50 protein-coding genes, 1 tRNA gene and 1 pseudogene (2 of these 52 only partly in view) are annotated in these 55,911 nt (G+C 71.2%); 26 read left to right on the top strand and 26 right to left on the bottom strand.

What is annotated here, in order from left to right:
- On the bottom strand, window positions 1-293 hold the beginning of the coding sequence (locus OG737_RS06160) for a helix-turn-helix transcriptional regulator (protein ID WP_328925114.1). The gene continues 1,018 nt to the left of window position 1, outside the view; only the first 293 of its 1,311 coding nucleotides appear in the window; the start codon lies at window positions 291-293; its stop codon lies off the left edge, out of view.
- A 197-nt stretch (window positions 294-490) separates the two neighbouring features.
- On the opposite strand from OG737_RS06160, the gene OG737_RS06165 reads away from it, so the two are divergent.
- Together OG737_RS06165 and OG737_RS06170 are read left to right on the top strand one after the other, a co-directional pair.
- Window positions 491-1,108: a hypothetical protein gene (locus OG737_RS06165; RefSeq protein WP_328925115.1), complete on the top strand. Its 618-nt coding sequence runs from the start codon at window positions 491-493 to the stop codon at window positions 1,106-1,108.
- A 38-nt stretch (window positions 1,109-1,146) separates the two neighbouring features.
- Window positions 1,147-1,407, top strand: coding sequence for a DUF6343 family protein (locus OG737_RS06170; RefSeq protein WP_328925116.1), 261 nt, complete (start codon window positions 1,147-1,149; stop codon window positions 1,405-1,407).
- Window positions 1,408-1,410: 3 nt separating this feature from the next.
- Here the strand turns inward: OG737_RS06170 and OG737_RS06175 are convergent, their stop codons facing one another.
- The 4 genes from OG737_RS06175 to rpsA all read right to left on the bottom strand — a co-directional run bounded on the left by OG737_RS06175 (window position 1,411) and on the right by rpsA (window position 5,176).
- Window positions 1,411-1,809, bottom strand: a complete 399-nt coding sequence (locus tag OG737_RS06175; RefSeq protein WP_328925117.1) for a tetratricopeptide repeat protein — start codon at window positions 1,807-1,809, stop codon at window positions 1,411-1,413.
- A 51-nt stretch (window positions 1,810-1,860) separates the two neighbouring features.
- Window positions 1,861-2,475 (bottom strand): dephospho-CoA kinase, encoded by a 615-nt coding sequence (gene coaE / locus OG737_RS06180; RefSeq protein WP_405680074.1) that lies wholly within the window; start codon window positions 2,473-2,475, stop codon window positions 1,861-1,863.
- Between the two features lie 76 nt (window positions 2,476-2,551).
- Window positions 2,552-3,490 (bottom strand): PAC2 family protein, encoded by a 939-nt coding sequence (locus tag OG737_RS06185; RefSeq protein ID WP_328925119.1) that lies wholly within the window; start codon window positions 3,488-3,490, stop codon window positions 2,552-2,554.
- A gap of 177 nt (window positions 3,491-3,667) precedes the next feature.
- On the bottom strand, window positions 3,668-5,176 hold the full coding sequence (gene rpsA, locus OG737_RS06190) for a 30S ribosomal protein S1 (RefSeq protein ID WP_030010959.1): 1,509 nt from the start codon (window positions 5,174-5,176) through the stop codon (window positions 3,668-3,670).
- 374 nt (window positions 5,177-5,550) lie between these two features.
- Between rpsA and OG737_RS06195 the strand changes: the two genes are divergently transcribed.
- Together OG737_RS06195 and hrpB are read left to right on the top strand one after the other, a co-directional pair.
- Window positions 5,551-6,399: a class I SAM-dependent methyltransferase gene (locus OG737_RS06195; RefSeq protein WP_328925120.1), complete on the top strand. Its 849-nt coding sequence runs from the start codon at window positions 5,551-5,553 to the stop codon at window positions 6,397-6,399.
- Between the two features lie 5 nt (window positions 6,400-6,404).
- Window positions 6,405-8,954, top strand: a complete 2,550-nt coding sequence (gene hrpB / locus OG737_RS06200) for an ATP-dependent helicase HrpB (RefSeq protein WP_328925121.1) — start codon at window positions 6,405-6,407, stop codon at window positions 8,952-8,954.
- Here hrpB and OG737_RS06205 read toward each other — a convergent pair.
- The 3 genes from OG737_RS06205 to OG737_RS06215 form a co-directional block, all read right to left on the bottom strand.
- Window positions 8,944-9,918: a DUF3068 domain-containing protein gene (locus OG737_RS06205; protein WP_405921261.1), complete on the bottom strand. Its 975-nt coding sequence runs from the start codon at window positions 9,916-9,918 to the stop codon at window positions 8,944-8,946. The genes hrpB and OG737_RS06205 overlap by 11 nt on opposite strands.
- A 14-nt stretch (window positions 9,919-9,932) precedes the next feature.
- Complete coding sequence (locus OG737_RS06210) at window positions 9,933-10,073, bottom strand: SPW_0924 family protein (RefSeq protein WP_328925123.1); 141 nt, start codon at window positions 10,071-10,073, stop codon at window positions 9,933-9,935.
- A 302-nt stretch (window positions 10,074-10,375) separates the two neighbouring features.
- A complete protein-coding gene (locus OG737_RS06215) occupies window positions 10,376-11,626 on the bottom strand; it encodes a lytic transglycosylase domain-containing protein (RefSeq protein ID WP_405921262.1) in 1,251 nt (416 codons plus the stop codon).
- A gap of 110 nt (window positions 11,627-11,736) precedes the next feature.
- Here OG737_RS06215 and OG737_RS06220 point away from each other — a divergent pair, with 110 nt between their 5' ends.
- On the top strand, window positions 11,737-12,609 hold the full coding sequence (locus OG737_RS06220; protein ID WP_328925125.1) for a DUF4184 family protein: 873 nt from the start codon (window positions 11,737-11,739) through the stop codon (window positions 12,607-12,609).
- Between the two features lie 40 nt (window positions 12,610-12,649).
- On the opposite strand, the gene polA is transcribed toward OG737_RS06220, so the two are convergent.
- Window positions 12,650-15,373 carry a DNA polymerase I gene (gene polA, locus OG737_RS06225; protein ID WP_405921263.1) on the bottom strand — a complete coding sequence of 908 codons (2,724 nt, stop codon included), beginning with the start codon at window positions 15,371-15,373 and terminating at the stop codon, window positions 12,650-12,652.
- A 133-nt stretch (window positions 15,374-15,506) separates the two neighbouring features.
- On the opposite strand from polA, the gene OG737_RS06230 reads away from it, so the two are divergent.
- The 8 genes from OG737_RS06230 to OG737_RS06265 all read left to right on the top strand — a co-directional run bounded on the left by OG737_RS06230 (window position 15,507) and on the right by OG737_RS06265 (window position 25,196).
- Window positions 15,507-17,777, top strand: a complete 2,271-nt coding sequence (locus tag OG737_RS06230) for an FdhF/YdeP family oxidoreductase (RefSeq protein WP_328925127.1) — start codon at window positions 15,507-15,509, stop codon at window positions 17,775-17,777.
- A gap of 64 nt (window positions 17,778-17,841) precedes the next feature.
- Window positions 17,842-18,324, top strand: a complete 483-nt coding sequence (locus tag OG737_RS06235; RefSeq protein ID WP_328925128.1) for a hotdog fold thioesterase — start codon at window positions 17,842-17,844, stop codon at window positions 18,322-18,324.
- Between the two features lie 223 nt (window positions 18,325-18,547).
- Complete coding sequence (locus OG737_RS06240) at window positions 18,548-18,949, top strand: hypothetical protein (protein WP_405921264.1); 402 nt, start codon at window positions 18,548-18,550, stop codon at window positions 18,947-18,949.
- A gap of 552 nt (window positions 18,950-19,501) precedes the next feature.
- A complete protein-coding gene (locus OG737_RS06245; RefSeq protein WP_328925130.1) occupies window positions 19,502-20,737 on the top strand; it encodes a branched-chain amino acid ABC transporter substrate-binding protein in 1,236 nt (411 codons plus the stop codon).
- Between the two features lie 139 nt (window positions 20,738-20,876).
- A complete protein-coding gene (locus OG737_RS06250) occupies window positions 20,877-21,809 on the top strand; it encodes a branched-chain amino acid ABC transporter permease (RefSeq protein ID WP_328925131.1) in 933 nt (310 codons plus the stop codon).
- A gap of 5 nt (window positions 21,810-21,814) precedes the next feature.
- A complete protein-coding gene (locus OG737_RS06255; protein WP_328925132.1) occupies window positions 21,815-23,536 on the top strand; it encodes an ABC transporter permease subunit in 1,722 nt (573 codons plus the stop codon).
- A 5-nt stretch (window positions 23,537-23,541) separates the two neighbouring features.
- Complete coding sequence (locus OG737_RS06260) at window positions 23,542-24,483, top strand: ABC transporter ATP-binding protein (protein WP_328925133.1); 942 nt, start codon at window positions 23,542-23,544, stop codon at window positions 24,481-24,483.
- Window positions 24,480-25,196 (top strand): ABC transporter ATP-binding protein, encoded by a 717-nt coding sequence (locus OG737_RS06265; RefSeq protein WP_328925134.1) that lies wholly within the window; start codon window positions 24,480-24,482, stop codon window positions 25,194-25,196. Before OG737_RS06260 ends, OG737_RS06265 begins: the two co-directional genes overlap by 4 nt.
- Window positions 25,197-25,253: 57 nt before the next feature.
- On the opposite strand, the gene OG737_RS06270 is transcribed toward OG737_RS06265, so the two are convergent.
- Entirely contained in the window at window positions 25,254-25,907 is a 654-nt protein-coding gene (locus tag OG737_RS06270; protein ID WP_328925135.1) for a response regulator, read from the bottom strand.
- 97 nt (window positions 25,908-26,004) lie between these two features.
- Here OG737_RS06270 and OG737_RS06275 point away from each other — a divergent pair.
- Window positions 26,005-26,078, top strand: a tRNA-Leu gene (locus tag OG737_RS06275).
- A 108-nt stretch (window positions 26,079-26,186) separates the two neighbouring features.
- A pseudogene (locus OG737_RS06280) lies at window positions 26,187-26,940 on the top strand (transcriptional regulator).
- On the opposite strand, the gene OG737_RS06285 reads toward OG737_RS06280, so the two are convergent.
- Window positions 26,937-27,902, bottom strand: a complete 966-nt coding sequence (locus tag OG737_RS06285) for a helix-turn-helix domain-containing protein (RefSeq protein WP_328925136.1) — start codon at window positions 27,900-27,902, stop codon at window positions 26,937-26,939. The pseudogene OG737_RS06280 and the gene OG737_RS06285 overlap by 4 nt on opposite strands.
- A 112-nt stretch (window positions 27,903-28,014) precedes the next feature.
- On the opposite strand from OG737_RS06285, the gene OG737_RS06290 reads away from it, so the two are divergent.
- Window positions 28,015-28,338 (top strand): antibiotic biosynthesis monooxygenase, encoded by a 324-nt coding sequence (locus OG737_RS06290; protein ID WP_328925137.1) that lies wholly within the window; start codon window positions 28,015-28,017, stop codon window positions 28,336-28,338.
- An 84-nt stretch (window positions 28,339-28,422) separates the two neighbouring features.
- Window positions 28,423-28,674 carry an EF-hand domain-containing protein gene (locus OG737_RS06295; protein WP_328925138.1) on the top strand — a complete coding sequence of 84 codons (252 nt, stop codon included), beginning with the start codon at window positions 28,423-28,425 and terminating at the stop codon, window positions 28,672-28,674.
- Window positions 28,675-28,748: 74 nt separating this feature from the next.
- Here the strand turns inward: OG737_RS06295 and pyk are convergent, their stop codons facing one another.
- Complete coding sequence (gene pyk, locus OG737_RS06300) at window positions 28,749-30,176, bottom strand: pyruvate kinase (protein ID WP_328925139.1); 1,428 nt, start codon at window positions 30,174-30,176, stop codon at window positions 28,749-28,751.
- A 171-nt stretch (window positions 30,177-30,347) separates the two neighbouring features.
- Window positions 30,348-31,049, bottom strand: coding sequence for an SIMPL domain-containing protein (locus OG737_RS06305; protein ID WP_328925140.1), 702 nt, complete (start codon window positions 31,047-31,049; stop codon window positions 30,348-30,350).
- Window positions 31,050-31,177: 128 nt separating this feature from the next.
- Between OG737_RS06305 and OG737_RS06310 the strand changes: the two genes are divergently transcribed.
- A complete protein-coding gene (locus tag OG737_RS06310; protein WP_328925141.1) occupies window positions 31,178-32,962 on the top strand; it encodes a 5'-nucleotidase C-terminal domain-containing protein in 1,785 nt (594 codons plus the stop codon).
- Between the two features lie 119 nt (window positions 32,963-33,081).
- On the opposite strand, the gene OG737_RS06315 is transcribed toward OG737_RS06310, so the two are convergent.
- The 7 genes from OG737_RS06315 to OG737_RS06345 all read right to left on the bottom strand — a co-directional run bounded on the left by OG737_RS06315 (window position 33,082) and on the right by OG737_RS06345 (window position 42,059).
- Window positions 33,082-33,669 carry a DUF1963 domain-containing protein gene (locus OG737_RS06315; protein WP_328925142.1) on the bottom strand — a complete coding sequence of 196 codons (588 nt, stop codon included), beginning with the start codon at window positions 33,667-33,669 and terminating at the stop codon, window positions 33,082-33,084.
- A gap of 32 nt (window positions 33,670-33,701) precedes the next feature.
- Window positions 33,702-34,784 (bottom strand): IS630 family transposase, encoded by a 1,083-nt coding sequence (locus OG737_RS06320; RefSeq protein ID WP_405922402.1) that lies wholly within the window; start codon window positions 34,782-34,784, stop codon window positions 33,702-33,704.
- Window positions 34,785-35,000: 216 nt separating this feature from the next.
- Window positions 35,001-36,410, bottom strand: a complete 1,410-nt coding sequence (locus OG737_RS06325; RefSeq protein WP_328925143.1) for a SidA/IucD/PvdA family monooxygenase — start codon at window positions 36,408-36,410, stop codon at window positions 35,001-35,003.
- Entirely contained in the window at window positions 36,407-37,804 is a 1,398-nt protein-coding gene (locus tag OG737_RS06330) for an aminotransferase class V-fold PLP-dependent enzyme (RefSeq protein ID WP_328925144.1), read from the bottom strand. Before OG737_RS06330 ends, OG737_RS06325 begins: the two co-directional genes overlap by 4 nt.
- Window positions 37,805-37,982: 178 nt before the next feature.
- Window positions 37,983-40,499: an aminopeptidase N gene (gene pepN, locus OG737_RS06335; protein WP_328925145.1), complete on the bottom strand. Its 2,517-nt coding sequence runs from the start codon at window positions 40,497-40,499 to the stop codon at window positions 37,983-37,985.
- Window positions 40,500-40,606: 107 nt separating this feature from the next.
- Window positions 40,607-40,930, bottom strand: coding sequence for a chorismate mutase (locus tag OG737_RS06340; RefSeq protein WP_328925146.1), 324 nt, complete (start codon window positions 40,928-40,930; stop codon window positions 40,607-40,609).
- Between the two features lie 376 nt (window positions 40,931-41,306).
- Entirely contained in the window at window positions 41,307-42,059 is a 753-nt protein-coding gene (locus OG737_RS06345) for a S1 family peptidase (protein WP_405680071.1), read from the bottom strand.
- A gap of 152 nt (window positions 42,060-42,211) precedes the next feature.
- Here OG737_RS06345 and OG737_RS06350 point away from each other — a divergent pair, with 152 nt between their 5' ends.
- Both OG737_RS06350 and OG737_RS06355 read left to right on the top strand, forming a co-directional pair.
- Window positions 42,212-43,108, top strand: a complete 897-nt coding sequence (locus OG737_RS06350) for a hypothetical protein (RefSeq protein WP_405921265.1) — start codon at window positions 42,212-42,214, stop codon at window positions 43,106-43,108.
- Window positions 43,109-43,318: 210 nt separating this feature from the next.
- A complete protein-coding gene (locus OG737_RS06355; RefSeq protein WP_405680069.1) occupies window positions 43,319-43,987 on the top strand; it encodes an HAD family acid phosphatase in 669 nt (222 codons plus the stop codon).
- Between the two features lie 153 nt (window positions 43,988-44,140).
- Here OG737_RS06355 and OG737_RS06360 read toward each other — a convergent pair whose 3' ends face one another.
- Window positions 44,141-45,556 carry an MFS transporter gene (locus OG737_RS06360; protein WP_405680068.1) on the bottom strand — a complete coding sequence of 472 codons (1,416 nt, stop codon included), beginning with the start codon at window positions 45,554-45,556 and terminating at the stop codon, window positions 44,141-44,143.
- 111 nt (window positions 45,557-45,667) lie between these two features.
- Here OG737_RS06360 and OG737_RS06365 point away from each other — a divergent pair, with 111 nt between their 5' ends.
- A complete protein-coding gene (locus OG737_RS06365; RefSeq protein WP_328925151.1) occupies window positions 45,668-46,141 on the top strand; it encodes a MarR family transcriptional regulator in 474 nt (157 codons plus the stop codon).
- A 144-nt stretch (window positions 46,142-46,285) separates the two neighbouring features.
- Here the strand turns inward: OG737_RS06365 and OG737_RS06370 are convergent, their stop codons facing one another.
- Window positions 46,286-47,197: an SDR family oxidoreductase gene (locus tag OG737_RS06370; RefSeq protein WP_328925152.1), complete on the bottom strand. Its 912-nt coding sequence runs from the start codon at window positions 47,195-47,197 to the stop codon at window positions 46,286-46,288.
- A gap of 1 nt (window position 47,198) precedes the next feature.
- Window positions 47,199-47,963, bottom strand: coding sequence for an SDR family oxidoreductase (locus OG737_RS06375; RefSeq protein ID WP_328925153.1), 765 nt, complete (start codon window positions 47,961-47,963; stop codon window positions 47,199-47,201).
- 56 nt (window positions 47,964-48,019) lie between these two features.
- On the opposite strand from OG737_RS06375, the gene OG737_RS06380 reads away from it, so the two are divergent.
- The 5 genes from OG737_RS06380 to OG737_RS06400 are packed head-to-tail and all read left to right on the top strand — an operon-like array spanning window position 48,020 to window position 52,419.
- A complete protein-coding gene (locus OG737_RS06380; protein WP_328925154.1) occupies window positions 48,020-48,769 on the top strand; it encodes an enoyl-CoA hydratase family protein in 750 nt (249 codons plus the stop codon).
- Window positions 48,766-49,626 carry a CoA-transferase gene (locus OG737_RS06385; RefSeq protein WP_328925155.1) on the top strand — a complete coding sequence of 287 codons (861 nt, stop codon included), beginning with the start codon at window positions 48,766-48,768 and terminating at the stop codon, window positions 49,624-49,626. Before OG737_RS06380 ends, OG737_RS06385 begins: the two co-directional genes overlap by 4 nt.
- A complete protein-coding gene (locus tag OG737_RS06390) occupies window positions 49,623-50,381 on the top strand; it encodes a CoA-transferase (protein WP_328925156.1) in 759 nt (252 codons plus the stop codon). The genes OG737_RS06385 and OG737_RS06390 overlap by 4 nt, the downstream gene beginning before the upstream one ends.
- A gap of 4 nt (window positions 50,382-50,385) precedes the next feature.
- Complete coding sequence (locus OG737_RS06395; RefSeq protein WP_328925157.1) at window positions 50,386-51,459, top strand: nitronate monooxygenase; 1,074 nt, start codon at window positions 50,386-50,388, stop codon at window positions 51,457-51,459.
- Window positions 51,460-51,489: 30 nt separating this feature from the next.
- Window positions 51,490-52,419: a tyrosine-protein phosphatase gene (locus OG737_RS06400; protein WP_405921266.1), complete on the top strand. Its 930-nt coding sequence runs from the start codon at window positions 51,490-51,492 to the stop codon at window positions 52,417-52,419.
- A gap of 69 nt (window positions 52,420-52,488) precedes the next feature.
- Here OG737_RS06400 and OG737_RS06405 read toward each other — a convergent pair whose 3' ends face one another.
- The 3 genes from OG737_RS06405 to OG737_RS06415 all read right to left on the bottom strand — a co-directional run.
- Window positions 52,489-54,162 (bottom strand): DEAD/DEAH box helicase, encoded by a 1,674-nt coding sequence (locus OG737_RS06405; protein WP_328925159.1) that lies wholly within the window; start codon window positions 54,160-54,162, stop codon window positions 52,489-52,491.
- Between the two features lie 101 nt (window positions 54,163-54,263).
- Entirely contained in the window at window positions 54,264-54,470 is a 207-nt protein-coding gene (locus tag OG737_RS06410) for a cold-shock protein (protein WP_328925160.1), read from the bottom strand.
- Between the two features lie 503 nt (window positions 54,471-54,973).
- A protein-coding gene (locus OG737_RS06415) for an acetyl-CoA C-acetyltransferase (RefSeq protein ID WP_405921267.1) crosses the window boundary here: on the bottom strand, window positions 54,974-55,911 show its 3' portion. It continues 220 nt past the right edge of the window; the window shows 938 of its 1,158 coding nt (coding positions 221-1,158); the start codon falls outside the window, past its right edge — the gene reads right to left on this strand; the stop codon is at window positions 54,974-54,976.

Raw genomic sequence — 55,911 nt, forward strand, 5'->3', positions numbered from 1 at the left:
GGTTCCGGAGCTGGTTCCGGGGCGGGCGCCGGGTCGGCCCGCCCCGCCGCGCGCCTGCGCGCGTCCGCCAGCAGCCACGCCCGGTGCAGTTCCACGGCCTCCCCGGGCGAGGCCCCGCAGGCCCGGGCGAAGCGGTCCACCACCGCGAACTCCGCCGGCACGGCCTCCCCGTTGCAGTAGCGGTGCAGCGTCGAGGTGCTCGTGTGCAGCCTGCGCGCCAGCGTCCCGTAACTCAGCCCGGCGCGCTCCTTCAGCTCCCGCATGAGCCGCGCGAACCGCTCCGCCTCGCCCACGGTGTTCCCCCCGTCCCACGACTGCGTTCCATGCAGGGGGTGTTCCCCCAGGTGACAGCACGTACGGCCATTCCAGTGTCCCGAATCCGCAGCGATCCGTCGCCCGACACCCGGGCCCGGGGCAAGGCTGTTCACGTACGCCGTCACACCGATCAGCACGACGCTCACGACGCTCACGACCACGGGGAGTACCCATCATGTTCCGACGCTCCGGCACCCTCGCCGCCCTCACCACCGCCCTCGTCTCGGCGGCCGCGGCCCTCGTCCTCACCGCCCCGGGCTCTGCCACGGCGGCCACCGCGCCCGGGTTCATCGGCGGCGCCGACCTGCCGCCGCACCCCACCTCGCCCTGGTACGCGGGCGAGGTCACCAAGGGGCTGCCCGAGTTCGCGCCGTTCTGCCTGGACGGCGCGCTCCCGGCGGCGGGCGGCTGGCACCGCGGCTTCGGCACGGAGTACGACACCGGCGCTGTGCAGATCTCCGTACGCGCCGCCTCGCCCTCCGCGGCCGCCAAGCTCGCCGGAACCCTGGAGCGCAAGGTCGCGGCCTGCGCCGCCGACTGGCTGGGCACGACCCCGGGCGGCACGGCCTCCTGGCAGGACTACGGGAAGCTCGCCGTCGAGGAGGGCGCGCACGTCTACGGGGTGCACACCTCGGTCCCCGACTCCGAGCCCGGCGTGCACCTCTACGGAATCGGACGCGACGGCTCCACCGTCACGGTCGTGAAGTGGAGCCAGATGGGCGACCTGTCCGACGCCCCGGTCGCCGGCTTCAGGAAGACGACCACGACGGCCGTGAACAAGCTCAACCCGTAAACGGCAGGAGGTGGGACCATGGACAGGAGGCGATGGCCATGCGTTCCGGGAACGAGCCGGTGACCGCCCGCAGTCCGCTGCGGCTGCGGTTCTGGCTGAGTCTGTGGGGGCTGCTCTGGGCCGCCGCCGGGACGGCCCTGTTCTCGCTGGTCGGCCGTCCCGGCTGGGCGGCGGCCTGCGGTGTGGTCGTGCTGCTGGCGGCCGTGGACCTGGCCGTGGTCATCCACCACATCCACCAGGGCCCGCACTATCAGCCCGGCCCCGACGTCCCGCCGTACGAACCGCCCGGGAGCCGGTGAGGCTCAGTCCTCGAAGCGGGCCGCCGCCAGGTACTCCGGCTGCGGGTCCAGGGCGGCGGCGAGGCGGAAGTGCTTGCGCGCCTGGTCGTGCCGCCCGGAGCGCTGGTGCGTACGGGCCAGTGCGAAGTGGGCGAAGGCGTTGTCCGGCTCCCGCTCCAGTACCAGCTCGAACTCCAGCTCCGCCGGGCGTAGTTGGGCGGCGGCGAAGAAGGCCCGGGCGCGCAGCAGCCGGGCTGCGGTGTTCTCGGGGTGGGCGGCTATGACGGAGTCGAGCAGCTTGACCGCGCCGCGCGGGTCGCGTGCGGCGAGCAGTTGCTCGGCGGCCCGGTAGTCGATGACGTGCGTCTCCGGGCTCGTCGGCGGCTTCGGGGACGGCGAGGAGTGCGGCGTGGTGTCGGACACGTGTGAGTTCCTTCCCTCTGCGGGCGCCTTCAACGCCCGCCCCCGGACCCGCTATTCCGCTGCCCGCTCCCGCGTCGCCCGCTCCGTGAGCTCCGCCCACACCTTGCGCACCTGCGGTTCCAGCGCCTCCAGCGGCCCGTCGTTGTCGATCACGAGCGTCGCCACGGCGAGCCGCTGCTCCCGCGTGGCCTGCGCGGCCATCCGGGCCCGCGCCTCCTCCTCGGCCATCCCGCGCAGCACGGTGAGCCGCGCCAGCTGCGTCCGCGGCGCCGCGTCCACCACGACCACCAGGTCGTACAGCGGCGCCAGGCCGTTCTCCGTGAGCAGCGGTACGTCGTGCACCACGATCGCGTCGGCCCCCGCGGCGGCCTCCAGCTCGGCCGACCTGGCCCCGACCAGCGGGTGCACGATCGCGTTGAGGGTCTGGAGCTTCGCCGGGTCGGCGAACACGATCGACCCGAGCTTCGGCCGGTCCAGCGCCCCCTCCTCGGTCAGCACCGATTCCCCGAAGGCCGCCACGACGGCCGCGAGCCCCGGCGTACCGGGCTCGACGACCTCCCGCGCGATCCGGTCGGCGTCCACGACGACCGCTCCGTACCCCGCCAGCAGCCGCGAGACCTCGCTCTTGCCGGCACCGATTCCGCCCGTCAGGCCCACTTTCAGCATGCTCGCAGCCTAGACCCCGCCCCTGCCCGGGCCACAGGCCCCCGGCCCGGCCGCCCCCGGTCCGGCGGTCCGGCCCTCAGCTTTCGCCCTCGCGTTCCGCCAGGAACCGCTCGAACTCGCGCCCGATCTCGTCCGCCGAGGGGATCTCCGCGGGCTCGGCCATCATGTTGCCCCGGGTCTCGGCACCGGCCGCCGCGTCGTACTGGTGCTCCAGCCCCTGTACGAGGCTGACCAGTTCCTCGTCGCCCTCCCGGATCTGCCGGTCGATCTCCGTCTGGGTGCGGTGGGCCTCCGTACGCAGGGCGTGCGCCACGGCCGGCAGGACCAGCCCGGTCGCCGCCGTGATCGCCTCCAGCACCGTCAGCGCGGCGTCCGGGTACGGGGAGCGCGCGACGTAGTGCGGTACGTGCGCGGCGACACCCAGCACGTCGTGCCCGGCCTGGGCCAGGCGGAACTCGACCAGCGACTCCGCGCTGCCCGGAACCTGCGCCTCGTCGAAGGGGCTGCGGTGGCCCGGCATGAGGTCGGTCCGGTTGCCGTGCGGGGTGATGCCGACGGGCCGCGTGTGCGGCACGCCCATGGGAATGCCGTGGAAGTTGACCGAGAGCCGGACGCCGAGGCGCTCGACGATCTGCCGGACGGCGACGCTGAAGCGCTCCCACTCCACATCCGGCTCCGGGCCGGACAGCAGCAGGAAGGGGGCTCCGGTGGCGTCCTGGACGAGCCGGACCTCCAGCCTGGGCTCCTCGAACTCGGTCCAGTGGTCGCGCTGGAAGGTCAGCAGCGGGCGGCGGGCCCGGTAGTCCACCAGCCGGTCCGCGTCGAAACGCGCGACGACCTGGTGGGGCAGGGTGTCCAGGAGGCGCTCGACGATCTGCTCGCCGGCCTCACCCGCGTCGATGTACCCCTCGAAGTGGTACAGCATGACCAGCCCGGCAGAGTCTTGGGCGAGCGCCAGGTCGGCCACCGCCAGGCCCTTGGCGTCCCATTCGTACAGACCCTGTGGATCAAGCACCGTCACCACTCCTCCCTCGTCGCGTTCTCTGCCAAGAACGTCCAAGGAGGCGCCACCATTCCCCAGTTGGCCAAACGGATCGCGGGGAAAGCGGAAAGGCCCGCCCCCCGAAGGGGACGGGCCTCACCGTTCACATCAACCAGCTGGGCTCACACCGGGGTGTGATGCGCGCTGCGATCAGCTCTGGCCGCCGGCCAGCTTCTCGCGGAGCGCGGCCAGGGCCTCGTCCGACGCCAGGGCGCCGGAGGTCTCGTCCGACTCCGAGGAGTACGAACCACCCGAGATGCCCGCACCGGCGTTGCCACCGGCGGCCGGGGCGGCAGCGCCCTCGGCGGCAGCGGCCTCGTCGGCCTCGCGGCTCTTGATGACCTGAGCCTGGTGCTGCTCGAAGCGCTGCTGCGCCTCGGCGTACTGGGTCTCCCAGGCCTCGCGCTGCTTGTCGAAGCCCTCGAGCCAGTCGTTGGTCTCGGGGTCGAAGCCCTCGGGGTAGATGTAGTTGCCCTGGTCGTCGTAAGACGCGGCCATGCCGTACAGGGTCGGGTCGAACTCGACCGACGCCGGGTCGGCACCGAAGGACTCGTTGGCCTGCTTCAGCGACAGCGAGATCCGGCGACGCTCGAGGTCGATGTCGATGACCTTGACGAAGATCTCGTCGTTGACCTGGACGACCTGCTCCGGGATCTCCACGTGGCGCTCGGCCAGCTCGGAGATGTGGACCAGGCCCTCGATGCCCTCGTCCACGCGGACGAACGCACCGAACGGAACCAGCTTGGTGACCTTACCCGGGACGACCTGACCGATCTGGTGGGTCCGGGCGAACTGCTGCCACGGGTCTTCCTGCGTCGCCTTCAGCGACAGGGAGACACGCTCGCGGTCCATGTCGACGTCGAGGACCTCGACGGTGACTTCCTGGCCGACCTCGACAACCTCGGACGGGTGGTCGATGTGCTTCCAGGACAGCTCGGAGACGTGGACGAGACCGTCGACGCCACCCAGGTCCACGAAGGCACCGAAGTTGACGATCGAGGAAACGACGCCGGAGCGGACCTGACCCTTCTGCAGGGTGGTGAGGAACGTCTGGCGAACCTCGGACTGGGTCTGCTCGAGCCAGGCACGGCGGGACAGGACCACGTTGTTGCGGTTCTTGTCCAGCTCGATGATCTTCGCCTCGAGCTCCTTGCCCACGTAGGGCTGGAGGTCGCGGACGCGACGCATCTCCACGAGGGAGGCCGGCAGGAAGCCGCGGAGGCCGATGTCGAGGATGAGACCACCCTTGACGACCTCGATGACGGTACCGGTGACGATGCCGTCTTCTTCCTTGATCTTCTCGATCGTGCCCCAGGCACGCTCGTACTGAGCGCGCTTCTTGGACAGGATCAGACGGCCTTCCTTGTCCTCCTTCTGGAGAACCAGGGCCTCGATCTCGTCGCCGACCTTGACGACCTCGTTCGGGTCGACGTCGTGCTTGATCGAGAGCTCACGGCTCGGGATCACGCCTTCGGTCTTGTAACCGATGTCGAGCAGGACCTCGTCCCGGTCGACCTTCACGATGACGCCGTCGACGATGTCGCCGTCGTTGAAGTACTTGATCGTCTCGTCGATCGCGGCGAGGAAGGCTTCCTCGTTACCGATGTCGTTGACCGCTACCTGCGGAGTGGTAGAGGTGGTCTCGGTGCTGCTCGTCATGTGGGAAAGGGCTCCGGTTACGGACAGAAAGTCGTAGGTACTGCTACGCCGGGAGCCCTTATCGGCATCTGCCGAAGAAGCCGGACAGCCAAGGAAGCCCCGGATCCGCCTGAGCGGGAGGGCCTCGAAAACCGAGGGGACATCAACAGATGCAAGCGCAGCCTGCTAGGTCTGAGGAGCACAGGCTCGCAGCGCAACTTGTAGCATACGGGGGCAGCCGGACACGGTCAATGCGCGAAGGCGGACACCCCCGGCGGATCGCCGTATAACCGGCACAATTCGTGGTCGGGGAGGCCGTGATGGCACGTCCCTGCCACGTTCCGCAGACATCCGCGGACATCCGAAGACATTCGCAGACTACGACGACGGGCCCCATGAACCAAGAGGACTACGCCCCCGAAGACGCGTACGAGGCCGATCCGGGCCCCGGGGACGACGCCGAGGCCACACGGCGTGACGCCGGGGAAGCGGAGAGCAGCCGGGCGAGCCGCGGCTGGTGGGACCGCAACGCCGACGAGTACCAGAGCGAGCACGGCGCCTTCCTCGGCGACGACCGCTTCGTATGGGGGCCGGAAGGCCTGGACGAGGCGGAGGCGGCCCTCCTCGGCCCCGCCGCCTCCCTCAAGGACAAGGACGTCCTGGAGATCGGCGCCGGCGCCGCCCAGTGCTCGCGCTGGCTGGCGGCCCAGGGCGCCCGCCCCGTCGCCCTCGACCTCTCCCACCGCCAGCTCCAGCACGCCCTGCGCATCGGCGATGACGTCCCGCTCGTCGAGGCCGACGCCGGCCGGCTCCCCTTCCGCGACGGCTCCTTCGACCTCGCCTGCTCCGCCTACGGGGCCGTCCCCTTCGTCGCCGACCCGGTGAACGTGATGCGCGAGGTCCGCCGCGTCCTGCGCCCCGGCGGCCGCTGGGTCTTCTCGGTGACCCACCCCATCCGCTGGGCCTTCCCCGACGAGCCCGGTCCCGAGGGGCTCTCCGTCGCCGCCTCCTACTTCGACCGGACCCCGTACGTGGAACAGGACGAGCAGGGCCGCGCCGTGTACGTGGAGCACCACCGCACGATCGGCGACCGGGTCCGCGACGTGGTGGCGGGCGGATTCCGCCTCGTCGACCTGGTCGAGCCCGAGTGGCCCGAGTGGAACAGCCAGGAGTGGGGCGGCTGGTCCCCGCTGCGCGGCAACCTGATCCCGGGCACGGCGATCTTCGTCTGCGAAAGGGACTGACCCCCTTGAGCACCCGGGTCCGCCAGGCCGCCCTCGACGCCCTGCCCGTACGGGAGGCCGTGCCCGCGCTCGTCTCGGCGCTGGACGGCCACGGCACCGCCGTGCTGTGCGCACCGCCCGGCACGGGCAAGACCACGCTGGTGCCGCTGGTGCTGGCGGGGCTGGTGGGCGGCGGCCCGCGGCGCCGGGTCGTGGTCGCCGAGCCGCGGCGGATCGCCGCCCGGGCCGCGGCGCGACGGATGGCCTGGCTGCTGGGCGAGCAGGTGGGCGGCTCGGTGGGCTTCACCGTGCGCGGGGAGCGCGTCGTGGGCCCTTCGGCCGCGGTGGAGGTGGTCACCACCGGAGTACTGCTGCAGCGGCTCCAGCGGGACCAGGAGCTGTCCGGCGTGGACCTGGTGGTCCTGGACGAGTGCCACGAGCGGCACCTGGACGCCGACACGGTCGCCGCCTTCCTCCTGGACGTACGGGAAACCCTCCGCCCGGAGCTGCGCCTGGTCGCGGCTTCGGCGACGACCGACGCGGCCGGGTGGTCCCACGTCCTTGGTCATGGCCGCCTCGGCGGTGCGCCGGTGGTGGAGGCGGCCGGGGTCTCGTACCCGGTCGAGACGGTCTGGGCCCCTCCGGCCCGGCCGGTACGGCCCCCGCACGGGATGCGGGTGGATCCGGCCCAGCTGACGCACGTGGCCTCGGTGGTGCGGCGGGCCCTCGCTGAGCGCGAGGGCGACGTGCTGTGCTTCCTTCCCGGAGTCGGTGAGATCGCCCGGGTGGCCGGGCAGCTGGGTGCGGTGGACGCCGAGGTGCTCCAGGTCCACGGGCGGGCACCGGCGGCCGTGCAGGACGCGGCGCTGACGGCATCGGCACGCCGCCGGGTGATCCTCGCGACGGCGGTGGCCGAGTCCAGCCTGACCGTGCCGGGCGTGCGCGTGGTGGTGGACTCCGGGCTGGCCCGCGAGCCCCGGACGGACCACGCGCGGGGCCTGGGCGCGCTGGCGACGGTACGGGCCTCCCGCGCGGCCGGGCGCCAGCGGGCGGGCCGGGCCGGGCGCGAGGCGCCGGGCGCGGTGTACCGCTGCTGGACGGAGGCGGAGGACGTCCGCCTGCCCGCGTTCCCCGCGCCGGAGATCCGCATCGCCGACCTGGCGCAGTTCGCCCTGCAGGCCGCGTGCTGGGGCGACCCGGACGCGGCGGGGCTCGCGCTGCTGGACCCGCCGCCGTCCGGGGCGATGGCCGCGGCGCGTGAGGTGCTGGTCGCGGTCGGCGCCGTGGACGGGACGGGCCGGCCGACCCCGCGGGGGCTGCGGATGGCCCGGCTGGGCCTGCACCCCCGGCTGGCCCGGGCGCTGCTGGACGGCTCCGCGGCCGTCGGGGCCCGCCGCGCGGCGGAGGTGGTGGCGCTGCTGAGCGAGGAGCCGCCGCGGGAGTACGGGGACGACCTGGCCGGTGCCTGGCGGCAGGTCCGGCGGGGGTCGGACCCCTATGCGTCGCGCTGGCGCGCCGAGGTCCGCCGGCTGGAGCGGGCCGCCCAGGACCCCGCGGGGCAACCCGCCACCCCGCCCCGCCCCGGCGGCGGCGCCGCACCCGATGACCTCGCCGCCGGGCTCGTCGCCGCGCTCGCGTTCCCCGAGCGGGTGGCCAGGGCTAAGGGGGAGGCGGCCTTCCTCATGGCTTCGGGCACGGCGGCCGAGCTCGGCGACGGGTCACCGCTGCGCCGCGCCCCCTGGCTGGCGGTCGCCGTCGCCGACCGGCCCCCGCACTCGGCGTCCGCGCGGATCCGGCTGGCCGCCGTCATCGACGAGGACACCGCCGCGGCCGCCGCCGGGCACCTGCGCACGGCTGCCGAGGAGGTGCGCTGGGAGGACGGGGACGTCGTCGCCCGCTCGGCGCAGCGGCTGGGCGCGATCGAACTCGCGATACGCCCGCTGCGCAGCCCCGACCCGGTCCTCGTCCGGGCCGCCCTGCTCGACGGGCTGCGCGCCGAAGGCCTCGGCCTGCTGCGCTGGTCCGCGGACGCGGAAGGGCTCCGGGCCCGGCTGGGCTTCCTGCACCGGACGCTCGGCGGCGCGTGGCCCGACGTGGCGGACGACGGCGCGCTGCTGGACCGGGCGGACGACTGGCTGGAGCCGGAGCTGTCCCGCGCCCGGCGCCGCGCGGACCTCGGGCGGATCGACGCCGGGCAGGCCCTGAACCGGCTCCTGCCGTGGGCCACGGGCGAGGCCTCCCGGCTGGACGAGCTGGCTCCGGAACGGCTGGAGGTCCCCAGCGGGTCCCGGATCCGGGTGGACTACTCCGCCGAGCAGCCGGTGCTGGCCGTGAAGCTCCAGGAGCTGTTCGGGCTGGCCGAGACCCCCCGGGTCGCGGGCGTGCCGGTCCTGGTGCACCTGCTGTCGCCCGCCGGACGGCCCGCCGCCGTCACCGCCGACCTCGCCTCGTTCTGGCGGGGCGGCTACCGCGCGGTCCGCGCCGAGCTCCGGGGCCGCTACCCCAAGCACCCCTGGCCGGAGGACCCGGCCAGCGCCGAGCCCACCCGCCACACCAACGCCCGCCTCAGGCGCTGACCTCTCCCGCCCGCACGCGCCGGCCGCGCGCTTCCAGCCACAGGGCCAGCCCGAGGAGCACCAGCCCGCCGGCCGCCCGGCCGGCCGGCGCGTAGGTGTGCAGCGCGAGGACCTTCGTACGGTTGGAGGCGACCAGGTCGAAGGTGTATGCGGCGTAGTCCTCGCGTATCTTCACGTGCCCGGCGAAGGCGGTGAGCTTGCCGTCGGGGCCACCCGCCGCGATCCCGCCGCGCATCTCCTGCTGGATCTCCTGCTCGGCGTTGACGGGCGCCCCGGTCACCGGGTCGACCCAGAACATCGCCTTCGTCGTGTACCAGAGGGTGGTGCCGGTGGCCGCCTCGATCGTGGCCGGGTCGATGCCCTCGATCGGCATCTTCTTCGGCATGGGGACCTTGGTCCACGGGACGGTCTGCTCGAAGTAGTAGACGTCCATGCCCCGGTACTTGCGCGGGCCGACGTAGTGGATCGGCGAGGAGGTACGGGTCTGCGCGTCGAAGTACACGTAGTCGCGCGGCTCGGTGAAGAACGGCCACTTGAACTCGATGCCCTCGCGTTCGACGGCGTCCCCGTCGACCATCTCACCGGTGGCGTGCACCGGGTCCTGGGTGTGGGCGTCGAAGATGTAGCGCTCGGGGATCTGGGAGACCATCTTCCCGTCCGGCCCGATGATGTAGGTCAGCGTGTCCCAGACGACGACGTCCTTGCCGGCGCTCGACTCGATCTCCTGCGACGCGTCCACGTCGCCCTTGAGGGTCTGGACGATGGTGACCTTGTCGACCTTCTTGGGCTGCATGCCGCCGGTGTAGTCGAGGAGGGTCGCGTCCTTCGCCTCCAGCACCATCTCCTGGTACTGGCTCGGCGGGATCTTGGCGAGCCGCGGGTACGCGTACCAGCGCAGCAGCGGTGCGAGGGCCGCGCAGAACACGGCGAGGGCCAGCAGGACAAGGCTCGCTCTGCGTCGCATGGCCGGGCCCTCCTCTACTTTCCGGGCGCGGCGGGCGCGGTGGTGAGCAGGGGCTTCGGTGAGGTCGTGCCTTCGGGCGCCCCGAACGCCGTCATGGCGAGGACGAGGAGCACCGCGAGGACGAGCCCGCTGGCGGCAGCGATGAATGCGCGCATGCCGGGCCTCCGGAATCTGATAGGTCGTCAGGGCGGAGGCACCGTAGCAATGCGGACGCGAGATGAGAACCGTTCGAGCCACGGATCACCACTGGGCCGTCCGAGGGCCTTGACGCCCACCGGCTCACGGGTGGGGCGCAACATCGCGCTCAACGGCGGCGGCGTCTGGCAAGGACCTTCCTCCAGCGCCCTGACCCTCATCAACAGCCGAATCCTCGACAACACGCCCAACAACTGCCGGCCTGTCGGGTCGGTTCCCGGCTGCACGAACTGACCCCGGCTCGATCCGCGCCCACTGGGCGTCAGCCTCGGCTACGGGTTTCCCCCGGGGTCGGCCGGGGCGCCGACAGGGTGGAGGACGGGGACGGCGTGGGATTCGGCGCGCGTGACGGACTCGGCGTCGCGGTGGGAGTCGGGGTCGGCGTCGGGGACGGGGTCGGGCTGGGCGTCGGCGTGGGAGTCGGCGTCGGGACCGGCGTCGGCGTGGGAGTCGGCGTCGGGACCGGCGTGGGCGTAGGAGTCGGGCTCGGCGGTGTGGGCGTCGGCGTCGGCGTCGGCATGGGGGTCGGTGTCGGAGAAGGGGTCGGCGTGGGCGACGGGGTCGGCTTCGGATCCCGTGAGGGGCTGGGCGTGGGAGTGGGGCTCGGCGTCGGCTTCGGCTTCGCCGGTGTCACCACGGGCACGTCCGTGCCCGCCTCGTCCGGGACCTCGTGCGTCCCCTTGAGGTAGTACGTGAACCAGGACCGCACCGTCTTCAGGTACTCGGCGGACTGGTTGTACGAGAGCACCGCCCGGTCCAGGTCGGCGTCCACCCGCAGATCCCGGGTCCCCGCGCAGAGGTAGCGGCCGGCCGCGAGAGCCGCGTCGTAGACGTTGTTCGGATTGCGCCGGCCGTCGCCGTCCGCGTCCTGGCCCCAGGCCGCCCACGTGGAGGGGATGAACTGCATGGGCCCGACCGCCCGGTCGTACCGGGCGTCCCCGTCGTACGCCCCGCCGTCCGTGTCCGAGATGTTCGCGAAGCCGTTGCCGTCGAGCACCGGCCCCAGGATCGGCCGCAGCGTGGTCCCGGCCGCGTCCACCCGGCCGCCGCGCGCCTGCCCGGACTCGACCTTGCCGATCGCCGCGAGGAGCTGCCAGCGCAGCCCGCAGCGGGCGTCGCTCTCCCCCACCACCTTTTCCGCCCGCAGGTACGCCGCGAGCACGCTCGCCGGTATCCCCTGCGAGCCGACGCCAGCCGACGCGCCCTCGGACCCGGACCCGGACGCGGCGACCGCCTGCTCCACCGGCGCGGCCGGCGCGCCGCCCTCCGGCAGCAGCACGGCCGGCGGCTCGGGGCTCGCCAGGGGCGGCAGTTCGGTGAAGTAGGAGGAGTCGCCTCCGCTGCCGGCCGCCGCCGGGAGGGGCGGCGTCGCGTCCTCTCCGGCCGCGGAGATCCGGTCCTGGCGCCCGCCGCCCGGCCCTTGGGAAGCGGTCACCGCGGCGACCACCAATGCGCAGACCAGGGCGGCCGCCCCGCCCCTGCGCAGCCTGCGTCCACCTGTTCGAGCCGACATGAGCCGGACCCCTCCCCCTCGACGTCGGGCGCGACCCTACGTCAACTCCCTGTGCGAGGCACGTACTGTTGACCGGAATTCACCACATCCGCACGTCGACGCGAGGTGCCATGCCGTTCACCCTCAGCCATGCGGCCGCCGTACTTCCGGCCGTCCGCCGGACCGGGCGCGCGCGGGGGCCGCTGGTCGCCTCGGCGCTGGTCCTCGGTTCGTTCGCGCCGGACACCTTCTACTTCGCCGACGCGGTCGTCGAAGGGGTCATGTCCTACGGCGCGTTCACGCATTCGCTGCCCGGCGTCCTCACCGCGGACGCTGTTCTCACCGCGGCCCTCGTGGGGTGCTGGCTACTGCTGCGCGAGCCGCTGATCGCGCTCCTGCCGCGCGCCTGGCGGGGCCGTGTCCACGCCTTCGTGCGCGGCGAGCACTGGCGGGGGCGCCAACTGCCCGCACTGGCCCTCTGGTTCTACCTCTCGGCGGTCGTCGGCTCCCTCACGCACGTGGTGTGGGACAGCTTCACCCACCTGGACCGCTGGGGGACGAACGCCCTGCCGGTGCTCGGTGAGCCGCTCGCCTTCGGCCTGCCGCTCTACACGTACCTGCAGTACGGCAGTTCGGCGGTCGCGGCCTGCGCTCTGCTCTGGTTCACGGTGACCGCACTGCGGCGGCTGCCGGCCTCACCGGTTCCGGCGGCCGTGCCGGCGCTGACCCGCGCCGAGCTGTGGGGTGCGCTCGCGCTGGTCGTGGCGTGCCTGGCGGCCGGGGTCACACTGCGCGTGGTCCGCTTCTTCACGTTCTTCGACCGGATCCGCTCGCCGCTCGACATCATCCCGACCGTCTGCTTCGGCGCGGGCGGCGGCCTCGCCGTGGGCCTGCTGCTGTACGGGGTCCTCGTACGGCTGCGGCACCGCGGCGACCGGGGCGACCGGGGCGACCGCGGCCGTTCGTACGGGGACACGCGAACGCCCGTCCCCACCGCCCGGTAGGCGGCGGGAACGGGCGCGGCGCCGCAGTTGCGGACGCGGGTCAGTGCGCGGCGGACTCCCAGTCGGAGCCGACGCCCACCGAGACGTCCAGCGGGGCGCGGAGCTCGACGGCGGCGCCCATCTCGCGGCGCACCAGCTCCTCCACCGGTCCGCGCTCGCCCTGGGCGATCTCCAGCACGATTTCGTCGTGGACCTGGAGCAGCATCCGCGACTTGAGGCCGGCCGCCACGATCGCCTTGTCGACGCGCAGCATCGCGACCTTGACGATGTCGGCCGCGGTGCCCTGGATCGGGGCGTTGAGCGCCATCCGCTCGGCGGCCTCGCGGCGCTGGCGGTTGTCGCTGCCCAGGTCGGGCAGGTACCGGCGGCGGCCGAAGATCGTCGCCGTGTACCCGGTGGCCCTAGCCTCGTCGACGACGCGGCCCAGGTAGTCGCGGACCCCGCCGAACCGCTCGAAGAAGGTCTCCATCAGGCCGCGCGCCTCGGCGGGCTCGATGTTCAGCTGCTGGGCGAGACCGAAGGCGGACAGCCCGTACGCGAGGCCGTACGACATGGCCTTGATCTTGCGGCGCATCTCGGCGTCGACCTGGGACCGCTCCACTCCGAACACCTGGGAGGCGACGGTGGTGTGCAGGTCCTCGCCGGTCGCGAACGCCTCGATCAGGCCCTCGTCCTCGGAGAGGTGGGCCATCACGCGCAGCTCGATCTGGCTGTAGTCGGCGGTCATGAGGGACTCGAAGCCCTCGCCGACGACGAAGCCGCGGCGGATCGCGCGGCCCTCGTCGGTGCGCACCGGCACGTTCTGCAGGTTGGGGTCGGTGGAGGACAGGCGTCCGGTCGCGGCGACGGTCTGGCTGAAACTGGTGTGCACCCGGCCGTCGGCGGCGATCGTCTTGACCAGGCCCTCGACGGTGACGCGCAGCTTGGCCTGCTCCCGGTGCCGCAGCATGATCACCGGCAGCTCGTGGTCGGTCTGCGTGGCCAGCCAGGCCAGCGCGTCCGCGTCCGTGGTGTAACCGGTCTTGGTCTTCTTCGTCTTCGGCAGGTCCAGCTCGCCGAAGAAGACCTCCTGGAGCTGCTTGGGCGAGCCGAGGTTGAACTCGTGGCCGACCGCCGCGTGCGCCTCCTTCACCGCCTGCTGCACCGCTCCGGCGAACTGCTGCTCCATGGCCTCCAGGTGGTCGCGGTCGGCGGCGATGCCGGCCCTCTCCATCCGGGCCAGCAGGTCCGAGGTGGGCAGCTCCATGTCGTGCAGCAGCTCGACGGCGCCGACCTCGGCGAGCTTGCCGGTGAACGCCTCACCCAGGTCGAGGACGGCGCGGGCCTGCGCCATCAGCGCCTCCGCCTCGGCGGTCTCGTCGGCGCCGAAGGCGAGCTGGCCGTCGGCGGCGGCGGGCTGGAGCTCCCGGTGCAGGTACTCGTTGGACAGCACGTCGAGCGCGAAGGAGCGGCGGCCCGGCTTGACCAGGTAGGCGGCGAGCGCGGTGTCCATGGTGACGCCCGCGAGGCTCCAGCCGTGCTCGGGGAAGACCCGCATCAGGCCCTTGGCGTTGTGCACGACCTTCGGCTTCGCCGCATCGGCCGCCCAGGCCGCGAAGGCCCGCTCGTCGGCCTCGTCCAGCTCGGACGGCTCGAACCAGGCGGCCGCGCCCGTAGCCGAGGCCAGCGCGATCTCGCTGACGTTGCCCTGTCCCAGCGCCCAGCTGTCGACGGTGGACACGCCCAGCGGTGCGCCCGCGTGGGCTTCGAGCCACGGCGCGAGCTCGCCCGCGCCCAGCACGGAGCCGTCCAGCTCCACACCCGCCGCGGCCGGAGCCGGGGCCTCTTCCTCGGCCGCGCCCGGGTCCACGGCCAGCAGCCGCTCGCGCAGCGAGGCGTTGCGGATCTCCAGCACGTCCAGCACCCCGGTCACGGCGGACCGGTCGTACGGGGCGCGGGCCAGGTCGGCCGGCGTCTTGGGCAGCTCGACGTCCTTGACCATCTCGGTCAGGACGCGGTTGAGCTTGACGGCCTCCAGGTGGTCCCGGAAGTTCTGCCCGGCCTTGCCCTTGACCTCCTCGGCGCGCTCCACGAGTTCCGCGAACGACCCGAACTGGGTGATCCACTTGGCGGCGGTCTTCTCGCCGACGCCCGGGATGCCCGGCAGGTTGTCGGACGGGTCACCGCGCAGCGCCGCGAAGTCCGGGTACTGCTGGGGGGTGAGCCCGTACTTCTCCTCCACCTTCTGCGGCGTGAACCGGGTCAGCTCGGAGACGCCCTTGGTCGGGTAGAGCACGGTGGTGCGCTCGGAGACGAGCTGGAAGGAGTCGCGGTCGCCTGTGACGATCAGCACGTCGAAGCCGGCGGCCTCCGCCTGCGTCGCCAGCGTCGCGATCACGTCGTCGGCCTCGAAGCCGTCGACCGCGAAACGCGGCACGTGCATCGCGTCGAGCAGCTCGCCGATCAGCTCGACCTGCCCCTTGAACTCGTCGGGGGTCTTGGAGCGGTTCGCCTTGTACTCGGGGAACTCCGTCGAGCGCCACGTCTTGCGGGACACGTCGAACGCCACCGCGAAGTGCGTGGGCGCCTCGTCGCGCAACGTGTTCGCCAGCATCGACGCGAAGCCGTAGATGGCGTTGGTCGGCTGGCCGGTCGCGGTCGTGAAGTTCTCCGCGGGCAGCGCGAAGAACGCCCGGTACGCCAGGGAGTGCCCGTCCATGAGCATCAGGCGGGGGCGGTCCGCTGCGGTCGTCTGGTCGGTCTTCTTCGATGCTGAATCTGCCACGCCCCCGATCCTAGGCGGCCCCGCTGACAATTCCGGCGTCGGCAATGGCCGCAAGGCGTGACAGGATCGGACGCCTACCCGAACACATGCAGCGGCCGCCGCTGCGACGTCCGACTGCTCAAAGGGGAGCAACATGGCCACCAAGCCGCCCTCAGGTGACCCCGTACAGGACGCGCCGCAGGTCGCGCCCCCCAAGCACGCCGCCGCAGGCCTGCCCGCGATCGGGCACACCCTGAAGATCGCGCAGCAGCAGATGGGCGTCGTCCGCACCGCGCGCACCCTGCTCAAGGTCAACCAGAAGGACGGCTTCGACTGCCCGGGCTGCGCCTGGCCCGAGGGCGACAAGCGGCACACCGCCGAGTTCTGCGAGAACGGCGCCAAGGCGGTCGCCGAGGAGGCCACGCTGCGCCGGGTCACCCCGGAGTTCTTCGCCGGGCACCCGCTCGCCGACCTGGCCACGCGCTCCGGGTACTGGCTGGGCCAGCAGGGCCGGATCACGCACCCGATGTACCTGCCGGAGGGCGGCGACCGGTACAAGGCGGTCAGCTGGGAGCGGGCCTTCGAGATCATCGCCGAGGAGCTGACGGCCCTCGGCTCCCCCGACGAGGCCCTCTTCTACACCTCGGGCCGCACCAGCAACGAGGCCGCGTTCCTCTTCCAGCTGTTCGCCCGCGAGTTCGGCACCAACAACCTGCCCGACTGCTCCAACATGTGCCACGAGTCCTCGGGCTCCGCACTGACCGAGACCATCGGCATCGGCAAGGGCAGCGTCTCCCTCGAAGACCTCCACCAGGCCGACCTGATCATCGTCGCCGGGCAGAACCCGGGCACCAACCACCCGCGCATGCTCTCCGCCCTGGAGAAGGCCAAGTCCGCCGGCGCGAAGATCATCTCGGTGAACCCGCTGCCCGAGGCCGGCCTGGAACGCTTCAAGAACCCCCAGACCCCGGTCGGCATGCTCAAGGGCACCGCCCTGAACGACCTCTTCCTGCAGATCCGCATCGGCGGCGACCAGGCCCTCTTCCGCCTCCTCAACAAGCTCGTCATCGACACCGAGGGCGCCACCGACGAGGCCTTCATCCGCGAGCACACCCACGGCTACGAGGAGCTGGCGGCCGCCGCCGAGAAGGCCGACTGGGCCGAGACCCTCACCGCCACCGGCCTGACCCGGCCCGAGATCGAGCAGGCCCTGGCCATGATCCTGGCCTCGAAGCGCACCATCGTCTGCTGGGCCATGGGCCTCACCCAGCACAAGCACTCCGTCGCCACCATCCGCGAGGTCGTCAACCTCCTGCTGCTGCGCGGCGACATCGGCCGCCCCGGCGCCGGTGTCTGCCCCGTCCGCGGCCACTCCAACGTCCAGGGCGACCGCACCATGGGGATCTTCGAACGCCCCGCGGCCGCCTTCCTCGACTCGCTCGACCGCGAATTCCAGATCACCTCGCCGCGCGGGCACGGCTACGACGTGGTCCGCTCCATCCAGGCCCTGCGCGACGGCGAGGCCAAGGTCCTCTTCGCCATGGGCGGCAACTTCGTCGGCGCCACCCCCGACACCGACGTCACCGAGGCGGCGATCCGCCGCGCCTCCCTGACCGTGCACGTCTCCACCAAGCTCAACCGCTCCCACGCGGTCACCGGCCGGCGCGCCCTGATCCTGCCCACCCTGGGCCGCACCGACAAGGACGTACAGGCCTCCGGCAAGCAGTTCGTCACGGTCGAGGACTCCATGGGCATGGTCCACGCCTCCCGCGGCAACCTCGCCCCCGCCTCCCCGCACCTGCTTTCCGAGCCCGCGATCGTGGCCCGCATGGCCCGCGCGGTGCTCGGCGCGGCCTCGAAGACCCCGTGGGAGGAGTTCGAGAAGGACTACGCGGCCATCCGCGACCGGATCTCCCGCGTGATCCCCGGCTTCGAGGACTTCAACGCCCGCGCGGCCCGCCCCGAGGGCTTCCGCCTCCCGCACGCCCCGCGCGACGAGCGCCGCTTCCCCACCACGACAGGCAAGGCCAATTTCACCGCCGCGCCCGTCGAGTACCCGAAGGTTCCCGAGGGCCGGCTGCTGCTCCAGACCTTGCGCAGCCACGACCAGTACAACACCACCATCTACGGCCTCGACGACCGCTACCGCGGGATCACCGGCGGCCGCCGCGTCGTCATGGTCAACCCCGAGGACGCCGCGGAGCTCGGCCTCGCGGACGGCTCGTACACGGACCTGGTGAGCGAGTGGAACGACGCCGTGGAGCGGCGCGCGCCCGGCTTCCGCGTCGTGCACTACCCGACCGCCCGGGGCTGCGCGGCCGCGTACTACCCCGAGACCAACGTGCTGGTACCGCTCGACTCCACCGCGGACACCAGCAACACCCCGGCGAGCAAGTCCGTCGTCATCCGCTTCGAACCGGCCTGAACCGGCCTGATAGAACGACCTCAGGACAAGCAGGTTAACGAGCGTTGACGAACGGAGCCGGCCCATGGGCGAGAAGCACGCAGTGAAGTTCCCGCAGGAGGTCCTCGACGAGTACACGGCTCTGGGCATCGACCTGCCCGCGCTGTTCTCGGCGGGCGACCTCGGCGAGCGCATGGACATCCGCATCCTGGAGGCCTCGGCCGAGCGGGTCGTCGGCACCATGCCGGTCAAGGGCAACACCCAGCCGTACGGACTGCTGCACGGCGGCGCCTCCGCCGTCCTCGCCGAGACCCTCGGCTCCGTCGGCGCGATGATGCACGGCGGCATCAACAAGATCGCCGTCGGCGTGGACCTGAACTGCACCCACCACCGGGGCGCCCGCAGCGGCATCGTCACCGGCGTCGCCACCCCGGTGCACCGCGGCCGCTCCACCACCACCTTCGAGATCGTCATCACTGACGAGCAGGACAAGCGGATCTGCACCGCCCGCCTGACCTGCCTGCTGCGCGACGCCGCCCCGGCCGGCGACGCCCCCGCCGGAGCCTGACCCCGGCCGCGGGGCCCGCACACGGGCGCCACACCCACACGGGCACCACCCGCAGGCCCGGACCCCGCCCCGCGCGCGGCAGGTCCGGGCCTGCCCCCGTCCGGCCGCCGTCCAGCCCCCCGTCCGGCCGCCATCCGGCCCCGACCCGACCGGAATCCGCCAGTCCGCACCCGTTCCTGCCGCCGCTGTTGTGTCACCGATGGTGACCGCCTACCTTCCCCTCATGGGGACCCAGCCACGCTCCACGGTCCGGTACGCCGCCTCCACCCTGCTCGCGGCGCTCACCCTGACCGGATGCTCGCCTTCCACCCCACCCTCCGCGGCAGGCACCGAGACCCCGGCGGCCAGCCCTTCCTCCCCCGCACAGATCTGCACCAGCCTCGTGTCCTACTGGGCGAAGGAGACCCTCCTGGGCACCAAGTGGTCCGGTCTGGACTGGGAGCAGAAGGGGCTTTCCAACGACCAGTACGCGATCCACGAGGAAGCCGTGGCCGCAGGCCGCACTGAGGAGCGAACTGCCGGGCGGGACAAGGCACTTGAGCTGATCGACCGGCTCGTCGCCCAGCGCTGCGCCGAGCAGGGCGGCGCGACCTGGAGCTCGGAGAACTGGCGACCCCCGACGTGAGCCAGGTCACCGCATTCCCGAGCGCGCTGTCCGCCTTCCGGGCACTTGGCGCCGCGGTACTCAACCGCAGGTGAGGGGCACTTTCGCGCCGCGAACAAGATCCATCCGGGCCAAATGGATCACCCTTGCCCACCCTCGCGCATCACTCTGCGTAATGGTCACGTCGTATGTAATCCCGCCTTTTCCCCTGGGAATGGCCACACGGTGAATTCTTCCGGACACATGCAGCCACATTTGGCGCAATTTGATCTAAGACAGGTGCATGAAGGCCTCAAGCCCCTTAGGGAAGCAGGTAATTCTCACGATGCGGACATTCCCAGGTGTCGCAAAACGTCCGTTTTGTCCACACTCCCACCACGCATTCTTGGCCTTGGCATAACAAGAGCGTCACATCCTCCTTTCTCTGCTCCCCGTGTTCACCACCTCGGGCCTAGAGTCACGGCCAGTCACCGCGCCGCTGGGCGCGACCAGCACGGCCGCTGTACATCCCAGTGCGGCCCGGCGACCGAACGGCACCTCACAGAGGGAGCCGCGCCAGGGAAAGGAAGAATCGTGCGACACCGTTCTTTGCTCGTCCTCACCACCGTGATCACCACGGGTGCACTGACCCTCACCGCCTGCGGATCGCGCGACGAGGCTAAGTCCGGGGACAAGACCGACGGCAAGAAGACCGTCGTCGTCATTGGCGTGGACGCCCCCCTCACCGGCTCGCTTTCCGCCCTCGGCCAGGGCATCAAGAACTCGGTCGACCTCGCGGCCAAGACGGCCAACAAGAACAACGAGGTCCCCGGCATCGAGTTCAAGGTCGAGGCCCTCGACGACCAGGCGGTCCCCGCCTCCGGTCAGGCCAACGCCACCAAGCTCGTCGGCAACAAGGACGTCGTCGGCGTCGTCGGCCCGCTGAACTCCGGCGTCGCCCAGCAGATGCAGGGCGTCTTCGCCTCCGCCAAGCTGGCGCAGGTCTCGCCCGCCAACACCAACCCCGCGCTCAGCCAGGGCGACAACTGGGGCAAGGGCGAGTTCAAGCGCCCCTTCGACACCTACTTCCGCACCGCCGCCACCGACGTGGTCCAGGGCAAGTTCGCCGCCCAGTACCTCTTCAAGGACGCCGGCAAGAAGAAGGTCTTCGTCGTCGACGACAAGCAGACCTACGGCGCCGGCCTGGCCGCGATCTTCTCCGACGAGTTCAAGAAGCTCGGCGGCGAGGTCGTCGGCACCGACCACGTCACCGTGAAGGAGACCGACTTCTCCTCCACCGCCGACAAGGTCAAGTCCTCCGGTGCCGACTCCGTCTACTTCGGCGGCCAGTACCCCGAGGGCGGCCTGCTCGCCGACCAGATCAAGAAGACCGGCGCCAACATCCCGCTCATGGGCGGCGACGGCATCCAGGACCCCGCCTTCATCACCGCCTCCGGCGAGGCCAACGAGGGCGACCTCTCCACCTCCATCGGCTACCCGGTCGAGAAGCTCCCCACCGCCAAGACCTTCATCGCCGACTACCAGGCTGCCGGCTACAAGGACCCGTACGCGGCCTACGGCGGCTACTCCTACGACGCCGGCTGGTCCGTCATCCAGGCCGTCAAGGCCGTCGTCGCCGCCAACAGCGGCAAGCTGCCCACCGACGCCCGCGCCAAGGTCGTCGAGGCTCTCGGCAAGGTCTCCTTCGAGGGCGTGACCGGCAAGGTCGCGTTCGACCAGTACGGCGACACCACCAACAAGCAGCTCACGGTCTACAAGGTCGAGGGCGGCAAGTGGATCGACGTCAAGAGCGACACCTTCAACCAGTAATCCCCACGTCCCGCCAGCCGGGACCCCCGGGCCGGTCTGAACCGACGGCCTGACCCCCTCAAAAAGAACCAGCCGCGCGAGGGCGCAAACAGCGCCCTCGCGCGGAGTCTTATCCGACACGCTCATCGGAGGCCCTGCGGTGCACGAACTGCCGCAACAGCTGGCCAACGGCCTTGCCCTCGGTGCCCTTTATGGCCTCATCGCCATCGGGTACACCATGGTCTACGGCATCGTCCAGCTCATCAACTTCGCCCACGGCGAGATCTTCATGATCGGCGGCTTCGGCGCGCTCTCCGCCTACGCCATCCTCCCGACCGGCACCTCCCTGCTGATCGCGATACCAGTCATGATCGTCGGAGGCGCACTCGCCTCGGTCCTCGTCGCCACCGCAGCCGAACGCTTCGCCTACCGCCCCCTGCGCAGCGCCCCACGGCTCGCCCCGCTCATCACCGCAATCGGCCTCTCGATCGCGCTCCAGCAGCTCGTCTGGCAGTTCTACCCGGACGCCAAGAAGGCAGTCAGCTTCCCTGAGTTCAAGGGTGCCGCCTTCAAGATCACCGACAGCCTGGCCATCCAGCGCGCGGACCTCTTCGTCCTCATCCTCGCCCCGCTCTGCATGCTCGCCCTCGGCGTCTTCGTCTCCAAGAGCCGCAGCGGCCGCGCCATGCAGGCCACCGCGCAGGACCCCGACACCGCGAAGCTGATGGGCATCAACACCGACCGCATCATCGTCATGGCCTTCGCCATCGGTGCCGCGTTCGCCGCCGTCGCCGCCGTCGCCTACGGCCTCGACAAGGGCCAGATCAACTTCGAGATGGGCTTCATCCTCGGACTGAAGGCCTTCACCGCAGCCGTCCTCGGCGGCATCGGCAACATCTACGGCGCCATGGTCGGCGGCGTCGTCCTCGGCCTCGCCGAAGCCCTCTCGATCGCATACATCGAAGACATCCCCGGCATGTCGCAGCTCGGCGGTGGAGCCTGGTCCAACGTCTGGGCGTTCGTACTCCTCATCGTCGTCCTCCTCGTGCGGCCACAAGGCCTGCTCGGCGAGCGCGTCGCGGATCGGGCGTGAGAACCATGACCACCAACACCACCCCGCAGACCGCCGCCGCCAAGCAGGGCACCGCCCCCGCCGCGCTCCTCTACGCGGTCATCGGCGGCAGCCTCCTGACCGTCATCAGCGCCTTCCTCGCGTGGACCTGGACCGACGAGTTCCCCGGTGACCTGACCTACTACGGCAGCCCGGCGCCCATCCAGTCCCTCAGCCTGATCGCCGGACTCCTGACCGCCGCCTTCGCGCTCTCCGCACTCGGCGTCAAGGGCCTGCGCTGGCTCACCCCCACCGGCGCCCGCAAGCCCGTATGGATCCTCGCGCTCGCCACCCTCGCCGGCACCTGGTTCACGGTCATCGCCATCGCCGTGGTCCTCGGCGGCTTCGTCCACCTGGAGCCCGGCGCCTACGTCGCCCTCGTCGGCTCGCTCATCCCGGCCCTCGCCGCGTACAAGCTCCCCGACGACAGCCACAAGGCGTCCCCCGCCAAGCAGCTGCCCGCCTGGGCCGAGATCCTCATCATCACCGGCGTCTTCGCCCTCGGCCTCTACGTCATCACCTTCGGCATCGACACCGATGACAAGGAACCGCAGCTCTTCGTCACCTACCTGCTCACCGTCGGCATCGCGGGCTTCGCCCTCCTCAAGGCCGGCCTCTTCGACCGGCTCGGCAGCCTCACCGCGAAGCACCGCCAGGTCACGCTCCTCGGCACCGCGGCCGCCGCGATCGCCTTCCCGTTCATCCAGCAGAGCGGCGACACCTACACGCTCATCGCGGTCAACATCCTGATCTTCGCGACCGTCGCCCTCGGCCTCAACGTCGTCGTCGGCCTCGCCGGCCTCCTCGACCTCGGATACGTCGCCTTCCTCGGTGTCGGCGCCTACGCCGCCGCCCTGGTCTCCGGCAGCACCGCCTCCGCCTTCGGCATCCACCTGCCCTTCTGGGCAGCGGTCATCGTCGGCGCACTCGCCTCGCTCGTCTTCGGCGTGATCATCGGTGCACCGACCCTGCGCCTGCGCGGCGACTACCTCGCCATCGTCACCCTCGGCTTCGGAGAAATCTTCCGCATCGCCATGGGCAACCTCGACGGCGACTCCGGCCCGGACATCACCAACGGCCCGAACGGCATCCCCAACATCCCCCACCTCGACCTCTTCGGGTGGAACTTCGGGGAGTCGCACACCGTCGGCGGCATCGTCCTCGGCGCCTACGCCAACTACTACTTCCTGATGCTCCTCGTCATGGCCGTAGTCGTACTGGTCTTCTCCCGCGCCGGCAACAGCCGCATCGGCCGCGCCTGGGTCGCCATCCGCGAAGACGAGACCGCCGCCGAAGCCATGGGCATCAACGGCTTCAAGGTCAAGCTCATCGCCTTCGCCCTCGGCGCCACCCTCGCCGGCCTCGCCGGCACCGTCCAAGCACACGTCAACAGCACGGTCGTCCCCGAGAACTACGTCTTCGCCGGGCCCGTCCCGCCGAACTCCGCGTTCCTCCTCGCCGCCGTCATCCTCGGCGGCATGGGCACCATCCGCGGCCCCATCCTCGGCGCCGCACTGCTCTTCCTGATCCCGGCGAAGCTGGCCTTCCTCCAGGACTACCAGCTCCTCGCCTTCGGCATCGCCCTCATCCTGCTCATGCGCTTCCGCCCCGAAGGCCTCATCGCCAACAAGCGCGCGCAGCTCGAGTTCCACGACGACACCGCTGACCAGGCCCCCACGGACCTGGCCACCGCCAAGGCGGGGGCGTGAACGACATGACCACCACAGACACCACCACCAAGACCACCGTTCTCGAAGCCAGCGGCGTCACCATGCGCTTCGGCGGCCTCACCGCCGTCAAGGGCGTCGACCTCAAGGTCAACGCCGGCGAGATCGTCGGCCTCATCGGCCCCAACGGCGCCGGCAAGACCACCTTCTTCAACTGCCTCACCGGGCTGTACGTCCCCACCGAGGGCAGCGTCAGCTACAAGGGCACCGTCCTGCCGCCCACGCCCCACAAGGTCACCGCGGCCGGCATCGCCCGCACCTTCCAGAACATCCGGCTCTTCCACAACATGACCGTGCTGGAGAACGTCCTCGTCGGACGCCACACCCGCACCAAGGAAGGCCTCTGGTCCGCCCTGCTGCGCGGCCCCGGCTTCAAGAAGGCCGAAGCCGCCAGCGAAGCACGCGCCATGGAACTCCTCGAGTTCATCGGCCTGCAGAACAAGGCCGGCCACCTCGCCAAGAACCTCCCCTACGGCGAGCAGCGCAAGCTCGAAATCGCCCGCGCCCTTGCCAGCGACCCCGGTCTCATCCTCCTGGACGAGCCCACCGCCGGCATGAACCCGCAGGAGACGCGAGCGGCCGAAGAGCTCATCTTCGCCATCCGCGACATGGGCATCGCCGTCCTCGTCATCGAGCACGACATGCGCTTCATCTTCAACCTGTGCGACCGCGTCGCCTGCCTCGTCCAGGGCGAGAAGCTCATCGAAGGCACGGCCGCAGAGGTCCAGGGCGACGAGCGCGTCATCGCCGCCTACCTCGGCACCCCCTTCGAGGGCGACCCCGGCGCGGAAGAAGTCGCCGAGGTCGAGGCAGCCGAAGCCGCCGCCGAAGCACAGTCCGAAGCCGAGGCCACGGACGAAGCCACGGACGAAGACGCGGCAGCGGACAGCACCACCAGCACCACCAGCACGGAAGGAGAGGCCAAGTGACCGCAATGCTCAAGGTCGAAGACCTCAAAGTCGCCTACGGCAAGATCGAAGCCGTCAAGGGAATCTCCTTCGAGGTCAACGAAGGCGAAATCGTCTGCCTCGTCGGCACCAACGGCGCCGGCAAGACGACCACCCTGCGCACCCTCTCCGGGCTCCTCAAGCCCAAGAGCGGCAGCATCACCTTCGGCGGACAGCCCCTCGCCTCCGTCCCCGCCCACAAGATCGTCTCCCTGGGCCTCGCCCACTCCCCCGAGGGACGCCACATCTTCCCCCGGCTGACGATCGCCGAAAACCTCCAGCTCGGCGCCTTCCTGCGCACCGACAAGGACGGCATCGAGAAGGACATCCAGCGCGCCTACGAGATGTTCCCCATCCTGGGCGAACGCCGCAAGCAGGCCGCCGGCACCCTCTCGGGCGGTGAGCAGCAGATGCTCGCCATGGGCCGCGCGCTCATGTCCCAGCCCAAGCTCCTCATGCTGGACGAGCCCTCCATGGGTCTCTCCCCGCTGATGATGCAGAAGATCATGGCGACCATCAAAGAGCTCAAGGCCTCGGGCATGACCATCCTGCTCGTCGAGCAGAACGCCCAGGCGGCGCTCTCGCTCGCCGACCAGGCGCACGTCATGGAGATCGGCAAGATCGTTCTCTCCGGCACCGGCCAGGACCTCCTCCACAACGAGGACGTCCGCAAGGCCTACCTCGGCGAGGACTGACAAACGTGTGAGGCCCGCCTCCCCTCGGGGGGAGGCGGGCCTCACGCATGTCCGCGTCTACTGACCGGCGTTCTGCTTCTTCTCCTCAGCGTCCTCGATGACCGCCTCGGCGACCTGCTGCATGGACATGCGGCGGTCCATGGAGGTCTTCTGGATCCAGCGGAACGCCGCGGGCTCGGTGAGCCCGTACTGGGTCTGCAGGATGCTCTTGGCACGGTCGACGAGCTTGCGCGTCTCCAGCCGGAGGGAGAGGTCGGCGACCTCCTTCTCCAGCGCCTTCAGCTCGGCGAAGCGGGACACCGCCATCTCGATGGCCGGCACGACGTCGCTCTTGCTGAACGGCTTCACGAGGTACGCCATGGCACCGGCGTCACGGGCGCGTTCGACGAGGTCGCGCTGCGAGAACGCGGTCAGCATCAGTACGGGGGCGATGGACTCCTCCGCGATCTTCTCGGCGGCGGAGATCCCGTCCAGGACGGGCATCTTCACGTCGAGGATGACGAGGTCCGGGCGGTGCTCGCGGGCCAGCTCGACGGCCGTCTGGCCGTCCCCGGCCTCACCGACGACGGCGTACCCCTCTTCCTCCAGCATCTCTTTCAGGTCGAGACGGATGAGCGCCTCGTCCTCGGCGATGACGACGCGGGTCGTCAGCGGCGGAACGTGCGACTGGTCGGCGTCGGGCGTGGGCGTCGACTCGTGCTCGGCGGTCACGGAGGCTCCTCGTTGCGGGGCATAACAGCTCCCCCGAGCCTACCGAGCTCCTGTAAGGTGGTGCCACGCAGGGTTCCCCCGAACCTTCGTTTTGAAGGCCCCAGTACTCCAACGGTTAGAGAGGCCGCTCTCAAACAGCGGACAGTGTGGGTTCGAATCCCACCTGGGGCACCTTTCCTTGAATTCCAAGGTCACGCCGCAGCGGCAAGTCTTCCCCTTTCGGGGGAATCTGTCGGGAAACGGGCGCGCATCCAGAGGATCTTCCGCACTGTCGCCCACATGTACGATCTGGCAACTCGGCGGCACGCGCTAACCCTTCTCGGTCGTGGGCGGAGCCTGAATTCCGTCAGCAAGGAAACGGGGATATCCCGGGCCGCCATCCGCGCCTGGCGGGTTCGCATCGAACCCCTCCCCCGTATGAATCACACGCCATGTGAGAGCCCACCCGACCCGGCCGCATACGCCTATCTCCTCGGCCTCTATCTCGGTGACGGCTGCATCAGCCCCCTCGCGCGGCGGATACTACCTCCGCATCGCCTGCGCTGACGCTTGGCCCGGCCTCATCGAGCAGTGCCGCGCGGCGATTCTTGTGGTCCGCCCGTCCGACAAGGTCTACGTCCTGCAGCGGCAAGGGTGCGTCGCCGTCACCAGCTACGGACGGCACTGGACGTGCCTGTTCCCGCAGCACGGGCCCGGCAAGAAGCACGAGCGGCGGATCGCCCTCGAAGGCTGGCAGCAGGAGATCGTCGACGCTCACCCCTGGGAGTTCATCCGGGGCCTCATTCACTCAGACGGGTGCCGGATCACCAACTGGACCACCCGCATGGTCGGCGGCGTCAAGAAGCGCTATGAGTACCCGCGGTACTTCTTCACCAACAAGTCCGACGACATCCGGAGGCTCTGTACCGACACGCTCACCAAGGTCGGCGTCCAGTGGACCATCCTCGCCCGGGGCAGCGACCCCTTCAACGTCTCCATCGCCCGGAAGGACTCCGCGGCGCTGATGGACGCCCACATCGGGCCCAAGCACTAGAGCCCGGGGCTCCGCAGCCGGCCCGGGGTGGTGCCGAGGCGCTGCCTGAGCAGGGTCGTGAGCGTCGAGGCGTTCTCGTAGCCCACGCGGCGGGCGACGGCTTCGGTCGGGAGGTCGGTGGTGCGGAGCAGGTGGGCGGCTTGTTCGAGGCGGATGGTCTGGGCGAAGCGGAGGGGTGAGATGCCGAGTACGCGGTCCACGGCGCGTTGGAGGGTGCGTTCGCTGGCGCCGACCGCGCGGGCCGCTTCGGGCATCGTGAGCGGTTGGTCGATGTGTTCTCGTATCCAGCGTTCGAAGGCTCCGACGGTGGGGTCGGTGCGGGCGAGGTGGCTGGGGATGGCGTATCCGGCCTGGGTGGGGCGGTCGTCGACGACGAGGTAGCGGGCGGTGAGGTCGGCGAGTGCGGGGCTGGTGCGGCGGACGAGGGCGAGTGCGAGGTCGAGGTGGGCCATGGCTGCGCCGGCGGTGGTGACGCCTTCGGCGTGGGTGAGCATGTGGCTTTCGTCGAGGGTGACGTGGGGGTAGCGGCGGCGGAATGCGGGGGCGAGCCACCAGCTGGTGGTGGCGGTGAGTCCGTCGAGTACTCCGGTTTCGGCGAGCAGGAAGGTGCTCGTGCAGGCGGCGGCGAGTGGGATGCCGGCTGTGTGGGCCTGCTGGATGGTGTTGCGTTCGGGTTGGCGCTCGGGTGCGGCCACCCAGTTCAGGAGGGGTTCGGGCTGTTTGGGGCCTGCGCCGGGTACGACGAGGAGGTCGGGGTGCGGGGCGTCTGCTGGGGGTACGGCTTCGATCGTGTGTCCGGCGGCGGTGCGTATGGGGCCGTGGGGGCTGACGCGGGTGAGTTCCCAGGGTGGTGGGGGCTGGGGCAGTTCGGCCCTCAGTTCGTTGGCCATCTGCAGTACGTCGACGACGGTGGCCAGTCCGGAGTCGAAGAGTCCGTCCGTGACCAGTACCGAGATCTTCATGTCGGAAACGGTAAAGGACGCGTCGGATCTGCCACTGGGTGGGGCGGTGGGCGCGGCCATACGTTGATCTCGACGAACGGCGCGGCCGGCGCCCTGACGAAGGAGAAACGCGATGTCCAAGGCCTTGTCCACTGATTCCGTCCGCCTCGGTCTGCTCGCCCGGATCGAGGCGAAGCCGGAGCACGTGAAGGATGTGGAGGAGCTGCTCACGGGGGCTCTTGCCCTGGCGCAGGAGGAGGCGTTCACCACGGTGTGGTTCGCTCTGCGCATGGGTCCGACGACGTTCGGGATCTTCGATGCGTTCGGCAGTGACGAGGATCGTACGGCGCACTTGCAGGGCAGGATCGCGGCGGCGCTGATGGAGCGGGCGCCGCATCTGTTGGCGGAGGCGCCGGAGATCGTGCCGGTGGACGTTCTGGCGGCCAAACTCGCCTAGGGCTGTCTGTCCGTGGGGCCGTTGTCCGGGTGGGTTCGGGGCGGCGTAGGTTGAGGTCCAGGCATAGGAGAAGGGGACCGCGTGATGAGCGAGAAGGCTCGCAAGCTGTTCGATGCGCTGGATCTCAACCAGGACGGTGAGCTGACCCGGCTGGAGGTGATCACGGCTTTGCGGTCGAAGGGGCCGACGCTTGCCGCCGAGGGGGTGTTGCCGGTCTGGGCGGTGGGGGATGAGGATGCTTCGTCGGCTCTGTTCGATGCGGCTGACGCGAACGGGGACGAGGTCTTGAGCTTCGAGGAGTTCGCCGCGGTGGTCGATCGCCGGTTCGGCTGGTAGGGCTGTAGGGGCTCGTCTCGGCGTGTCCGCGTCGGGCGGGCGCTTTCCCGGCCCGACGCGGTGCGTGTGACGTGCTAGCGGACGGCGTCGCCGATGTGGTGGACGCGGACGAGGTTGGTGGAGCCGGTGACGCCGGGGGGCGAGCCGGCGGTGATGACGACGACGTCGCCGGTCACGCAGCGGCCGATGCGCAGGAGTTCTTCTTCGACCTGGGCGACCATGGCGTCGGTCGAGTCGACGTGGGGGCCGAGGAAGGTTTCGACGCCCCAGGTGAGGTTGAGCTGGGAGCGGGTGGCGGGGTCGGGGGTGAAGGCGAGCAGGGGGATGGGTGAGCGGTAGCGGGAGAGCCGGCGGACGGTGTCTCCGCTCTGGGTGAAGGCGATGAGGAATTTCGCGTCGAGGAAGTCGCCGATTTCGGCGGCGGCGCGGGCGACGGCTCCGCCTTGGGTGCGGGGCTTGTTGCGTTCGGTGAGGGGCGGGAGGCCCTTGTCGAGGATGTCTTCTTCGGCGGCTTCGACGATCCGTGACATGGTGCGGACGGTTTCGACGGGGTATTTGCCGACGCTGGTTTCGCCCGAAAGCATGACGGCGTCGGTGCCGTCGATGATGGCGTTGGCGACGTCGGAGGCTTCGGCGCGGGTGGGCCGGGAGTTTTCGATCATCGAGTCGAGCATCTGGGTCGCGACGATGACGGGTTTGGCGTTGCGCTTGGCGAGTTTGACGGCGCGCTTCTGGACGATCGGGACTTGTTCCAGGGGCATTTCGACGCCGAGGTCGCCGCGGGCGACCATGATGCCGTCGAAGGCGGCGACGATGTCGTCGATGTTCTCGACGGCCTGGGGCTTTTCGATCTTGGCGATGACGGGGAGACGGCGGCCTTCTTCGTCCATGATGCGGTGGACGTCTTCGATGTCGCGGCCACTGCGGACGAAGGAGAGGGCGATGACGTCGGCGCCGGTGCGCAGGGCCCAGCGGAGGTCGTCGATGTCCTTTTCGGAGAGGGCGGGTACGGAGACGGCGACGCCGGGGAGGTTGAGGCCCTTGTGGTCGGAGACCATGCCGCCCTCGACGACGAGGGTGTGGACGCGGGGGCCGTAGATTCCGGTGACTTCGAGGGTGACGCGGCCGTCGTCGACGAGGATGCGTTCGCCGGGGGTGACGTCGGTGGCGAGTCCCTTGTAGGTGGTGCCGCAGGTGTGGCGGTCGCCTTCGTGGTCTTCGACGGTGATGGTGAACTCGTCGCCGCGTTCAAGGAGTACGGGGCCTTCGCGGAAGCGGCCGAGGCGGATCTTCGGGCCTTGAAGGTCGGCGAGGATGCCGACGCTGCGGCCGGTCTCGTCGGAGGCCTTGCGTACGCGCAGGTAGCGCTCTTCGTGTTCGGCGTAGGTGCCGTGGCTGAGATTGAAGCGGGCGATGTCCATTCCGGCTTCGACCAGGGCTTTGATCTGGTCGTATGAGTCGGTGGCGGGGCCCAGGGTACATACGATTTTCGCTCGGCGCATGAGGCGAGCGTATTCCCCTACCAGGCAGTAGGAAATTGGTTCCGGGTGTCCACTCAACAACCTTTGGGCAAAAGGTTGTTGACAACTGTTGAATGTGCATGGGGGTGCTCCGATGAGCACCCCCGGGGCGTCCGGTGGTGGGCTTTCAGGGCTGCATTTCGGAGCTGTGCCTCACAGTTGGGGCGGGGTCATCGTGAAGCGGGCGTTCACCTGGGCGTAGATGGTCTGGCGCTGTGGTTCGAGGTCGAGGGGCGGGGCGCCGGCGTCTTCGGAGCCGCTGAAGGCCATGGTGCGCATGGTGGCGCCGGGGGCGCCTTGGAAGGGGGCGGCGTTCTCGGCGCCGAGGTCGGCGAGTTCGACGAGGGCGGCGAGGCGGGCGCCGAGGGCTTCGGCGTATTCGCGGGCGCGCTGGACGGCTTCGAGTACGGCTTGGCGGCGGGCCTGGCCGTGGGCGGGTGAGGTGGGGCGCAGGGCCCACCAGGGGCCGTCGATCTGGGTGAGTTCGAGGTCGGCGAGGCGGGTGGTGAGTTCGCCGAGGGCGGTGAAGTCGCTGAGTTCGGCGGTGATGTGGACGCGTCCGTGGTAGGCGCGGATGCGTTCGCCGCGGCCGTGGCGGGTGAGTTCGGGGCTGATGGAGAAGGCGCCGGTTTCGAGTTTTTCGACGGGGTCGCCGTAGCTCTTGATGAGGTCGAGGGCGGCGTTGTTGCGGCGGGTGAGGTCTTCGAGGGCGGTTCGCCGGTCGGTTCCGCGGGCGCTGACGGTGATGCCGATGCGGGCGATCTCGGGGTCGACTTCGATGCGGGCTTCGCCGCGGACGGCGACGCGGGGTACTTCGGGGGTTCCGTAGGGCTGGTGCGATGCGTCCTGGGTCATGGTTTCACTCTCGCACCGTCGCTCGTACGGGTGTGGTCATCGGATCGAAACCTGGTGGGGGTGTTGCTGCTTGTTACCCGTGGGTCAGAATCTACGCGCGTTGTTCACGCCTCAAAAGGGGAGATGGCATGGCGTTCGACCGCAGGACTTTTCTGGGGACCACGGCCGCGACAGGTGCGGCCGTGGCGTTGGCGGGGGCCACGAGCACCCCGGCGGCCGCGCAGGCGGGTCCGCGTACGTATGCGTTCACGGTGATGGGTACGACCGATCTGCACGGGAATGTCTTCAACTGGGACTACTTCACGGACAAGGAGTTCGACGACAAGGCGCACAACGACGTCGGTCTGGCGAAGATCTCGACCCTGGTGAACCAGGTGCGTGCGGAGAAGGGGCGGTGCAACACGCTGCTGATCGACGCGGGTGACACGATCCAGGGCACGCAGCTTTCGTACTACTACGCGAAGGTGGATCCGATCACGGCGCGGCGGGGTCCGGTGCACCCGATGGCGCAGGCGATGAACGCGATCGGCTATGACGCGGCGGCGCTGGGGAACCACGAGTTCAACTACGGCATTCCGGTGCTGCGCAAGTTCGAGGAGCAGTGCGATTTCCCGCTGCTGGGCGCGAACGCGCTGGACGCGAAGACGCTGCGGCCGGCGTTCCCGCCGTACAGCATGCACCGGCTGCGGACTCCGCACGGGCGGGACGTGAAGGTGGCGGTGCTGGGGCTGACGAACCCGGGTATCGCGATCTGGGACAAGGCGAACGTGCAGGGAAAGATGACGTTCCCGGGCCTGGAGGAGCAGGCGGCGAAGTACGTTCCGAAGCTGCGTTCGATGGGTGCGGACGTGGTGATCGTGTCGGCGCACTCGGGGTCGAGCGGGCTGTCGTCCTACGGTGACCAGCTGCCGTACGTCGAGAACGCGGCGGGTCTGGTGGCGGAGCAGGTGCCGGGGATCGACGCGATCCTGGTGGGGCACGCGCACACGGAGATTCCCGAGTACCGGGTGAAGAACAAGGCGACCGGCAAGGACGTGGTGCTGTCGGAGCCGCTGAAGTGGGGGCAGCGCCTGACGCTGTTCGACTTCGAGCTGACGTGGGCGAAGGGCCGCTGGTCGGTGGCGAAGGTCGCGGCGAGGGTGCTGAACTCGAACACGGCCGCGGAGGATCCGAAGATCACGGGGCTGCTGTCGGACGAGCACCGCAAGGTCGTGGCGTACGTGAACCAGGTGATAGGCACCTCGACGCAGGCGATGTCGTCGGCGGAGGGCCCGTTCAAGGACGTGGCGATCATCGACCTGATCAACCACGTGCAGGCGGAGACGGTGAAGGCGGCGCTGTCCGGTACGCAGTGGGCGGCGCTGCCGGTGCTGTCGCAGGCGTCGTGCTTCTCGCGGACGGCGTCGATCCCGGCCGGGCAGGTGACGATCAAGGACGCGGCCGGTCTGTATCCGTTCGAGAACACCATGGAGGCGCGGCTGCTCACCGGTGCGCAGCTGAAGGACTATCTGGAGTACTCGGCGAGGTACTACGTGCGGACGGCGCCCGGTGACGTGGTGGATCCGGCGAAGCTGACCAATTCCGAGGGCACGCCGGACTACAACTACGACTCCGTGTACGGGCTGTCGTACGACATCGACATCGCGCAGCCGGTGGGTTCGCGGATCTCGGGTCTGTCGTTCCAGGGCAAGCCGCTGGATCCGGCGGGGCAGTTCGTACTGGCGGTGAACAACTACCGGGCGTCGGGTGGCGGGGCGTTCCCGCACGTGCCGCAGGCGAAGCAGCTGTGGGCGAACTCGGACGAGATCCGCAACACGATCATCCAGTGGGTGAAGGCGAAGGGGACGGTCGACCCGTCGCAGTTCGCTTCGGTGGACTGGCGTCTGACGCGGGCCGGGGTGCCGGTGTTCTAGTCCGTTCGCGGTGGTGTGCGGCCGGGGCCTGCCGTGGCGGGTCCCGGCCGTCTGCGTGGGGCCGGCGCCGGGCCCGGGGTGCGGGTGGGGCGTCGTGGGTGATGCCGCCGGTCAGGCGGTCAGCACTGCCAGAGGAGTGCCGCGCGGCCGCAGGGGGTGCAGGTGTGTGCGTAGGCGCGGCCGGAGCCGAAGTTCATGGCGGTGACGGGGTCGGGGCCTTCCGTCAGTTCGGCGGCGAAGTCCATGGGGCGCGCGCAGCCGGGGCAGCGGGGTGTCTCCTCGTCCTGGAGCCATTGGGGTGTGCCGCCGAGCCGGCCCAGGACCGTGGCGGCGGCCGGTGCCGTGGTGGCGGGTACGGCGGCGCGGACGGCTCCGAGTCCGAGCAGGTCCTCGTCCGCGTCGGGGGCCGGTACGGGTTCCAGGCCGTCGGCCGGCAGCAGGAGGGCGAGGTTGCCGCCCGCGGTCGGGCTCCACTGTTCGCACCGTCCGGGCCGGTTCGCGCACATGAACAGGGCCAGTACGCCCGGGGAGGGCGTGGCGGTGCCGGGGAGGTCGCCGAGGTGGATCTGGGCGAGGAACTGCAGGGGTGCGGCGCACGCCGCGCAGGCCGGCCATGTGGTCTCGGCGGGGGCGAGGGGTACGCCGCCGGTGCGGGTGACCGGTGCGTCGGGGGCGACCGGCCCGCCGTCGAGGAGGAGCATCGTCATGCCGGGAATGTACGCGGCGGGCGTGGTGGGCCCTAGTCTTCTGAGTCGGGAATTCTGTTCAGATAGCTGGCGAGGCGTTCGAGGATCTCGTCTGCGGTCTTGGTCCAGACGTAGGGCTTGGGGTCGGTGTTCCAGGCGGCGATCCAGTCACGGATGTCCTTCTCGAGGGCCTGGACTGACTTGTGGACGCCTCGCCGTATCTGCTTGTTGGTGAGTTCGGCGAACCATCGCTCGACCAGGTTCAGCCAGGACGACCCGGTCGGGGTGAAGTGCAGGTGGAACCGGGGGTGGCCGAGCAGCCACTTCTTGATGTCCGGGGTCTTGTGGGTGGCGTAGTTGTCGCAGATCAGATGGACGTCCAGGCCTGCCGGCACTTCCTTGTCGAGCTTGACCAGGAACTTCTTGAACTCCTCGGCCCGATGGCGGCGGTGCAGGGAGCCGATCACCTTGCCGGTGGCCACGTTGAGTGCGGCGAACAGGGTGGTCGTGCCGGCCCGGACGTAGTCGTGCGTTGACCGCTCCGGGACCCCGGGCATCATCGGCAGCACCGGCTGGGACCGGTCCAGGGCCTGGATCTGCGACTTCTCGTCCACGCAGAACACCAGCGCCCGCTCGGGCGGGTCCAGATAGAGGCCGACGACATCGTGGACCTTGTCGACGAAGTACGGGTCGGTCGACAGCTTGAAGGTCTCCGAGCGGTGCGGCTGCAGGCCGAACGCCCGCCAGATCCGTGAGACCGAGGACTGGGACAGGCCCATTTCCTTCGCCATCGACCGCGTCGACCAGTGCGTCGCGTTCTTCGGCTTGGACTCCAAGGTCCTGGTGACCACCGCGGTAACCTGCTCGTCCGTCACCGATCTGGGGCCGCCGGAACGCGGCATGTCTCCCAGGCCCGCGATCCGGTACTGCACGAAACGGGCCCGCCAACGGCCGACCGCCTGAGGCGTTGATCCGAGACGGACGGCCACGTCCTTGTTCGAGACACCCTCGGCGCAGGCCAGGATGATCCGGCACCGCAAAGCCCACGCCTGCGGCGTGGAACGACGCCGCACCCACCCCTCCAGTGCGACCCGTTCCTCGTCCGACAGCGTCAACTCGGCCTTCGGCCGCCCCATCCGCGCCATAGGCCAACCCTACACATCTGAACAGAACTCAAGACTCAGAACACTAGGTCCTGTCGTCAAAGCAGCGCCGGTAGGGCCCGCGGCGTCCGGTGCCGTGCATCGCAAGGCGGAAGGGCGCCCGAGTACTGGACGTACTTGGGCGCCCCGACAACGCGGCGAGGTGCGGTGCTGGGCGTCGCGGGCCAGGCGGGACTTTGACGACAGGGCCTATGGGTGGTCGACGAGGGGGCGGAGTTCGCCTGCCGGCCGGGGGCGGGTGTGCTCCCGCTGTTCGAGGCCGAAGGTGGTGAAGGCGGTCCGTTCGGGCTGGGGGTACGGGTTCTTGCCGGTGAGGGTGTTCAGGATGGTGGCGCTGCGCCAGGCGGCGAGGCCGAGGTCGGGGGCTCCGACGCCGTGGCTGTGGCGTTCGGCGTTCTGGACGAAGATGCTGCCGGTGACGGCGGGGTCGGTGATCATCCGGTAGCGGTCGTCGATGCGGGGGCGGCCGTCCGAGTCCTTGCGCAGGTAGGGGTCGAGTGCGGCGAGGAGGCGGCCGAGGGGGCGTTCGCGGTAGCCGGTGGCGAGGATGACGGCGTCGGTGGTGATGCGGGAGCGGGCGCCCTGCTCGATGTGTTCGAGGTGGAGTTCGACTTTGGTGGTGGCGACGCGGCCGGCGGTGCGGACGCTGACTCCGGGGGTGAGGACGGTGTCGGGCCAGCCGCCGTGGAGGGTGCGGCGGTAGAGCTCTTCGTGGATGGCGGCGATGGTGTCGGCGTCGATGCCTTTGTGGAGTTGCCATTGGGCGGGGACGAGCTTGTCGCGGACGGGTTCGGGGAGGGCGTGGAAGTAGCGGGTGTAGTCGGGGGTGAAGTGTTCGAGGCCGAGTTTGGAGTACTCCATGGGGGCGAAGGAGGGGGTGCGGGCGAGCCAGGTGAGGCGTTCGCGGCCGGCGGGGCGGGCGCGCAGCAAGTCGAGGAAGACTTCGGCGCCGGACTGGCCTGATCCGATGACGGTGACGTGTTCGGCGCCGAGGATGCGCTGCCGGTTGTCGAGGTAGTCGGCGGAGTGGATGACGGGGACGGTGGGGGCTTCGGCGAGGGTACGCAGGGGTTCGGGGACGTAGGGGGCGGTGCCGATGCCAAGGGCGAGGTTGCGGGTGTAGGTGCGGCCGAGGGCTTCGGCTTCGCCGTCGTCGTCGAGCTGGGTGAAGTCGACTTCGAAGAGGTCGTGTTCGGGGTTCCAGCGGACGGCGTCGACCTGGTGGCCGAAGTGGAGTCCGGGGATGCGGCCGGCGACCCAGCGGCAGTAGGCGTCGTATTCGGCGCGCTGGATGTGGAACTGCTCGGCGAAGTAGAAGGGGAAGAGCCGTTCCCTGTGTTTGAGGTAGTTGAGGAAGCTCCAGGGGCTGGCCGGGTCGGCGAGGGTGACCAGGTCGGCGAGGAAGGGGACTTGGAGGGTGGCTCCGTCGATGAGGAGTCCGGGGTGCCAGCGGAAGTCGAGGCGCTGGTCGTAGAAGGCGGTGGCGAGTTCGCCGGCTCCTTGGTGCGGCAGGCCGTGGGCGAGGGCCGCTAGGGACAGGTTGAAGGGGCCGATGCCGATTCCGACGAGGTCGTGGGGTGCATCGAGCTGGGCGGTCATCGGTGGGCGCTGCCTTCCAGGAGGGCGATGAGGGTGTCCAGGTCCCCCGCCGTGGTGTGGGGGTTGAGCAGGGTGGCTTTGAGCCACAGGCGGCCGTCGGCGTGGGTGCGGCCGAGGACGGCGCGGCCTTCGTGCAGGAGGGTGCGGCGCAGGGTGGCGACCTGGGTGTCATCGGCGTGGGTGGGCCTGAAGAGCACGGTGGTGATGGTGGGGGCCGCGTGGAGTTCGAAGCCGGGGTGGGCGTCGAGGAGTGCGGCGAGGTGGTGGGCGAGTTCGCAGGTGTGGTCGATGAGGCGGGCGAGGCCGTCGCGGCCGAGTGCGCGCAGGGTGGTGGCGATCTTGAGGGCGTCGGGGCGGCGGGTGGTGCGCAGGGAGCGGCCGAGGAGGTCGGGCAGGCCGGCTTCGGTGTCGTCGGTGGCGTTGAGGTAGTCGGCCTGGTGGGCGAGGGGGGCGAGCAGGGCGGTGTCGGGGACGGCGAGGAGGCCTGCGGCGACGGGCTGCCAACCGAGTTTGTGCAGGTCGACGGTGATCGAGTGGGCGCGGTCGAGTCCGGCGAGTTTGTCGCGGTGGCGGGGGCTGAGTGCCAGTGGTCCCCCGTACGCGGCGTCGATGTGGAGGTCGGCGCCGTGGCGGTCGCAGAGGTCGGCGATGCGGTGGAGGGGGTCGATGAGTCCGGCGTCGGTGGTGCCGGCGGTGGCGGTGACGAGGGCGGGGCCGGGGGTGGCGGCGAGGGTTTCGGCGAGGCGGGCGGGGTCGAGGGTGCCGGTGGGGGTGGGGACGGCGACGGCGGGGGGCAGGCCGAGGAGCCAGGCGGCGCGGGGGACGGAGTGGTGGGCGTTGGCACCGTGCAGGACGGTGAGCCCGGGTCCGTGGCGTTCGCGGGCGAGGAGGAGCGCCAGTTGGTTGGCTTCGGTGCCGCCGGTGGTGACGAGGGCGTCGGCGTGGGGGGTGTCGTAGAACTCGGCGGCGAGGGCGCGGGTGAGGAGGGCTTCGATCGCGGAGGCGGCGGGGGCCTGGTCCCAGGAGTCGAGGGAGGGGTTGAGGGCGCTGGCGGCGAGGTCGGCGGCGGCCGCGACGGCGAGGGGCGGGCAGTGCAGGTGGGCTGCGCAGAGGGGGTCGGCGGGGTCTGCGGCGCCGGCCGCGAGGGTGTGCACGAGGGTCCGGAGCGCCTCGTGGTCCCCGGTGCCGTGTTCGGGGAGTACGTCGCCCAGTGCGGCCTGGACGCGGGCCGCGAGCCCGTCCGGCCCGCCGGCCGGGAGCGGCCCGCCGCGCTCCCGGGCTCCGCTGTGCAGGGCGTCGAGGACCGTGTCGAGGAGGGGCCGCATGGCTTCGGCGCCGCCGGGGCCGCCGGCGAGGGGGGGCGGCGGGGTCGGCGTACCGGGCGGCGCGGTCATCCGGGTCCTCCGGGGCGTTGGTCCGTGGCAGGGTGGTGGGCACCCGGCCGGTACAACGATCCGACCCGAATGGGGTAACCGCCGGGGTCCGTCCGGCGTCGATTTCCGGCCGCCGCCCTGGCGGGGCCAGGGGCGGGGGGAGCTCCCCCCGCCCCTGGCCCGTCCCGGAACTGCGGGGCTACGCGGTGCGGACCCGCAGTGCGCGTGCCAGGTCGTCGAGCTGGTCGACCAGTTTGCGGCGCAGGAGCGGGAGGATGTCCGGGCCCGCGAGACAGGCGTGGCCGGCCTGGAGGTTGGCCTCGTCGACGGCGTACGCGGGGAAGGCCCAGCGTCCGATCGCCTCGCCGATGGCGGGCCCGCGGCGGCCGGCGAGGGCGACGGCCTCCGGGTAGAACCGCTCCACGTACTCCTGTACGAGATCGGCCTGTTCGGGCTGCCAGAACCCCTGGGCGGTGGCGCTGAGGAGGTAGTTGGACAGGCTGTCGTCGTGGAAGAGGCGGTCCCAGGCCGCGGCCTTGGCGTGTGCCGTGGGGAGCGCGGCGCGGCAGCGGGCGGCGCCTTCCTCACCGGTGGCGCTGGGGTCGGCGGCGAGCGCGGCGTCGATCTCGGCCTCTCCCACGGCGCCGAGGACGGCCAGCCGGGCGAGGATGCGCCAGCGCAGCTCGGGGTCGAGTTCGGGGCCGCCGGGGACGGAGTCGTCGGCGAGCCAGGCGGCCACGGTCTCGGGCTGGGTGGCGCTGTCGATGAGGGTCCGTACGGCGGTCAGCCGCAGCCCGGGGTCCGAGCCGTCCTCGGAGCGCCGGAGCAGGGCGCGGCCGATGGAGGTGATGGTGGCCAGCGCCGCGGTCCGGTCGGCGGGGGCGACGTAGCGCGTGGCGATCTGGGTGCGGGCGAAGGTGAGGACGCCCTGGACGATGGCCAGGTCGTGTTCCTCGGGCAGGTGTGCCTCGGCGGTCGCCAGGTAGTCGCGGGGGTCGAGTTCGCCGTCGCGGACCATGTCGCGCAGGGAGTTCCAGACGACGGCGCGGGTGAGCGGTTCGGGGATGCGGGAGAGGCCGCGCAGGACGGTTTCGACGGAGGTTTCGTCGAGGCGGACCTTGGCGTAGCTGAGGTCGCCGTCGTTGAGGACGAGGAGTGCGGGGCGGGGGCCGCTCTCGGACACCACTTCGCCGGACGGTACGTCGAGGTCGAGGAGTTCGCGCAGGTGCAGGCGGCCCGCGTCGGCGGGGTCGTGGTCGTAGACGCCGACGGCGATGTGGTGGGGGCGGCTGCCGTGGCGGTCGACGGTGAGGGTCCAGCCGGGAGCGCCGTCGGTGCTCTCCTCGATGCGCGGGGTGAGGGTGTCGATGCCGGTGGTGCGCAGCCAGATCTCGGCCCAGGCGTGGACGTCGCGGTCGGTGTGGGCGGCGAGGGAGTCGACGAAGTCGGCGAGGGAGGCGTTGGCGAACTTGTGGCGGGCGAAGTGGGTGTTGATGCCGGCGAGGAAGTCCTTCTCGCCGAGCCAGGCGACGAGCTGGCGCAGGGCGGAGGCGCCCTTGGCGTAGGAGATGCCGTCGAAGTTGAGGAGGGCGGACGCGGTGTCGGGGACGTCGTCGGGGTCGGGGGCGACGGGGTGGGTGGAGGGGCGCTGGTCGGCGTCGTAGCCCCAGGCTTTGCGGGTGACGCCGAATTCGGTCCAGGTGTCGGTGAAGCGGGTGGCTTCGGTGAGGGTCTGGTAGCCCATGTATTCGGCGAAGGACTCGTTGAGCCAGATGTCGTCGAACCAGGCGAGGGTGACGAGGTCGCCGAACCACATGTGGGCCATCTCGTGGGCGATGACCATGGCGCGGGTCTGGCGTTCGGTGTCGGTGACGGCGGAGCGGTAGATGAACTCGTCGCGGAAGGTGACGAGGCCGGGGTTCTCCATGGCTCCGGCGTTGAACTCGGGTACGAAGGCCTGGTCGTAGGAGTCGAAGGGGTAGGGCTCGGTGAACTTCTGCGCGTAGCGGTCGAAGCAGTCCTTGGTGATGGACAGGATCTCGTCGGCGTCGGCGTCCATGTGGGGGGCGAGGGACCGGCGGCAGTGGATGCCGAAGGGCAGTCCGGCGTGCTCGGTGGTCACGCTGTGCCAGGGGCCGGCGGCGACGGCGGCGAGGTAGGTGGAGATGACGGGGGTCGGGGCGGAGCGCCAGATGCCGGCGCCGTCGCTGTCGCGCTCCCCGGTGCGGGTGGTGATGCCGTTGGCGAGGACGGTCCAGTGCGCGGGGGCGGTGACGGTGAACTCGAAGACGGCCTTGAGGTCGGGCTGGTCGAAGGCCGGGAAGACCCGCTGGACGTCGTCCATGAACATCTGGCTGTAGACGTACGTCTGGCCGTCCGCGGGGTCGGTGAAGCGGTGCAGGCCCTCGCCGGTGCGGGAGTAGCGCATGCGGGTGTCGAGGTGCAGCTCGTGGGGGCCCTCGGTGAGGCCGGTGAGGGGGAAGCGGCTGCCGTCGAGGGCGGCCGGGTCGAGGGGGTGGCCGTCGAGGGCCGCGGAGCGCAGTTCGTCCGGTTTCAGCTCCAGGAAGGTGTCTCCGGCGGTGCGGGCGCTGAACCGGATGACGGTGGTGGAGTCGAAGGTGTCGTCGTCGCCGGTGAGGTCGAGGGTGACGGCGTAGTGGTGGACGTCGAGGAGCTGGGCTCGGAGCTGCGCTTCGTTGCGCGTCAGTGCGGACATGAGGCCCATGCTGCCTGACGGCGGCGGCGTCCCCCAGGGGCTAAGCGCGGGCTAAGCGGCCTCGGGGAAGTGGGGTACGGGGACGTGCCCTACTTCCCCGAGGCCGCTCACTCTTCGCCGGCAGCGATCGTCTCGTGGTGGCGGATGACCTCGGCGATGATGAAGTTGAGGAGTTTCTCGGCGAAGGCCGGGTCGAGCTTGGCGTTCTCGGCGAGCTGGCGGAGCCGGGCGATCTGGCTGGCCTCGCGGCCGGGGTCGGCCGGGGGCAGCTGGTGCCGGGCCTTGAGGTGGCCGACCTGCTGGGTGCACTTGAAGCGCTCGGCGAGCATGTGGACGACGGCCGCGTCGATGTTGTCGATGCTGTCCCGCAGGCGGGCGAGTTCGGCGGCGACGTACTCGTCGATCCCGTTGTCGATGTCGCTGTTGTTCATGGTTCCCGAGAATACGTGGCGGGCGCGGGTGTTTCCTCGGGCAGTCGGTCCGTGAGACGGGTTCTGGTCACGGGGGCGGGGTCGCGGTGCCGAGCCGGCCGCCTTCGGGGGTGGGGCCGCGGTGGGGGTGCCGCCGGGGCGTTCCCGTACCGCTTCAACCTGCACGGCCGGGCCGACGTCTTTCAGGAGGGAGCCGGATGCTCCGCCGTGGAGCGCCGCGCGGACATGTGCGAGGTCGAAGGTGGTGACGATGACGATGCGCGGTGCGTCCTGGCCGAAGGGGCGCCGGGTGATGTCGGGGCCGCCCTCATCGCCGTCGCCGCCTCCGCGTCCTTCCGGCCGGTTCCGGCCCGGCCGGAAGGACGCGGTGCGAGTGCTACAGGGTGGCCGCGGCGCTCTTGATCGCGGCGGCGAAGGTGGAGACCTCGGTGTAGACGCCGGGGTAGTCGGGCCGGGCGCAGCCTTGGCCCCAGCTGACTATGCCGACCTGGATCCAGGCGTTCGCGCTGTCGCGGCGGAACATCGGGCCGCCGGAGTCGCCCTGGCAGGTGTCGACGCCGCCCGCGTCGAAGCCGGCGCAGATCTCCTCGGCCGGGACGAGGGAGCTGCCGTACGAGGCCTGGCAGCTGGCGTCGGAGACGAAGGGGACGGTGGCCTTGCGCAGGTAGCGCTGCTGGCCGCCGCCTTCGCGGGTGGCGCCCCAGCCGGCGACGGTGAAGGTGCCGTTGTCGTACTGCTTGGTCTCGGCGATCTTGAGGGTGGGCTGGTTGATGGGCTGGGCGAGCTTGATCAGGGCCCAGTCCTTGCCGGAGCCGTTGTAGCCGGGGGCCTGGAGGACCTTGGTGGACTTGACCTTGATGGCGCTGGAGCTGTTGAGGTCGACGACTCCGGCGGTGGCGGTGATGGAAGTGTTGTTGCCGGAGCCGTTCACGCAGTGGGCGGCGGTCAGGACGATCTGCTGGGTGTAGAGGGCGCCGCCGCAGCCCATGGAGAGGCGCACCATGAAGGGGAACTCGCCCTGGGCGGCGCGGGTGCCGCCGACGACGGGTGCGGTGGAGGCTCCGGCGCTGGTGGGCTGGAGGCTGACGGCGGCGAGGGCGACCGCGCCGATCGCGAGGGTTCGTTTCATGAACCGCACAAGGGTGCTCACAGTCAACACACTGCCTTTCGTGGGGGGTTGGGCCGTGCGCGTCATTGGGTGAATGACGAGTCCATGACACATCGAACGTATGACGGGCATCAAGAACGCGTTTTCGGACACTTTCCGGCCCCGGGGGCGGCATGACGCAGAACAGCAGGCACAGCAGCCCGGTCGAGCACGGATTTCCGCATCTGGAGACGGTCCGCGCGGCGATCACGGCGCTGTTCCGCCGCCTGTCCCCCGACGGGATCCGGGCCTACGACACGAGCTTCGCCCCCGCCGACGCGGCCTTCGGCGCCGACGAGGACCTGCACCTGGGGGCCCACCGGGTGGCTTCCGCGATGGTGCGCGCGCTGCGGCTGCCCGACGCGCGCATGGTGGTCGCCTTCCGGCCGATGCGGGACGCCGCCTCGGTGGAACTGGCCGCGGGTCCCGAGTACTTCGTCGAGGTCAGCGACCGCTTCCGCACGCACCGGCGCGACCTGGCCGCCGCCCTGGCCCACGAGGTCACCCACGTCCTGCTGCACCGGCTGGGCCTGGGCTTCCCCACCACCGCGGAGAACGAGATCCTCACCGACACCGCCGCCGCCTACCTCGGCGCCGGCTGGCTGCTGCTCGACGCCTACCGCGAGGACGCGCTCACCCACCAGAAGCTCGGCTACCTCACCCCGGAGGAGTTCGGCTACGTCCTGGCACGGCGCGCCGGCCTGTTCGGCGAGGACCCCTCCACCTGGTTCACCAGCCCGCAGGCGTACGAGGCCTACGTGCGCGGCCGCGCCCTGGCCGAGCGGGAGCGGCGCCGGGCCCCGCTCGCGGCCGCCGGACCGCAGGCGCGGCGCCGGTACGCGAAGGCACGGCGCACCGGGGCGCTCCCGGCGGACGGGTCGGCGTACCGCTTCGAGGCGGACGGCGCCGGTCCGGGGCTGCGGGTGAACTTCCCCTGTCCGGTGTGCGGGCAGCGACTGCGGGTCGCGGTGCGCGGGCCGCTCCGGGCGCGGTGCGGGCTGTGCCGCACGGTGCTGGAGTGCGACACGTAGGCGCGTTCCCGGCGATCCGCCGCTCGCCGTCCACCGCGATCCGCCGCTCGCCGTCCCCGCCGATCCACCACAATCCGCTGCGATTCACCAAGATCCACGGGGATTCATCATCCAGCCACGAAAAGTTTCCTACCAGCCAGTAGACATGGAGTCGGATCTGGCCAACCCTGGTCGCGTACATGCCAATGCGCGACCGAGGAGCGTCCCCCCATGCGCAGCACCCGCCGCACCCGCACGACCCGCACCACGCGTGCCACCGCCGCCGGCGTGGCCGTCGCGGCCGCCGTCCTGACCCTGCTGCCCGCCACCGCGGCCGAGGCGGCCCCCGTCACCCGGACCGTCACCGCGTCCGCGCCCGGCGGGAACGCGGCGATCCTGGGCATCGACTACGCCACCTGGCAGCGCGACGTCGCCGCCGTGGTCGACGCGGCCCGCCCCGCCATCGAGCAGCGCATCGCCGCCGCGCCCGCCGGCGAGAAGCCCGCGATCGTGCTCGACATCGACAACAGCTCGCTGGAGACGGACTTCCACTGGTTCTGGACCTTCCCGACCCCCGCGATCTCCAAGGTCCGCGAGCTGACCCGGTACGCGAACGACCGCGGGGTGGCGATCTTCTTCGTCACGGCCCGCCCGGGAATCGTGTACTCCCTGACCGAGCACAACCTCAAGGCCGTCGGCTACCCGGTCTCGGGCCTGTACGTCCGCGACCTGCCCGACCTGTTCGACGAGGTGAGCGCGTACAAGACGGGCAAGCGCGCCGAGATCGAGGCCCGCGGCTACACGATCATCGCCAACATCGGCAACAACCAGAGCGACCTCGTCGGCGGCCACGCCGAGCTCACCGTCAAGCTGCCGGACTACGGCGGCAAGCTGTCCTGACCCTCCATCGCGCCGGCCGCGCCCGTCCCAACATGTTGGGCGGAACGCGGTTCAGCGGGTGGATGTAGCGGGTAGTCATATCCCATCGCACGAGTGATGGAGCCGGGCCCGACCCCTCGCCAGGGGGCCGGGCCCGCTTCGTTTCCCGGTCCGCTACGCCGGCACGGGCTCGGGGGACACCGCGGTGCGGGGCAGCGTCAGGCACAGCACCGCACAGAGCAGGAATCCGGCGCTCACCCAGGGCATCGCGGTGGTCAGGGCGCGGGTCGGGCCGCTGTCGGCGAGGGCTCCGAAGAAGACGGAGCCGATGACGGCCGCGCCGAGGGCGCCGCCGAACTGCTGGGCAGTGGAGAAGATCCCGGAGGCGCCGCCCGCGATGTCGGCGGGGACGGCGGACAGCACCACGTTCACCAGCGGCACCACGAGGAAGCCGAGTCCGCCGCCGGCGACGAGCAGGCCGGGGACGAGCGGCCAGGCGCCGACGGGCTCCGCGGCGGAGTGGGCCACGGCGTACCAGACCCCCGCGAAGCCGCCCGCCATCAGCAGCGCGCCGGCGGCGAGGACGAGGCGGCCGAAGCGCACGGCGAGGGCGTCGGCGGCCGGGGCGGTGAGGAAGCCGCCGACGGAGAAGGCGACGGTGACCAGGCCCGCCTGCATGGGGGTGTACCCCTCGCCGCCCTGGAGCCATATCGCGAAGACCAGGAAGAAGCCCTGCATGCCGACGGCGAAGAGGAGCTGGACGGCGAGGCCCACGGAGAAAGCGGGCAGCCGGAACGCCCGGGCGGGCAGCAGCGGTACGGTCGCCCCGCGCCGCCGGGCTTCGAGGATGCCGAGGCCGGTGACGGCGAGCACCCCGGCGGCCAGGCACAGCCAGCCCCACAGCGGCCAGCCGTTGGCCTCGCCCTGGACCAGCGGCAGCACGACGGCGATCAGGCCCCCGGCGAGGACGAGGCTGCCGAGCAGGTCTGGCCGGCCGGCGCCGCGCTCGCGGGTGGCGGGGACCAGAACCGCGCCGGCGGCGAGCGTGGCCAGCGCGACGGGCACGTTGACGAGGAACACCGAGCGCCAGCCCCAGCCGAAGAGGTCGGCGTCGGTGAGCAGGCCGCCGAGCAGCAGCCCGACGGCGGAGGCGAAGCCGGCGACGGCTCCGTACATCCCGAAGACGGCGCCGCGCTCCTTGCCCTGGAACAGCGTGCGGAAGGAGCCGAGCACCTGGGGCATCAGCAGGGCGGCCATGACCCCTTGGGCGGCGCGGGCGGCGATCAGCTGGCCGGGGCTCTGGGCGACGCCGCAGGCGAGGGAGGCGAGGCCGAAGCCCGCCGTCCCGGCCAGGAAGAGCGTCTTGCGGCCGTACCGGTCGCCGAGGTGGCCGGAGACGATCAGGGTGGCGGCGAAGCCGAGCAGGTAGGCGGAGACGAGCCACTGCAGGGCGCTCTGCGAGGCCTGCAGGTCACGGCCGATGGAGGGGATGGCGACGTTGACGATGGTGACGTCGAGCAGGTCCATGAGCGCGGCCACCATCATGACGACGGCGGCGGCCCAGCGGCGTGGATAGGGGATCGGGGTCATGACAGCAGCCTCCAGAACTCTTTCGTTCGGACGAACGAAAGAATTGCACGCGGGCAGGCATGGCCGCAAGTCTTTCGTTCGAGCGAACGAAAGACTTGGTAGGCTGGCCCCATGGGTGAAGAAGTCGACGCGCGACGCGCGGAGGTACTGGAGGAGCTGGGCCGCACGGGCCGGGAGACCAGCGCGGCGACGGTGGTGTTCCACGAGGCGGCGGCCGCGAAGCAGGGGCTGAGCGCGACGGAGACGAAGACGCTGGACCTGCTGCAGCGGCGCGGGCCACTGACGGCGAAGGAGCTGTCCCAGCTGTCGGGGCTGGCCCCGGCCTCGGTGACGGGCCTGGTCGACCGGCTGGAACGCAAGGGCTTCGTCCGCCGGGCCGAGCACCCGACGGACAAGCGGCGCGTCCTGGTCGAGGCCCTGCCGGAGCGGCTGGACGCGATCCGGCCGGTGTTCGACGACTGGGCGCGGGAGGTCGCGGAGCTGTGCGCCGAGTTCACGACGGAGGAGCTGGAGACGGTGATCCGCTTCCTCCAGGGCTCGAACGCCCGCCAGCTCCGCGCGGCGGCCCGCCTCTCGGACTCCTGACGACCCGGCCCGACGACCCGGGACGACCCGGCCCGATCCCGGACGACCCGGTCCGACGGCCCGGGCTCCGTCCCGGAACCTCCCCCGGGCTCCGTCCCGGCGACGGCGGCGCACCCGGCCGCCCGGCCGCCCGCCCGACGACCTTCAGCGCGAGCCGTACACCGGGTGCGCGGGCTCCGCCGCGGCGAGGAGTTTCGCCGCGGCCTCCCCCGCCTCCGCGGGAGTCCACCGCGCGCCGCGGTCCGCCGTGGGACCCGGGCGCCAGCCCTCCATCACCGTGATCCGCCCGCCCTCCGCCTCGAACACCCGCCCGGTCACCCCGGCGGAGGCGTCCGCGCCGAGCCACACCACCAGCGGCGACACGTTCTCCGGTGCCATCGCGTCGAACGCCCCGGCGGCCGGCGCCGCCATGGTCTCGGCGAAGGCCCGCTCCGTCATCCGGGTCCGCGCCGCCGGGGCGATCGCGTTGACCTGGACCCCGTAGCGCCCCATCTCCGCGGCCGCGACCAGCGTGAGCCCCAGGATCCCCGCCTTGGCCGCGCTGTAGTTGCCCTGGCCGACCGAGCCCAGCAGCCCGGCCCCCGAAGAGGTGTTGACCACCCGGGCCGCCACCGGCCGGCCGGCCTTCGCCTCCGCCCGCCACCACCCGGCCGCCGACCGCAGCGGCAGGAAGTGCCCCTTCAGGTGCACCCGCACGACCGCGTCCCAGTCGTCCTCGTCCAGGTTCACCAGCATCCGGTCCCGCAGGAACCCGGCATTGTTGACCAGCGTGTCGAGGCGGCCGAACGAGGACACCGCCGCCTGGACCAGCGAGGCCGCGCCCTCCGGCGTCGCGACGTCCCCGCCGTGCGCCACCGCCTCCCCGCCGAGCGCCTCGATCTCCCGGACCACCTGTGCCGCCGGGGACTGCGGCCCCGCCGCCCCGTCCAGCCCCACCCCCAGGTCGTTGACGACGACCTTCGCGCCCTCCGCCGCGAAGGCCAGCGCGTGGGTCCGTCCCAGCCCCCGCCCCGCGCCCGTCACGATCACGACCCGACCTTCGGCGATACCGGCCATCTCAGCTCTCCTTGTTGACAGTTGCCGCATCAAGAAACGCCGGGCGCTCCCCGCCCCCGTGCACGAGCAGGCTCGCCCCGCTCACGTACCCCGCCCGGCCGGAGGCCAGGAACACCGCCGCGTCCCCGACGTCCGAGGGTTCCGCCAGCCGCCCGAGCGGTACGGTCGCGCGTACCGCCGCGATACCGGCCTCGTCCCCGTAGTGCAGGTGCGACAGCTCGGTCCGCACCATGCCCAGGACCAGCGTGTTCACCCGTACCTCGGGGGCCCATTCCACGGCCATGGAGCGGGCCAGGTTCTCCAGTCCCGCCTTCGCCGCCCCGTACGCCGCGGTCCCCGGCGAGGGCCGGGTCCCGCTGACGCTGCCGATCATCACCACCGAGCCCCGTGCCTGGCGCAGCCACGGGTGGGCGGCGAGCGAGGCCGTCATCGGCGCCACCAGGTTCAGCTCGACGACCCGCGCGTGGCGCTGCGCCTCGCCCTCCCCCAGCAGCCGGTACGGGGTCCCGCCCGCGTTGTTGACCAGGCAGTCGAGCCGCCCGTACCGGTCGGCGACCGCGCCGAAGAAGTCCCGTACGGCCGCCGGATCGCGCAGGTCCAGCGGGACGAACGACGCCTCGCGGCCGTTCGCCGAAACCGGTTCCCCGGGCGGCCGCCGTGCGCAGATCACGACCTGCGCGCCCGCCGCGAGGAACGACCGGGCGATCCCTGCGCCGACGCCCCGGGTTCCGCCCGTGACGACGACGACCCTCCCGTCCAGCTCCATGGGCTGCTACCTTCCTCACCTAACAAATGTTTGGTGGAAAGGTAGCTGATCCGCTCATGGGTGTCTCCACCTCAAGCCCCGGCAAGGGCATCGCACTTGTCACAGTCGACTTCCCACCCGTCAACGCGCTGCCCGTGCAGGGGTGGTACGACCTCGCCGACGCGCTGCGGACCGCGGGCCGCGACCCCGAGGTCCGGTGCGTCGTCCTCGCCGCCGAAGGCCGGGGCTTCAACGCCGGCGTCGACATCAAGGAGATGCAGCGCGACACCGGCCACGCCTCCCTGATCGGCGCCAACCGGGGCTGCTCCGAGGCCTTCGCCGCCGTGTACGAGTGCGAGGTGCCGGTCGTCGCGGCCGTGCACGGCTTCTGCCTGGGCGGCGGCATCGGGCTCGTGGGCAACGCCGACGCGATCGTGGCGAGCGACGACGCCGCCTTCGGCCTGCCCGAGCTGGACCGGGGCGCGCTCGGCGCCGCCACCCACCTGGCCCGCCTGGTCCCCCAGCACCTGATGCGCACCCTCTACTACACCTCACGCACCGCGACCGCCGCCGAACTGCACGCGCACGGCTCGGTCTGGCAGGTCGTCCCGCGCGGGGAACTGCGTACCGCGGCCCTGGAGCTGGCCGCCGAGATCGCGAAGAAGGACGGCTACCTGCTGCGGCTGGCCAAGGCCGCCATCAACGGCATCGACCCCGTCGACGTGCGCCGCAGCTATCGCTTCGAGCAGGGCTTCACCTTCGAGGCCAACCTCAGCGGGGTCGCCGACCGCGTCCGTGACACCTTCGGGAAGGAACAGCGTCCATGACCGGCAGGACAGACAAGGTACTGACCCCGGAAGAGGTCGTCGGGCAGCTGCGCAGCGGGATGACGCTCGGCATCGGCGGCTGGGGCTCCCGGCGCAAGCCCATGGCACTGGTGCGGGCGCTGCTCCGCTCCACGATCACCGATCTCACCGTGATCTCCTACGGGGGCCCCGACGTCGGCCTGCTGGCCGCCGCGGGCCGCATCAGCAGACTGGTCGCCCCGTTCGCCACCCTCGACTCGATCCCGCTGGAGCCCCACTTCCGGGCCGCCCGCGAGCGCGCCGCCTTCACCCTCACCGAACTCGACGAGGCCATGTTCATGTGGGGCCTGCACGCCGCCGCCAACCGGCTCCCCTTCCTCCCCGTCCGGGCCGGCCTCGGCTCGGACGTGATGCGGGTCAACCCGGAGCTGCGGACCGTCACCTCCCCCTACGCCGACGGCGAGGAGCTCGTCGCCGTCCCCGCCCTGCGCATGGACGCCGCGCTGGTCCACATGAACCGAGCCGACCGCCTCGGCAACGCCCAGTACCTGGGCCCGGACCCGTACTTCGACGACCTGTTCTGCGAGGCAGCGGACGCCGCGTACGTCTCCTGCGAGCAGCTCGTCGAGACCGCCGAGCTCACCAAGGCCGGTCCCCCGCAGTCCCTCCTCGTCAGCCGCCACTCCGTCACCGGGGTCGTCGAGACCCCCAACGGCGCGCACTTCACCTCCTGCGTCCCCGACTACGAGCGCGACGAGGCCTTCCAGAAGCTCTACGCGACCACCCCCTGGCCCGAGTTCGCCGCCCGCTTCCTCTCCGGCGGGAGCGAGCACGACTACCAGTCAGCCGTCCGGACCTGGCACGAGGAGCAGCAGTGACCACCGCGACCGTCACCCGCGCCCCCCTTCTCCCGCCCACCCGCGCCGAGTACTGCGTGATCGCCTGCGCCGAGGCCTGGCGCGACAACGGCGAGGTGCTCGCCAGCCCTATGGGCCTGATCCCCTCCTTCGGGGCCAGGCTCGCGAAGCGGACCTTCTCCCCCGACCTGCTCCTGACCGACGGCGAAGCGATGCTCGTCGGCCTCGACGGCACGGTCGAGGGCTGGCTCCCGTACCGGCGCCACCTGACCATGGTCACCGGGGGCAGGCGGCACGTGATGATGGGCGCCAGCCAGATCGACCGGTTCGGTAACCAGAACATCTCCTGCATCGGCGACTGGGCGCGGCCGGCCCGCCAGCTCCTGGGCGTGCGCGGTGCGCCCGTCAACACCCTGAACAATCCCGTGAGTTACTGGATCCCCAAGCACTCGGCCCGGGTGTTCGTGGAGCGCGTCGACATGGTCAGCGGTGTCGGTCACGACCGCGCGGAGGCCGCCGGGGTGACCCGCTACCACCGCCTGCCCCGGGTGGTCAGCGATCTCGGCGTCTTCGACTTCACGGGCCCCGGCCGCTCGATGCGCCTGGCCTCCCTCCACCCGGGGGTCGCAGTCGAGCAGGTCCGGGCGGCCACCGGCTTCGAGCTCGGAAACGCGGAGGAGGTCCCGTACACGCGGGAGCCGACCGCGGCGGAGCTGCGGCTGATCCGCGAGGTGATCGACCCCGAGGGCCTGCGCGACCGCGAAGTGCGGGGCTGATCCGATGCGGACGGCATTCACCGAGCTGGTCGGCGTCGAGCACCCGATCGTGCAGACGGGCATGGGCTGGGTCGCGGGACCGCGTCTGGTGTCGGGCGCGGCGGGCGCCGGAGCCCTCGGGATCCTGGCGTCGGCGACGATGACCCTGGACCAGCTGCGGTCGGCGGTCCGCGAGGTCAAGTCCCGTATCCCGGAGGGGACTCCCTTCGGGGTCAACCTGCGCGCGGACGCCGGCGACGCGGCCGAACGCGCCCGGCTGATCATCGACGAGGGGGTCAAGGTCGCCTCCTTCGCCCTCGCGCCCTCGCGGGAGCTGATCGCCCGGCTCAAGGACGCGGGCGTGGTCGTCATCCCGAGCATCGGCGCCCGCCGGCACGCCGAGAAGGTGGCCGCGTGGGGCGCGGACGCGGTGATCGTGCAGGGCGGTGAGGGCGGCGGGCACACCGGGGACGTGGCCACGACGGTGCTGTTGCCCCAGGTCGTCGACGCCGTGGACATCCCGGTGATCGCGGCGGGCGGTTTCAGCGACGGCCGCGGCCTGGTCGCGGCCCTGTCCTACGGGGCCGCGGGCATCGCCATGGGTACCCGCTTCCTGCTGACCACGGACTCCACCGTCCCGGACGCCGTGAAGGCCGAGTACCTGAAGGCCACCGTCAAGGACGTCACCGTGACCACGGCCGTCGACGGCCTGCCGCACCGGATGCTGCGCACCGAGCTGGTCGACGCCCTGGAGCGGGCGGGCCGCGCCCGGGCGCTGGCCAGGGCGGTGCGGCACGCGGCGGGCTTCCGCAGGATCTCCGGTCTGAGCTGGGCGCAGATGGTGCGCGACGGCCTGGCGATGAAACACGGCAAGGACCTGTCCTGGAGCCAGGTCCTGCTCGCCGCGAACACCCCCATGCTCCTCAAGGCGTCCATGGTCGAGGGCCGTACGGACCTCGGTGTCATGGCATCGGGCCAGGTCGCGGGGGTGATCGACGATGTCCCGTCCTGTGCGGAGCTCGTCTCCCGCGTCATGGCCGAAGCACAGCAGGTACTCGCGTCACTGCACTCGCTCCGCACCCTGCCACCACCAGGGTGATCCCCCTTCTCCGTCACAGGAGTCGCCTCCATGAGCCGTGCCCGAATCCGCCTGGCGACCGCGGTCCTCGCCTCCGCCCTCGCCATCGGGACCTTGCCCGCTTCCGCGTACGCGGCGGCGGCGCCCGGAGCCGGGGCCCGTGCCCGGCACCACCACCTCCAGGCGGAATCGATCCGTCAGATCCCCCTCAAGGGCGCCGTCAACCTCCGCGACCTCGGCGGCTACCGCACGTACACCGGCGGCCAGGTCCGCCAGGGGCTCGTCTACCGCTCCGACGCACTGAACAAGCTGACCGACGCCGACGTCACCACCGTCTCCGGTCTCGGCCTCACGAAGGTCGTCGATTTCCGCATCCCGATGGAGCTCCAGTACGACGGCGCCGACAGGCTGCCCGTGGGGCTCGCCGCCACCTCCCGCCCGGTCAGCGACCTCGGCCTGTACGGGACCCTCGTCGGCGCGATCTCCAGCGGTGACCCCGTCAAGCAGGAGCAGATGCTCGGCGGCGGCCGCGCCGAGGCGTACATGCGCGACATCTACCGCACGTTCGTGACCAGCCCCGAGAACCGGGCGCAGTTCGCGGCGACCGTGCGGGAGATCGCGGACGGCGGCCAGGGCCCGCTCCTGTACCACTGCACGTCCGGCAAGGACCGCACCGGCTGGATGAGCTACGTACTGCTGCGGGCGCTGGCCGTCCCCGAGGACGCCGCCGGGCGCGACTACCTGGCGTCGAACACGTTCCGCGCCGCCTACGACGCCCAGGTGCGGGCCGGTCTGGGGCAGTCCGGGCGGATGCAGAACCCCGATCTGCTGATTCCGCTCCAGGAGGTCCGCCAGGACTACCTGGATTCCGCGACGGCGCAGCTGGAGGCCGACTACGGAAGCTTCTACGGCTATCTGACGGACGGCCTCGGGCTGGACCTGCGGACGCTGGCGAAGCTCCAGAACAAGATGGTCCGCTAGCGGACAGCACGACGCCGGGCACTGCTCGCGAGAAGCAGTGCCCGGCGTCGTCGTACGTCTCTGCGGGTGTCAGACCGCCCGGCGGCGGCCCTGGCCGCCGGAGCCGACCCGGCTGCGCGCGGAAGCCGCGGCCGCGCCACCGGAGGCGCCGCCCCCGGTACGCCGGCCCTGGCCGGCCGAGCCGGCGCCGGAGGCGCCGCCCTGGCCGCGGCGGGCCTGGCCCGACCCGGAGGCCGCGGGGGCCTGCCCGGACGCGCCGCCACCGGAGCGGCGGCCACGGCCGCCGGCCGCCGGAGCGCCGCCCGTGGCGGAGGCGGTACGGGGTCCACCGGACCGGCGGCGCGCACCGGAGCCGGAACCGGAGCCGCTGCGCTGCTTCGGCGCGGTCGGCTGCGGCACCTCCAGCACCACCGGGATGCCCGAGGGCTCCTTGGCGCCGGTCAGGCGGGACAGCTCCTCGTCGGAGGACTTGATCTGCGCGGTGCGCGGGGAGATCCCGGCGTCCGACATCAGGCGGGTCATGTCCCGCTTCTGGTCGGGCAGCACCAGGGTGACCACGCTGCCGGACTCGCCGGCGCGGGCGGTACGGCCGCCGCGGTGCAGGTAGTCCTTGTGGTCGGTGGGCGGGTCCACGTTGACGACGAGGTCGAGGTCGTCGATGTGGATGCCGCGCGCCGCGACGTTCGTCGCCACCAGCGCGGTGACCTCGCCCGTCTTGAACCAGTCGAGGGTCCGGTTGCGCTGCGGCTGCGAGCGTCCGCCGTGCAGGCCGGAGGCGCGGACGCCGTCCGCCAGGAGCTTCTTGACCATGCGGTCGACACCGCGCTTGGTGTCCACGAACATGATCACCCGGCCGTCGCGGGCCGCTATGCGCGTCGCCACGGCCTTCTTGTCGGTCTCGTCCATGACGTACAGGACGTGGTGCTCCATCGTCGTGACGGCGCCGGCCGACGGGTCGACGGAGTGGCCGACCGGGTCGGTCAGGAACATCTTGACGAGCTTGTCGATGTTCTTGTCCAGCGTCGCCGAGAACAGCATGGTCTGGCCGCCGGCCTCGACCTGCTTGAGCAGGGCGGTGACCTGCGGCATGAAGCCCATGTCGGTCATCTGGTCGGCCTCGTCGAGGACGGTGATCGCGACCTGCGAGAGGTCGGCGTCACCGCGGTCGATGAGGTCCTTGAGGCGGCCGGGGGTGGCGACGAGGACCTCGGCGCCACGGCGCAGGGCACCGGACTGCCGGTTGATCGACATACCGCCGACGACGGTCGCGATGCGCAGGTTGACGGCCGTGGCGTACGGGGCCAGGGCGTCGGTCACCTGCTGCGCGAGCTCACGGGTCGGTACGAGGACCAGCGCGAGCGGCTGCTTGGGCTGCGCGCGGCGGCCGGCGGTGCGGGCCAGCAGCGCCAGGCCGAAGGCCAGCGTCTTGCCGGAACCGGTGCGGCCGCGGCCGAGCAGGTCACGGCCGGCCAGCGAGTTCGGCAGCGTCGCGGCCTGGATCGGGAACGGCTCGGTGACGCCCTGGGCGGCGAGGGTCTTCAGCAGCGCCTCGGGCATGTCCATGTCCTCGAACGCGGCGACCGGCGGCAGCGCCGGGGCGATCGGCTCGGGCATGGTGAATTCCTGGGGCCTGGCAACGGGCGCGGACTTCTGCCGTCCCGCGCCAGCCTTCGGACGTCCCTGAGCCGCACCTCGACCCCGGGTGGGGCGACGGCTGGGTCGTGCGGAGCTGGAGCTGGTCATGCGAGAAAGCCCTCCTGAAACCGGCAGGTAAAACAAAGGTCGAAACAGCAGACAAGCCGGGGCCCGCACCTCACGGTGCGGACCCCGGCAAGCTGAAATACTTAGTTGGCGGGGAGGATGTTCTCCGCCTGGGGGCCCTTCTGGCCCTGCGTCACGTCGAAGGACACGCGCTGGCCCTCCTGGAGCTCACGGAAGCCAGAGGTGGCGATGTTCGAGTAGTGGGCGAAGACGTCCGGGCCGCCACCGTCCTGCTCGATGAAGCCGAAGCCCTTTTCCGAGTTGAACCACTTCACGGTGCCAAGTGCCATTTTAAATCTCCTGAATAGGCGGCAAAGGGCCCCATCCGGAGATTCCGGCAAAACAATAAAAGCGCCTGAGGAACATTCCCGTCAGGCGCACATAAAGTTCATGGGTACCACAACTGCAACGAGCTCTAAGCTAGCACACGTCTGCCGGGGAGTGTGGCCGCGTGCGTGTGACCTGCGCCCTTCGTGGTACTCGCGCGTCTGCGGGGCCGCCGGAAGCGGGCGCCCCGCCACCGAAGGAGACCTCCGCCGAGGCGGGCGCGGCGGCCGCGCGGCGCGCGGCCGAGGTCTACGGGTCCGGCCGCCGCGCCGTCGCGGTCAGACGGAGCGCTTACAGCCGCTCGATGATCGTCACGTTGACCTGGCCACCGCCCTCGCACATCGGCCCCTCCCTCACGGCCCCCTCGCACCGCTCGGCCCCGGGGGGCCTCCCCGGCTTCGCGAGCCTGCGCCGGCCTCCGGCCGGCGAGCCGCGGGGCCGCGGGGCCGCGGGGCCGCGCCACCGGTTACAGCCGCTCGATGATCGTCACGTTGGCCTGGCCACCGCCCTCGCACATCGTCTGGAGGCCGAAGCGGCCGCCCGTGCGCTCCAGTTCGTGCAGCAGCGTCGTCATCAGCTTCACGCCCGTCGCGCCCAGCGGGTGGCCGAGCGCGATCGCGCCGCCGTTGACGTTGACCCGCTCGGGGTCCGCTCCCGTCTCCTTCAGCCAGGCCAGCACCACCGGGGCGAACGCCTCGTTGATCTCCACCAGATCGATGTCGGCGAGCGTCATGCCCGTCTTCTTCAGCGCGTACGCGGTGGCCGGGATCGGCGCCGACAGCATGCGGATCGGGTCCTCGCCCCGGACCGACAGGTGGTGGATGCGGGCCCGCGGCCGCAGGCCGTGTTCGCGTACCGCCCGCTCGGAGGCGATCAGCATCGCCGCGGCGCCGTCCGAGACCTGGGAGGAGACCGCCGCCGTGATGGTGCCGCCCTCCACGACCGGCCGCAGGCCGGCCATCTTCTCCAGCGACGTGTCCCTGCGGGGGCCCTCGTCCACCGTCACGTCCCCGTAAGCCACCGTCTCCCGCGCGAAACGTCCCTCGTCGATCGCGCGCAGCGCCCGCTGGTGGGACCGGAGCGCGAACTCCTCCATGTCGCGGCGCGAGATGCCCCACTTCTCGGCGATCAGCTGCGCGCCGTGGAACTGGTTCACGGGTGCGTCGCCGTACCTGGCCCGCCAGCCGGCGCTCCCCGCGTACGGGCCCTCGGTGAGGCCGAGCGGCTCCGCGGCCTGCCGTGAGGCGAAGGCGATCGGGATCATCGACATGTTCTGGGTGCCGCCGGCGACCACCAGGTCCTGGGTGCCGGAGAGCACGCCCTGTGCCGCGAAGTGCACCGCCTGCTGCGAAGACCCGCACTGGCGGTCGACGGTGACCCCGGGCACCTCCTCGGGCAGGCCGG

This window comes from Streptomyces sp. NBC_00122 (assembly GCF_045160845.1).
Classification (GTDB): domain Bacteria; phylum Actinomycetota; class Actinomycetes; order Streptomycetales; family Streptomycetaceae; genus Streptomyces.

Excerpts from the sequence above, each read along its gene's own strand:
- pyk (WP_328925139.1), bottom strand. The coding sequence starts at position 30,176 with ATGCGCCGAGCGAAAATCGTATGTACCCTGGGCCCCGCCACCGACTCA.
- OG737_RS06370 (WP_328925152.1), bottom strand. The coding sequence starts at position 47,197 with ATGGCCGGTATCGCCGAAGGTCGGGTCGTGATCGTGACGGGCGCGGGG.
- OG737_RS06210 (WP_328925123.1), bottom strand. The coding sequence starts at position 10,073 with ATGCGCGCATTCATCGCTGCCGCCAGCGGGCTCGTCCTCGCGGTGCTC.
- OG737_RS06315 (WP_328925142.1), bottom strand. The coding sequence starts at position 33,669 with ATGACGATGCTCCTCCTCGACGGCGGGCCGGTCGCCCCCGACGCACCG.
- OG737_RS06255 (WP_328925132.1), top strand. The coding sequence starts at position 21,815 with ATGACCACCAACACCACCCCGCAGACCGCCGCCGCCAAGCAGGGCACC.
- OG737_RS06410 (WP_328925160.1), bottom strand. The coding sequence starts at position 54,470 with ATGGCACTTGGCACCGTGAAGTGGTTCAACTCGGAAAAGGGCTTCGGC.
- coaE (WP_405680074.1), bottom strand. The coding sequence starts at position 2,475 with ATGCTGAAAGTGGGCCTGACGGGCGGAATCGGTGCCGGCAAGAGCGAG.
- OG737_RS06385 (WP_328925155.1), top strand. The coding sequence starts at position 48,766 with ATGACCGGCAGGACAGACAAGGTACTGACCCCGGAAGAGGTCGTCGGG.
- OG737_RS06365 (WP_328925151.1), top strand. The coding sequence starts at position 45,668 with ATGGGTGAAGAAGTCGACGCGCGACGCGCGGAGGTACTGGAGGAGCTG.
- OG737_RS06350 (WP_405921265.1), top strand. The coding sequence starts at position 42,212 with ATGACGCAGAACAGCAGGCACAGCAGCCCGGTCGAGCACGGATTTCCG.
- OG737_RS06330 (WP_328925144.1), bottom strand. The coding sequence starts at position 37,804 with ATGACCGCGCCGCCCGGTACGCCGACCCCGCCGCCCCCCCTCGCCGGC.
- OG737_RS06395 (WP_328925157.1), top strand. The coding sequence starts at position 50,386 with ATGCGGACGGCATTCACCGAGCTGGTCGGCGTCGAGCACCCGATCGTG.
- OG737_RS06310 (WP_328925141.1), top strand. The coding sequence starts at position 31,178 with ATGGCGTTCGACCGCAGGACTTTTCTGGGGACCACGGCCGCGACAGGT.
- OG737_RS06355 (WP_405680069.1), top strand. The coding sequence starts at position 43,319 with ATGCGCAGCACCCGCCGCACCCGCACGACCCGCACCACGCGTGCCACC.
- OG737_RS06305 (WP_328925140.1), bottom strand. The coding sequence starts at position 31,049 with ATGACCCAGGACGCATCGCACCAGCCCTACGGAACCCCCGAAGTACCC.
- OG737_RS06205 (WP_405921261.1), bottom strand. The coding sequence starts at position 9,918 with ATGCGACGCAGAGCGAGCCTTGTCCTGCTGGCCCTCGCCGTGTTCTGC.
- OG737_RS06170 (WP_328925116.1), top strand. The coding sequence starts at position 1,147 with ATGCGTTCCGGGAACGAGCCGGTGACCGCCCGCAGTCCGCTGCGGCTG.
- OG737_RS06375 (WP_328925153.1), bottom strand. The coding sequence starts at position 47,963 with ATGGAGCTGGACGGGAGGGTCGTCGTCGTCACGGGCGGAACCCGGGGC.
- rpsA (WP_030010959.1), bottom strand. The coding sequence starts at position 5,176 with ATGACGAGCAGCACCGAGACCACCTCTACCACTCCGCAGGTAGCGGTC.
- OG737_RS06290 (WP_328925137.1), top strand. The coding sequence starts at position 28,015 with ATGTCCAAGGCCTTGTCCACTGATTCCGTCCGCCTCGGTCTGCTCGCC.
- OG737_RS06345 (WP_405680071.1), bottom strand. The coding sequence starts at position 42,059 with ATGAAACGAACCCTCGCGATCGGCGCGGTCGCCCTCGCCGCCGTCAGC.
- OG737_RS06325 (WP_328925143.1), bottom strand. The coding sequence starts at position 36,410 with ATGACCGCCCAGCTCGATGCACCCCACGACCTCGTCGGAATCGGCATC.
- OG737_RS06220 (WP_328925125.1), top strand. The coding sequence starts at position 11,737 with ATGCCGTTCACCCTCAGCCATGCGGCCGCCGTACTTCCGGCCGTCCGC.
- OG737_RS06235 (WP_328925128.1), top strand. The coding sequence starts at position 17,842 with ATGGGCGAGAAGCACGCAGTGAAGTTCCCGCAGGAGGTCCTCGACGAG.
- OG737_RS06195 (WP_328925120.1), top strand. The coding sequence starts at position 5,551 with ATGAACCAAGAGGACTACGCCCCCGAAGACGCGTACGAGGCCGATCCG.
- OG737_RS06285 (WP_328925136.1), bottom strand. The coding sequence starts at position 27,902 with ATGAAGATCTCGGTACTGGTCACGGACGGACTCTTCGACTCCGGACTG.
- pepN (WP_328925145.1), bottom strand. The coding sequence starts at position 40,499 with ATGTCCGCACTGACGCGCAACGAAGCGCAGCTCCGAGCCCAGCTCCTC.
- OG737_RS06230 (WP_328925127.1), top strand. The coding sequence starts at position 15,507 with ATGGCCACCAAGCCGCCCTCAGGTGACCCCGTACAGGACGCGCCGCAG.
- OG737_RS06240 (WP_405921264.1), top strand. The coding sequence starts at position 18,548 with ATGGGGACCCAGCCACGCTCCACGGTCCGGTACGCCGCCTCCACCCTG.
- OG737_RS06165 (WP_328925115.1), top strand. The coding sequence starts at position 491 with ATGTTCCGACGCTCCGGCACCCTCGCCGCCCTCACCACCGCCCTCGTC.
- OG737_RS06340 (WP_328925146.1), bottom strand. The coding sequence starts at position 40,930 with ATGAACAACAGCGACATCGACAACGGGATCGACGAGTACGTCGCCGCC.
- OG737_RS06380 (WP_328925154.1), top strand. The coding sequence starts at position 48,020 with ATGGGTGTCTCCACCTCAAGCCCCGGCAAGGGCATCGCACTTGTCACA.
- OG737_RS06215 (WP_405921262.1), bottom strand. The coding sequence starts at position 11,626 with ATGTCGGCTCGAACAGGTGGACGCAGGCTGCGCAGGGGCGGGGCGGCC.
- OG737_RS06360 (WP_405680068.1), bottom strand. The coding sequence starts at position 45,556 with ATGACCCCGATCCCCTATCCACGCCGCTGGGCCGCCGCCGTCGTCATG.
- OG737_RS06320 (WP_405922402.1), bottom strand. The coding sequence starts at position 34,784 with ATGGGGCGGCCGAAGGCCGAGTTGACGCTGTCGGACGAGGAACGGGTC.
- OG737_RS06400 (WP_405921266.1), top strand. The coding sequence starts at position 51,490 with ATGAGCCGTGCCCGAATCCGCCTGGCGACCGCGGTCCTCGCCTCCGCC.
- OG737_RS06295 (WP_328925138.1), top strand. The coding sequence starts at position 28,423 with ATGAGCGAGAAGGCTCGCAAGCTGTTCGATGCGCTGGATCTCAACCAG.
- OG737_RS06260 (WP_328925133.1), top strand. The coding sequence starts at position 23,542 with ATGACCACCACAGACACCACCACCAAGACCACCGTTCTCGAAGCCAGC.
- OG737_RS06405 (WP_328925159.1), bottom strand. The coding sequence starts at position 54,162 with ATGACCAGCTCCAGCTCCGCACGACCCAGCCGTCGCCCCACCCGGGGT.